This window comes from Anaerovibrio sp. JC8, assembly GCF_002100115.1.
In the GTDB taxonomy this organism is placed as follows: domain Bacteria; phylum Bacillota; class Negativicutes; order Selenomonadales; family Selenomonadaceae; genus Anaerovibrio.
On sequence record NZ_ANBM01000003.1, the window covers coordinates 1 to 57,671 of the forward strand.

Consider the following 57,671-nt stretch of genomic DNA (forward strand, 5'->3'; position numbering starts at 1 on the left):
CCCCATTAACAGTCATATTACTTTCTGCATTCATTGCCCCGATGGAACCATGGTTATAAAAGGTACCAGTGGTATCATCTGAATAGCCATCCGCCATTTTATCAGACATATCATTTACAGTAAAAGTGCCACCAAACAGAGAAGCATTCTTGGCCACCTGAACATTCACCACATTAGCTGTGCCGCCAAAATTAAGTGTGCCACTCTTGACATTCATCTTCATATTTTCCGTACCGATGATATCGCCGTTGTAATTCATATCCGAATTGAAATTCAGATTGGTGACCAGCCCCGGCACATATTTTTTATACGGAATCATTTTGCCATCATACTGAAGCATAAGTCCGCCAGTATATATTGGATATGTATAGTCTTCGGTGGTCATTTCCTCCTCAACACAGGTTTCACTGTCCGAAATGCCATCCTCCGGTGAAAAATTCTTCCACATACTTACAATATCACCATTAATTTTAGCCCCGGAATTCAGATTGATGTTATCAATGAAAGACTCTTTTCCAATATAAATTGCGGCCCGCTCCCCTGATACTGTCCCAGTTACATTTAGCGTTGCCATTGGGGCATTTGTATCTCCTTCAGCCCTGTCGGTAATGCTGAAATCGTCCGCCCGATGGGCATATTCTGTAAGCTTCAAATTATAATGCTTGGTAATCTGCCCATCTGTTATTTCCCGTTTATAGCGAAAGTATGAGCCACGATATTCAGTGGTAGCCCCCCCAAACTCACACCATATCCCGGAGCCGTTTTCACCATTGCCTGTCACTGTACCATCTATATTTATAACGTGATTTTTGCCGTAGGCCACCAAAAGGCCCGCTCCACTAGCTCCATCCCCATGGATTTCCGTACCCTTAGGAACCGTAATGGTATTATGTAACCCATCTACCCGTATACCCACTCCGGCAGCACCCTTTGTCCAAATATTGCCGGCCTGGGTAATATTATTATTGGAGCCGTATACATGGAGTCCTATACCATAAATGGCAGTATTATAGCCATTCACATAGGCCGTTCCCGCCGCATTCCGGGCCGAAAAGCCCTGATTATTGGTAAGGGTCAGCCCATCGTTATATATGGAACGGCCATAAAAATTCTTCCTGTCAATTTTATAGCCAATGTCCTGCATAACGGCCAGTTCAGCCTCAATAAAGCTATTATAGCTGCGATAGCTCTGATGGCTCATAAAACTCCTGGCCAGATCGATGTGGGAAAATTCCGGATTACCCCTCTCCCACGTATTAATAGGAATGCCTTGGATTTGATCCCCATTTACCCCGGCAAATGTTTTTCCCGCCAGTACCTCCGAAACATTTTCTCCCCGAAAACTCAGCAATACTCTTCCTTCACGGCCGGTGAATGCATTGTCCATATCCACCACAATAACATCCTCATCCCTTAATGGATTATAGTAACCCTGTGTTACCTCTTGAAAAGCAGCCCAGTCGGCGGGATTATTCCGCAACCGGTTCAAATCCGCTGAAGTCATTATTAGCTGGTAATCATTTGAAATCCGCTGACCATTCTGGTCATAAAGATGTCCTGTAAATGAGGCCGCATTGTTCGCCCCATCCCCCAAAGTTGCCACCTTTATGCCAGTATTACCAATATTCTCCGCAGAGTAGATATCTGCTAAAATTCCCAGACTATGACCAATTTCATGAAACATTACGGAAGTAACATCCAGTTCCTTCATGGCCTGGGCTATTGGGACAGGCTGCTTTAACGCCGTAAAACCATAGCCGCCATCCCCGGTGTCAACCCCCATGTTCTGCCCGATGATTATGCCCCCATAGCCTTTGACAGAATTTGCCCCTGCTTCCTTATACACATCATCTATACTGTTCAGCCACTGAACTTCCGTACCCTTTTGCAAAGCCGAATGTAAATAATTAGGATTTTCAGTAGCCTGGCCACCCTTTTGGGAATAACTCAGTGCAGCAGCATTTTGGAAGTTGCAGGTACCGACAAAATACTGTACTGGACGTTTATTCTGTAAACCCGGACCCAATATTTCCCCCCATTGCCTAAAGGCATTGTTCAGTCCCATTTTTATATTGTCAGTCAAAGTATAATTAAGGGTTTGGTGTGTATTACCTATTAGCTGATTAAAAAATTCTACTGCTGATTTATTATTGGCGTCCTCCTGGCCGTAATAATCCACTGAAAATAAAGGCTTGCCCTCATAGTCAATCTGACTACTGGTCATGGCATCCACCTGCCCGGGCCCGCTGATTATGGCAAGGTGAAGTAATATTGCTGCTGTCAGCCGCTTCTTTTTTGATTGTCCGTTCATCTTAATTGCTCCTCTGAACAGCCGAATATTTCCGTTTACCATCGTATATATCTGATATTGCGATAATTCGTGCTACTGGCTCCTATTTCCTGCCAATATCCTATTAATAATGATTAGCTTTACCATTGTATTTAATTTTGCACAACAAAAAACGGTGCTGCTACATTTTGATAACAGCCCCGTTTAATTAAGCATTATTCTTTTACCCAACTACCCAGGTTACAAAATATACCACCAGTGGAATAGTAACAAATGCAATACCAATGAAGTCGATGATTACACCAGTGCGCAGCATTTTTGTAATTGGAATGTAGCCAGTAGCATATACGATGGCATTTGGCGGAGTGGATACTGGAAGCATGAAGCCCAGTGAAGCCGCCAGGGCGATACCAACTGCCACCGGAATAGGGCTCAAGCCTGCAGATACAGCCGCCGTAATGGCCAATGGTCCAATCATATTGGTCGCTGCTGTATGGGAGGTAAGCTCCGACAACAAAAGTGCCATAACAGAGAAGATTGCCACCATAGTAATCTGGGAAATCTCGCCACCAAGGCTGTTAACAATCAAATCACCAATCCAGGAGGACAGGCCTGTTTTATACATCATGGAACCCATGGCCAAGCCACCGCCAAAGAGAATCAATGTACCCCACTCAATGCCTTCCTTGGCTTCTTCCCACTTAATGGTGAACTTTCTCTCCTTGAAATCCACCGGAACAACAAAGAGCAGCAAAGCACCTGCCATGGCTGCCACAGCCTCCGGGAACAGACGGTTATACATCGTCAGCACATCAGAGGTAGTACCCAAAGACATGCTCAAAAAGCCCGGCAATACCCACAAAACAACTGCCACCATAAAGCAGAACAGGGTATTTTTCTGTGCCCTGGTCCAGCTGCCCATCTCTTTGATGCGCTGTGCAATAAATTCCTCAGCACCTTCAATTTTATCCACATCAGCTGGGAACAGCTTCATCAACACAACATAAGCGATGGCGAAATAAACCACCATGGCAATGGCACCCCACAGCATCCACTGGAAGAAGGAAATGTGGATATTGGCCATCTGATCCAGGAAGCCCAGCATAATCAGGTTTGGCGGTGTGCCTATTGGAGTCAGTACACCACCGATGGACGCCGCATAGGCCGTCATCAGCATAAGCCCAGTAGCGTATTTATAATCGGATAAGTCAATGTCCCGGCCATTTGCCGCCATCATATCCTTTATAGCTGTCAGCAAACCCAAGCAAATAGGCAGCATCATGGCAGCTGTAGCTGTATTGCTGACCCAGCCGGAACACAGGGCGGAGGCCAAGCCTATGGCAAGAAAAATCCGTCGTGGATTTGAACCAACCCAGGACATGGACAGGAGCCAATAAGAAAATCGTTTGTCCAATCCATGCAGCATCATGGCCTTGGCCAGTATAAAGCCACCCATAAACAGGAAAATCATGGGATTGGCAAAGGCCGCAAAGGCATCTGATTCCTTGACTATGCCGGTAACTACCGCCAGCACCGGTCCAATAAGGGAAGTAACAGGAATTGGTACCGGCTCCGTAATCCACCACAGGGAAACCAGTATCATAATGGACAGAAGCTTGTGTGCTTCTACTGTCAGGCCATCAATGGGTGTCATGAATACCAAAATGGCCAATAAGGGGGCACCAAACAGGCCAACCGTTTTCCTTTTCCGGTCGAAAGCCTGCTCTGCCCTTTTTACCTCAAGGGCTTCTTGACTAAGTTTTCTCATTGCTCACACTCCTTTTATATATAAAATTTGTCATACAACCTATGTTTTAAACTTTTCGACATGAATTCTCCGATTCCTACAAGAAATAATAAAAAATTATAAAAAAAATAATATTTCTCCAATAAATGTTAATAAAAATTAAAGTGAATATCTAATATAGTTTAATCCATTTGACATTATAAAATGTATGATAGTATAAATAGTAGTATATAGATGAATATGAAATACCTTTTTGCAGGTTGGGTATAAGCCATAAATCAGGAAGGATTGATTCAATATGAAAGAATTTATCATGCAACACTTTCAGATTGACCAACGACAGACATCCATAAAAACTGAACTGTTATGTGGTTTGCTTAATTTTTTCGCTATAATGTACATCATAGTGGTTAATCCGGCTCTTTTTGAGCATGCGGGCATGAGCTTTGGCGGTGTGTTCCTGGCTACTATATGTGCCACTGCCATTGGCTGCTTTTATATGGGCATGATGGCAAACTACCCCATTGTCATTGCCCCGGGGCTTGGCATAAATGCCTATGTTGTATATACGGTTGTTGTTTCCATGGGGTACAGCTGGCAGGACGCATTGGGCTGCTGCTTCGTGGCGGCCACCATATTCCTTGTTTTGAGTCTTACCTCCTTTCGGGAGCAGCTGATTAATTCCATTCCAGAGTGTCTGAAGGTGGGCATCACCGCCGGCATCGGGCTGTTTGTTACCTTTATCGGCCTGAAAAACGGCGGACTGGTGGTGGCCGGGCCGGATACCTTTGTGACCATGGGCAATATGACTGACCCTGGCACCGCCCTTACTGCCATTGGTGTTCTCCTTTGTCTCATATTCTCAATTTTAAATGTTCCGGCAGCCATGCTGGTCAGCATGATAATCTTGACCTTTATTGCCTGGATGCTGGGAATGCTCCATTTCCCTTCAGAATTGATTTCCCTGCCGGCAGATATCGGCTCCACCGTGGGAGCCCTGGAATTCGACCAGATTCCGGAAATGATTCCCATTGTTATGGTCATTCTGCTGGTTACCATGTTTGATACCACCGGCACCATGATTGGTGTGGGCAAGCAGGCCAAAATCGTAAAGGATGGGTATTTCCCTAATTTGCGCAGTGCCCTTATGGCAGATGCCTTTGCCAGCTTTTGGGGGACATTGATGGGAACGGGCCCCTGCTCCAGCTTCGCGGAGTCATCCGCCGGTGTTATGGCGGGAGCCCGCACGGGGTTGGCCGCAGTTACCACTGGCATACTGTTTCTGTCACTGATATTTATTTTCCCTCTGGCCCAGGCCATTGCCTCTGTTCCGGCCATCACCGCTCCGGTGCTCATCATTGCCGGGATTCAAATGTTCAGTGAAATCAGCTCTCTGGACTGGGAGGATAAACGGACCCTGTATCCATCAGTGCTGGCATGTATCGTAATGCCTCTTACCTACAGCATTACCAACGGCGTGGCCTTTGGCATGATCAGCTATGTTGCCGTCACTGTGGCTGCCGGCAAATACAGGGAAATTCATCCCCTGCTCTATCTGTTCTCACTTTGGTTCCTGCTGGATTTCCTGCATATACTGTAAACAAGCTGCTTTATCAATCAAAAGCGGAGCTGCCAAATCAGCAGCTCCGCTTTTAATTTCAATTAAATTATATATTTTGCTTTTAAAATCAGCCTTATTTAGCCCAGCTTCTGTGCCAAAATCTGGTTTACAGTCTGAGGGTTGGCCTTGCCCTTGGACTGCTTCATAACCTGGCCGACCAAAGCACCGATGGCCTTCTTGTTGCCGGACTTGTAGTCCTCAACAGCCTTCTGGTTAGCTTCGATAACCTTGTCAACGATTTCCTCGATGGCCTTGGTGTCGGTAATCTGTACCAGACCCTTGTCCTTAACAATCTTTTCAGGGCTATCAGGGCACTTCCACATTTCCTCGAATACCTTCTTACCAATCTTGGAGGAAATAGTGCCTTTGCTGATGAGATTAATCATTTCACCAAGACGCTTGGCATCTACTGGAGAATCACTGATTTCCAGGCTCTCAGCATTGAGGTTCTTGGCCAAATCACCCATCATCCAGTTGGCTGCCAGCTTGGCATCTGCACCAGTCTCGATAACGGCATCAAAGTACTCAGCCATCTCACGGGAGCTGGTAATAATGCCGGCATCATAGGCAGACAGACCGAACTGCTCCTCCAGACGGGCCTTGCGGGCATCCGGAAGCTCCGGCAGGGAGTTTCTGAAGGCCTCGATTTCCTCATCAGTGGTGATGATAGGAACCAGATCAGGCTCCGGCATATAGCGGTAGTCGTGGGCATTTTCCTTGCTGCGCATGGAAAGAGTGATGCCACGGTCAGGGTCCCATGTACGGGTCTCCTGAATGATGTGGCCGCCGTCCTCAAGAACCTCCTCCTGACGCTCAATCTCATAGGTCAGGGCTTCCTCAACAGCCTTAAAGGAGTTGATGTTCTTCATCTCGGTACGGGTACCCAGAACATCACTGCCGGCCGGACGGAGAGAAACATTAAGGTCAGCACGGAGATTGCCTTCCTCCATCTTACAGTTGGAAACATCAATGTACTGAAGAATGGACTTAACCTTCTCCATGTACAGACGGGCTTCCTCAGGGGAAGACATATCTGGCTCGGATACAATCTCAATAAGAGGCACGCCGGTACGGTTATAGTCTACATTGGAGGTATCGGAGTCCTTGATGGTGTTGCCGGAATGAACCAGCTTGCCGGCATCCTCCTCCATGTGGATACGGGTGATGCGGATACGCTTGGTTTCACCGTTGCTCTTGGTAATATCTACATAACCATTCTCGCAGATTGGCAAATCATACTGGGAAGTCTGCCAGTTCTTTGGAAGGTCAGGATAATAATAGTTCTTGCGGTCGAACTTGGAGAATTTATTAATCTCGCAGTTCAGGGCCAGGCCAGCCTTAATAGCGAATTCCAGCACCCGCTTGTTAAGGGTTGGCAGAACCCCCGGAAGTCCAAGACATACAGGGCATACATGGGTGTTGTGCTCAGCACCGAAGGTAGTAGCACAGCCGCAGAAAATCTTGGTATTTGTTTTTAATTCACTATGGATCTCAAGTCCAATAACTGCCTCGTAGCTCATGCTTAGTTACCTCCCAACTGAGCTCTGTCATTGTGATATGACTGGCTCTGCTCATAAGTGTAAGCCACCCGGAGAATAGTTTCCTCATCCAGGGCCTTACCAATAATCTGTAAACCGATTGGCATGTTGGAGCTGCTGTAACCGCATGGTACGGAAATACCAGGCAGGCCAGCCAGATTAAGAGGTACAGTGCAGGCATCCTGCAGATACATTTCCAATGGGTTGGAAATCTTCTCACCAATCTTGTAGGCCGGGGTCGGTGCAGTAGGACATACGATAACATCCACCTGCTCAAAAGCCTTGTCAAAGTCTTCCTTGATAAGGCGGCGAACCTTCAGAGCCTTCAGATAATATGCATCATAGTAACCGGCGCTCAAGGCGTAGTTACCAATCATAATACGACGCTTAACCTCTTCACCAAGATACTCGGTACGGGTCTTGGTCATCATCTCCACCAGATCGGCAGCATCCTCAGCACGCTCACCATAGCTTACGCCATCATAACGGGCCAGGTTGGTAGCAGCCTCAGCCGGGGAAATAAGATAGTAAGTGGAAATAGCATAATCGGTATTTGGCAGGGAAATCTCCACGATTTCAGCACCCAAATCCTCCAGCTGCTTAATGGCAGCCCGGATGGTCTTCTCCACCTCAGGATCCATGCCCTTGACGAAGTATTCCTTTGGAATACCCACCTTCAGGCCCTTAACATCCTGAACCAGAGCCTTGGTGAAATCCGGAACCTCCTCATTAATGCTGGTGGAGTCCATTTCATCACGGCCGGAAATAATATTCAAAATATGGGCACAGTCAGTAACATCCTTGGTGATAGGGCCAATCTGGTCCAAGGAGGATGCATAGGCCACCAGACCATAACGGGATACACGGCCATAGGTAGGCTTCATGCCAACTACACCACAGAAGGATGCCGGCTGACGGATAGATCCGCCGGTATCGGAGCCAAGAGCCCAGATAGCAGTACCAGCGGCTACAGCTGCTGCACTGCCGCCGGAGGAACCGCCGGGAACGCACTCGGTATTCCAAGGGTTGCCGGTCTTCTGGAAAGCAGAGTTCTCTGTGGAACCGCCCATGGCGAATTCATCCATGTTGGTCTTGCCGACAATAACAGGATTTTCGGCATTCAGCTTGGTCATAACAGTTGCATCATAAGGTGCAACAAAGTTCTGCAAAATCTTGGATGCACAGGTAGTCTTTACACCCTTGGTGCAGATATTATCCTTAATAGCGCCTGGGATGCCCTCCAGGAAGGAAATTGCTTCACCCTTGGCAATCTTTTCATCTACGGCCTTTGCCTGGGCAATAGCCTCATCACGGGTAATGGTAAGATAAGCCTTAACGTCACCCTCCACCTCATCAATACGGGCCAAAACTGCTTCAGTAAGCTCCAGTGAGGTTATTTCTTTATTGACAAGCATGTCATGAAGGACATGTGCCGGCTGTTCAAATAATTTCACAGTGCTGCCTCCTAATTAATCTTCCAATACCTTTGGAACCTTGAAATAGCCATCTTCCTTCAATGGCGCATTGGACAGGGCCAAATACCGGTCCAGGGATTCCTTTACCACGTCCTCACGGAATACATTGCTTACTGGCAATACGTGGGCCAATGGCTTAATATCGTCGGTATTTACGGCGCTGAGATTGTCAAAATACTCCAGCACGTCATTGAGCTGCTGGGTATACTGCGCTTCCTTGTCAGCAGGAATTGCCAGACGGGACAATACTGCTACGTTTTCCATATCTTTTTTAGTAACCTTCATTTTATCACCATCCAAATCATATATTTGATATAGATTTCATATAAACACACAGAGGTAATTATATCATAACCCGGCCATAATTTAAACCGTAGAAGCAAAATAAGGACAGGTGATAGCTGGCTATCGCAAGAACACGTCACTAAAAATATTTTTTGCAGAAAATAAAATAGCGATAAAAATTATAACTCGCTCCACCATTACAACACTGGTTCCGCGTCGCTCAAACAGATAATTTTTATCGCTAATGCAGGAATGCAAAAAATATTCTCTTAACGTGACCTGTTCAACTGCGCTAGCCAACTGTCACCTGTCCATTTATCTGGCGTTCCTCAGTAAGTGCTGTCTGTACCTTCTTCAAAATATCCAGATGAACACTCATAGGCAGACGGTCAATGGTAGGCTCGTTCTTTCTGGTGCAGCCGTCCACACTGCCTGCTGCCACAATGGCCTTGATGAGCTTCTTTTCCATTTCCTTGGTGGAAATAAGATTCTGGCCATGCTTCAGGCTCAAAAGGGCGCAGATTCCCCAGCCCCACCAGTTGGAAACCCCGGATACTATTGGTATCTGGGCACACTCGGAGGCACAGATTTCCGCCCCGTGGGGCACCTGTATTTCAATGGCATCCCGCAATGAGCCCATGCCGATTTCGTTGCCGCCATCTCCTACGGATATGGTCATAACGCCCCGCTTTTGGGCTTCGTCAATAATACAGCTACAATCTGTCAGCATATCATCTATAATCTTGCCACCCATATTGTGGTAATGGCCATCACGGCCCTTCCCCGGCCGTTCCAACGTAATAAGATGAGTTGGCTTGAACTTGTCCAGCTGACGGATAATAAAGGCCTCTGTATCCTCATAAGGAATCAGTGTGGGAGCCGTTTTACAGCCAATGGTGTGCAGAGCCGCCTCAAAGGGACGGAACCCCTGGCTGTCGGTCATGGGCATAATTGTTATGCCCAGCTTCTCCAGAGCCAAAGCAATATTGGCAGTACCCAGTGGCCCATCGGTCTCCCCAATCCACTTGTTCTCCCCCAGGCGGGTTGGAAAACCAGTCAAAAGTATAACCCGTTCCATATTGTCCAGGCCCCGATCCAGGGCTGCCACCGGATTTGGCGGCATGTGGGGAATCAATCCCCTTTCCCCCGGGTCTTCCCGCATGATACTGTCCAGCTTCTCATAAAAAGTCATAACACTCACTCCTTACAACGGCCTTACGAACTTGCTATTTTATTTCGTCTTTTTGCTCTCCAAAAAATCGTTGATTTCACTGTTCAGCTTGTTGGTAATGAACATACAGCCCGGGGCATGGGTGATTACCAGCGGCAGCTTGGCGTGCTCAATCACCGCCTGAGGGGTTACCCCACAGGCCCAGAATACAGGAATTTCCCCCGGCTTAAAGGTTACAGGGTCACCATAATCAGGCTTCAATACATCCTTTATTCCCAGCTTTTCCGGATGGCCGATATTCACCGGAGCACCATGAACATTAGGGAACCGTCCGGTTATGGCATCGGCTATCATGGCATTTTGTGCCGTCATTGGCCGCATGCTTACCACCAGCTCACCCTCAAAGATTCCCGCCGGCTCACACATGGTAGTGGTCTTAAACATTGGCACATTGCAGCCCATGGAAATATGGCGGATGTCTATATGGGCCTCCATCAGTGCTTCCTCAAAGGAAAAGCTGCAGCCGATGAGGAACACCACAAAATCATCCTGCCAATATGGAGTGGCATCCGTTACTTCCTTGGTCAGCACACCATTTTCAAATATTCTGTATTTTGGAATATCCGTAAGAATATTGGCCCCTTCCCCCATGTCCTTGACAAATTTGCTGCCGTGAATTACCTCCAGCAGCGGGCATGGCTTTGGATTTTTACGGGCAAATTCCTCAAAATCCCTGGCATATTTCTCCGGCAAAATAACCAGATTTGCCTGGGCATAGCCATTGGCCATTCCCGAGGTCTGACCGGTTATCTCCCCGTTTCGTATCTTGATCCACAAATTCTCCGGCCGCATATCTGCATATTCTGACACAATGACCGCCTCCCTACTTTATTTGCTCAACGGACACCCTAAAAAGCTGCCCGTCTATCTTCAAATTATAATTTCTGACTCCCGGCCGTCTGTCCGGCCATTCCTCAGCTGCTTCCTCATCCATAAGGGCAATCTGCTCCTGCAGGGCCTTTCGAAAGCTGATGTAAATATCCTGGGCTTCCTCCACAGATATCACCTTAAAGGTGATTTTACTGCCGGGTGAGCACTGGGCCAAAAGCGGCAAATCCGCCGAAATGACCGTGGCTATCTTTGGATAACCCCCGGTGGTCTGATGGTCAGCCATCATAATTATGGGCTGGCCGTTTGGCGGCACCTGAATGGAGCCAAATACTATACCGTCAGTAATCATATCCTTCTGGGTGGCCCGATGAATAACCTCCCCCTCCAGACGATACCCCATGCGGTCTGATTCATTGGATATGGTATAAACCGCACCATCAAGGGCCTTTACCGCCTCAGGAGTGAAATAATCATCCTGGGGTCCCAGCACTATGCGTATTTCGTGGCTATCACCAGGATGATTTTCATGCCACAGGTGATGATGCTGCATAAATTCATGGTCCGTATGGCGTACATGGTATTGCCCCGAAAGAATGGACTTGGCCAATTCCGAGGGCTCCCCTGTATTCAGCACTTCCCCATTGTACAGCTTGCTGCCATCTGCGCCGCCTATTCCCAGCTTCAGATTGGTGGAATGGCTTCCCAGTACCAGCGGCACATCGATACCACCATCTATGGCTATATAGGCTCTGGTGCCCTCCTCCATGGAGGCTACCTTCAGATGCTGCCCCTTGTGAAGTATCAAGGACTCGTAGGCATGGGCTGGCTGATTGTCCACCAAAACCTTTGGTTCACCGCCGGTTACGGCCACCAGCACATCCTCACTGGCCTCCAGCTCCGGCCCCAGATAAGTACATTCCAGCAACGCGGCGTCACCATCGTTGCCCACCAGGGCATTGGCTATGCTGGCGGAATATCTGTCCATATCCCCGGACACCTGCATACCGCTGGCCTGATAGCCCATTCGTCCATTGTCCTGTATTGTGGTCATAAGGCCACTGTTAATAACCTTAATGCTCATTTTCCATCGCCCTAAATTCTTCTTGAGTAATCGGTTTAAATTTAATGTACTGCCCGGCCTTTAATAGCACCGGCTCCTGACGATTCACATCATAAAGCTTTAATGGGGTGCGGCCAATAATCTGCCAGCCCCCGGGTGATTCCACGGAGTATATGCCTGTCTGCTCCCCGGCTATGCCCACGCTGCCGGCCTCAATCTTTAGGCGGGGACTCTTTTTCCGCGGGGTGGCAATGGCCTTGTTCATGCCTCCCAGATAAGGAAAGCCCGCCACAAAGCCCAGCATATAAATGGGATATTCCGGCTCCGAATGAAGGCTGATAACCTCTTCCTCACTCATATTATGGGCGGCGGCCACCTCTCCCAGATCAGGGCCGTATTCTCCGCCATAGGCCACGGGAATTTCCACCACCTGTTTTGGCGGCATTTCCACCTTGTCCAGCTGACCCACCAGAGCATTGAGCTTGTCCTTCAGCTGCCCATAGCGAAGCTCCATGGGGTCATATTGAATCAGCAAAGAGCAGTAGGTGGGTACCATTTCCACAATCCCCGCAACCGGCTCCCGCTCCAGCACCATTTTCAGGGCCATAACCTTATGATTAATTTCCAGACTGATTTCCTGCCCGAACTCCACAGATACGGCACAATCACCTACAGTAAGAATTCTCACATCATCCATTATTTCAGGCTCCTAACCTCTATTCCTGCACCTTCCAGAGCTTTGCGAATGTTTTGTACCAGCTCAATGGCCTTTTCATTATCCCCATGAACACAGATGCTGTCTGCCTTTATGCTGATTTCTTTGCCATTTATGGAGATAACCTTGCCCTCTTTGGCCATTTTGACAGCCCGCTCCATGGCCTGCTGTGGGTCATGGATTACTGCCCCCGGCAGCTTGCGGCTCACCAAGGAACCATCATCGTTATAGGCCCTGTCTGCAAAGACCTCACTGGCTACCTTTAGCCCCGCCTTTTCGGCCTCAGTGAGCATTACTGAGCCGGCCAGACCCATGAAAATAAGCTCCTTGTCTACGGAAGCTATTGCCTCACATATACCCTTGGCCAAGGCCTCATCCTTGGCCGCCATGTTGTACAGGGCACCATGGGGCTTTACGTGCTGAAGCTCCAGCCCCTGCCCCCTGGCAAAGGCCATCAGGGCTCCCAGCTGATATTTTACATAGGCTCCCGCTTCCTCAGGAGTCACCGTCATAGGACGGCGGCCAAAGCCCATAAGGTCCGGAAAGCCGGGATGGGCCCCCACAGCAACGCCATGCTCCTTGGCCAGTCTGACGGTCTTTTCCATAATAAGCGGGTCCCCGGCATGCCAGCCACAGGCCACATTTACTGATGTCACATGGGGAATCACCGCTTCATCCATGCCCATGGTATAGGCACCGAAGCTTTCCCCTAAATCACAGTTCAAATCCACACAGCTCATATTTTCCTCCCGGCAATGAGGACTTCATATACAACAATAGGGACCCCCATCTAAAGAACAAGACGTTGGCCCCTTATGTTTTTGAGCCTCATCGCTCACGTATTCAAATTAATCATTCAAGGTGGTGCGGCCCGTATAAGCCAGATATTCCCTTACCAGCTCATCTGCCAGACGGTTTCTGGTCTCCGGGTCCTTGTTGCCTACAGGCTTACCGTCAATGGTGTCAGCATAAGTCAGCGGGTTGGAGGAAGAGGTTACCAGAACCTCATCGGCATCCATAAGCTCCTCCAGAGTGAATGGCCGCTCCATTACCGGTATACCAAGGCGGTAGCAGGCCTGAATCATGTGGGTCTTGGCAATGCCCCGCAGAATATACTGGTCATTTGGATGGGAAATGAGATAGCCATTCTTCAAGATAGACACATTGCTGTGGGCACACTCAGTAACAATACCATTGCGGTGCAGTACAGTTTCAGAAACACCCTCATCGGATGCCTGCTGGGAATATACCACCGCCGGCAGCAAATTCAGGGTCTTGATATAGCCATATTCAAAGCGCTCGTCTGCATGGGTGCGAAGCTTCAAAGGCTTGTTAGGATCACCCATCTTTGACTTGCGGATATAAACCCACAGCTTGCCCACCATATCCTTGCTATATACATGGTCCCGAGGTGCCAGACCACGGGTAACCTGCCAATAAACAAAATGCGTATTGCCTTCAACCTGCTTGGTCAAATCCTGCAGCAGCTTCTTTAATTCGTCCTTTTCCATGGGGATTTTAATGTCAAGTGCATTGGCACTGGTGTAGAACCGGTCCAGATGGTCCTCTACCAGATAAGGAACATGATTGCCGGCTGGTGTGGCCTCGTATACACCATCACCAAAAAAATGGGATCGATCGTTAAACGGAACCATTACCTCTTCAGGCGAACCAATTTTTCCGTCATAATAAGCTAATTCTTTAAACATATTATCACCCCAAATAATTAAAAAATAAAGAAACAACACTTTATGGCTGTATTGTATCACTTAATATTTTTTATTGCCAGACTTTTGCGAAGTATAAAGTATACAAAAATGGACAGGTCCTCCAAAGACGAACCTGTCCAAATATTCAATTACATTATTCCGCCAAACGCTGAATTGTTTCGGCTATAAGTTTAACCTGTGGCACAATGGAGGCCAGCTCCAGCCGCTCCTGGGGACTATGAATGTCCATGGTGGTAACGCCAATGGACACCACATCCAAATCCGGCTTCTTCATCAGATGGTAGCCACACTCGAGACCGGCATGGATGGTTTCCACTTTCATGGAGAAACCATTCTGCTGCTTAAAGACCTCCTGCATGACCTTGGCCAGCCTGCTGTTGGCATTTTCCTTCCAGCCCGGGGACTGGTTGCCGATAACTGCCGTAAAGCCGGCCATCTGCCCCATTATATCCGCCTGCAAAACGAACTCGCTGAGCTTGGCGTCAATGGAAGAACGTGGGAAATAGGCAATACTGATTACCTCTCCCTTATCATCCATCCTTACCATGCCCACATTGGCGGAGGTTTCCACCAGCCCCGGCACCACCTGGGACATGGCATATACACCGCTGTGAAGGGACACAAGGAGACGGATAATGCTGTCACGGTCCTCATCAGTCATCACCTGCTGCGGCAGCTCTGCCTCAGTAAGCTCAAGCTCAATATTTCCATCAATGTCACCAAACTTGGCAATGAAGCTGTCCCGCTCTGCCTCCAGAACCTCCTGAACGACCTCAGCCTCCGCCATGGTGGAGATAAGCACCTCCGCCTCGGCGGGAATGGAGTTGCGGGCCTTGCCACCGGTAAAGCTGGCCAGCTCGTAGGCGATGCCGGCCTCATCCAAGGCATTGAGCACCATGGCCATAGTACGGATGGCATTGCCCCGTCCTTTGTCGATTTCCATGCCGGAATGGCCGCCCAGCAAGCCCTTTAAATGAATCCTGTAGGCCTTGTCCCCCTGAGGGGCAGAAAAGGTCAGCTGACGGTTAAAATCAATATTGACACTGCCGGCGGCTCCCACCGTCAGCTCGTCATAATTTTCCGAATCGCAGTTTATGAGATACTGGGCATCCATAAGATATTCAGGGTCAAGATGAATGGCCCCGGTCATGCCCTGCTCCTCATCCACGGTAATGATAGCCCGCAGGGGACCATGTTCATCGAGGTGCTTCATTAAATAAAGGATTTCAGCTATGCCGATGCCATCATCAGCCCCCAGGCTGGTGCCATCCGCAGACAGGAATTTTTCATCCCGTACCAGCTTAACAGGGTCCTTCAGAGGATCATAGGCCACACCGGGCGCTGCCACACAAACCATATCCATGTGGGCCTGCAATATGATAACCGGTGCCTTCTCCTTCCCCGCCGTAGCCGGCAAATCGGCCACAACATTATTTACCTCATCCTGATGAACCCTGCAGCCAATATCAGTAAAGGCCTTTACCAGATAATCGCTGACCGCCTTTTCGTGGCCGGATTTACGGGGAATAGCTGCCAAATGGGCAAACTCCGCCAATACGCCATCAATTATTTCTGTGTCACTATAATTTATCATCATTTCTAACGTCCTAACATTTTAATCAATATTTGTGGTAATATCTCCATTCTTTATTTCAAACCTTACCATTTGGGAGAATGCACTTTCGCCGGTAGGAGTGACAAATTCAAAGAAATATCCATAGTTTCCGTCCCCGACTACCTCATCCTCCATCCTTGGATTGTCCCCTACGGTGAAGGTATCTACCTCTACTTCTGTAGTATCAGTATCATCCCCGGACAGTGACATGCAGTAATGAAGGGTGGTTATCCGGTCACCCCGTTTCAGCTGAACCAGATTACGGCTACCCATGCCCTTACTGTCTATCCCCTTGCGGGCACCAAGAATATGGTATTTATCATCGTTGTAGTTATAGGCAACCTCCAAATTGCATTTCTCGCCATTTAACTTTATTGGCACTGCATAAAGGTTATAATCATCCTCCTCGGCCGTGATTTCCACATAAACAGGATATCCGTTCAGCATAGGCCACTTACCAAAGAAGTTATCCTTGAATACACCAGTGTCCCAGTCAGCCACAATATTACTGTCGCTGCCCAAAACCAGAAGGACATCATCCTCTATTCCAAGATATACAAGCTGACAATGAACGCTGGACAACAGATCCATCTCATCCTCTGTCAAGGTAACAAAGGAATTTCCCTCAGAGTCAACATCTACAGACAGGTCCTCCAGCTGGCTCACCTGGAAAATCTTCTGCTGTTGAACAGCATGCACATCCGGAACAGTGGCTATACCCTGAGATACGCCTTTAGCCAGCAGCTCCTCGGCCTCCTGCGGGAACACACCGAAAACCAGATAATAATACAGGCATTTTTGCGGCAATGGCACAGACTGCTGCGCTATATATCTTTCCAATACCTCCTGGTCGCCATCATAGGAATAAAAACCGGAAATACCTTTGCCCTGGCGGCGATATCTGCCATTCACCTTATATACTACTGCATTATCTACGGCATTGATAAGTGCCGGAGAGGTCTGTGGCAGTATTCCAATAGTTCTGCGGGCCAGATCCCCTAAATCAACCATGTCGGAATAGCCCTGCTCCCGGTTATTGCCGCCATAATTTTCCGCCTGCTGGGCTCTGCGGCCAAACTCCGAGAAAAAGCCTCTGGTATCATTGGATGCCAGCTTTAAGGCTTCAATGCCATAGGCTTCATACGCCTTTCCCAAAGCAGGAATCATACCGATGTCAACTACTGACAGGGTGGCCGACTCATCTGTTTCATACTCCCGGCAGCCCGCCATATAGCTGTCGCAGATGATCTTTCCCAAGGTAGCAGTATCCATGGACGGATTATTGCCCAGGGCACCGACCCATCTGGTATAATCCCAGCCATTACTTGGTTCTACTTCCTCGGAGGCCGTCATATAGCGGGATATTCCTTTCAAGGCATTTGCTGTATCGTAGGTGGCCATCATACAGGCATCAAAGCCAACCATTTCAAATGGAGGATTGGACTCAGATGTGCCATATACATTGGCAAAGGAGTTGGTAATGTCATTAAGGCTAAGGGCATTGCCAGTACGCTCATCATAGCAAACACCACCGGCACTGCCACCGCCATGGTTCCAAAATACGAAGGCCCGACGCAGATCTTCCCCTTCAAAGGCCTCCTTGCCTACCTGTAAAAAGTACTCCAAGGTCTGGGGGGACCCCATATCCGCATCCTCATAGCGGCCCACTTCCTGGATTCCATTATTGTCATATAGGTATAATCCAAGCTCCTCCGGCCGCATCATGTCATTCTGCCAATTATTGGCTCCACCAGTAATCAGCAGCACCTTGACATTTGGCGGAAGCTGTACATTTGTAAGCTCGATTATATCATCAGTGGCCGACCCGTAGTCCGTTTCCAAATCCGAGCCACAAATATACCAATAAACCAGCCAGTTATCCCCTGTCTGACCAGCTGCCTCAGTCCGGGCAAAATAATCCACCTTGCCCCAGCATAGCGAAACACATAATACAACGGCAAGCATTATTGCCCTCAGGCAGCATCTGCCCATATTTTTTCTTATTCCCTCGTACATTTTTAACTCCTTAACTCTCATAAACAAGCTCAATTGTTAAGACACTCCCCTATTTTATCCCAATCCAGTTTTGCTGCAGCCTTCTTTACTGCCTGCAACAATTCAGCATCCTTGGCCGGCAGCTCATAACCGGAAAGCTCATCCAAAATATACTTGAGGCTGTCATCATCAAAGGACTGCACCACTTCCCTAAGTGAGGACCAGGCTTCTGCCAGCTCCTCAGGTGATATCGGTGCCTTCTCTTCATCATCAGCCCCGGCCTTTTCAAGCAGTGGCGCCAACAATGCGGCACATTCCCGACACAGCTTCAACAAAACAGGCGTGTCTGTGAGAATTTCATTTATATAGCCGCTGTTTCCCGCATCCTCCAGCCGTCTGGCCCGATCGGACAGTTCTCCAAAGCCGGCCACCCGGGCCGTACTCTTCAGTGCGTGCACCTTAGTGGTGTAATTGTTGCAATCCTGGGCCTCGAAATACCCTTGAATTTCATCCGCAGTGGCTGGAAGTGACTCGGCAAATACTGTCAGTGCAGTCAAATAACCCTCCACACTGCCGCAGTGCTCTATGCCGGCCGAAACATCAATTCCCGGCACATTTTTAAGCCATTCCGGTATCATTGCTCCAGCAGCTTCAGTTACATCACCTGCTGCCTCACTCTTAAGGCTGACCTTATCCTCCGGCAAAAATCTCAGCAGACACTTCTCCAGCTTTTGAGTGGCTATAGGCTTGGTAAGATAATCATCAAAGCCAGCCTTCCTGTACACCTCGTTGGCTCCCGCCACCGCATTGGCCGTAAGGGCCACCACCGGAGTTTTGGCATTTGGACTGTCCGTCATTTTCTTTAATTCAGCCAGCGTTTCCAGGCCATCCATTCCCGGCATCCGATGGTCCATAAAGATAATGTCGTAGGCCGTATCCTTGACCATTTTCAGACACTCATATCCGCTGGCCGCAGTATCCACTTGGATTTGGGTACGCTTCAGCAGGCCCTTTACCACCGTCAAATTCATGACGGTATCATCCACCACCAGCACTCTGGCCTCAGGGGCGGAAAAGCATTCACAATCATTGGTCTGCTGTTGAATGCGACGATAGGCCTCCTCATAGTTGCCCATCTTATCCCAGTTCAGGACCTTTTGCCGTATCTTAAAGGAAAATGTGGAGCCCTGCCCATAAACGCTTTCCACTTCCAGCTTGCTGTCCATAAGGCCAAGCAGCTTCTGGGTAATATTCATTCCAAGGCCGGTGCCCTCAATAGTACGATTCCGTTTCTCCTCGATGCGTTCAAAGACCTCAAAGAGCTTGGCTATATCCTCATCCTTTATTCCGATTCCCGTGTCTGTTACGGAAACCTTCAAGATTATTTCCTGCCCGCTGTATCTTTCCCAATCCAGAGCCAATGTTACACTGCCTTGCTCTGTATATTTTACAGCATTAGTCAAAATATTGGTAATAACCTGTCGTAACCGCAGTTCATCCCCATATAAGGTGCTTGGCAAATCCTCCGGGGCCTTTACCCGAAGCTCCAGCTTCTTTTGTTCAGCTCTGGTGGCTATCATGTTAACCAGGTCATTCAGGAGAGAGCTGGTGGCATATTCTATCGGGATTAATTCCAGCTTGCCCGCCTCAATTTTTGAGAAATCCAAAATATCATTAATCAATCCCAAAAGGTTATTGCCGGCCGTCTTTATATTTTCAGCGTATTCACGAATCACCGGTTCCCTGCACTCACGCAGAATCATTTCGTCCATTCCCAGCACTGCATTTATAGGAGTACGTATTTCATGGCTCATGTTGGACAGGAAATCACTTTTGGCTTTATTGGCCGTCTCTGCTGCCTTGGCCATTTTTTTAAGCTCTTCATTGGACTCAGCCAATTCCTGGGTCACTGCATCCAAAAATGAGGCCATACGTGTTGCCAACGGAATAATAAAATGCGGCTCCTCCTCCATAAGGTGTTTATTGCAGCTGCTCATCTCACGATAAGGACCTTCCCGAAAAGCCACGGCTATCAATGCACTATTCAAAACTCCCCCCTGTCCCTTATAGGAATATATTTCCGATGTCCCATAATTTACGATCAATTCAGGGGCAAAACGTCGATAATATTCCACCTCTTTCTCAGCAGCTCCCCGCAAAAACAATGTGCGGTTGCCGCATACAGACATAAACGCCCCCTCTGGACCAAAGCCGCACAATTTTTTGCTGGCTTCATCGGTTTCCTTCAGCAATTCTGAATGTACAGCGTATGTAAGGCGGGCTTTCTCCCCCCTATAAATGTCTCCGTTGAAATAGATACGGCCTTCATTATCATGCACCGGTGGTACTCTGGCAATAAGACAACCATTTCTTTCAATAACCAACGGGAACTCAGATATGTTGTAAACAAAATTTTCATCGGGAATAACATTCAAATAATGACGATAAACCTCAGTAGCAGGCATATCATTCAACCGTGCCACACAGTTTACACTGACAGTTTCAGTGACAGTCAATTCCTTTCCTATAGGCTTCCAGCCAAGGATGTAATCTCCATGTACACAAAGCTCTTTTCCTGAAAAAACAGCTATAACAAGTCCGTGTTTGTACACACGATCACCGATAATAAATTGTTGTTCCTGAATATTATTCATATCTAGCAAAAAAAGATTTTGCTCTGTCTCCGGCATTTCTGCACTGCTTTCAAATACTCCCGCTGAGGCACCAAAAAAAACTACCTCCCTATTTTTCTCCGTCATTTTATTTAAAAGCAATGAAAAATCTGTATGCAAACAGCTGCAATATACGGCAGCCGCCTTCACATCAGCCATGCCGGCTATTTGTTCCCCAAGCTGTTGACCAAGCTTTATATAATCCTCGAGCATATCATCTAAGGAAAACAGCTTAATATCCGCATTGAAGAAAATATTGGCATTAATCAGCAAATAGCGATTTTCCTTTTTTTGTGTAAATATAGTTTCCACCATGCCGGTAACCACAGCCTGAGGCAGAAGCTGGCCTATGGCATTGCGGATTTTTTGGGCAATAATGATAGGTATACCATGAAAAAGCAAATGCAAATACAGTGATCTACCCTTTGCTTTTTTAAATTGACTCTGTATCTCGTGAAGAATTTGCAGAAGCTCCTCCCATTTTTCTTCCGGTGCGCTGACATCCTTAAAAATTGTATATTTCTTTTGCAGCATGGATTTTCTCCCTTCTTTAGAAAAACGGGAATGCGAAATTAATAATCTTCACATCCCCGTTTACCTCATTCGCCTCGCACAGTTTGGCCCCTTCTCCAAAGGGAGAAGGCTCACAGCACTTTATCATCATGGAGCTTTTTAAATTTTTGCTTTTCAAAGAAATCATCCACCGCCGCAATGAGCTTTGCCCGGTCCTGACTCTTTAACAGATACCCATCAGGCTTCATGGCCAGTACCTTTTTAACACTCTCAGGGTCGCCCTTTCCCGTCAGGAAAATCACAGGAATTGAATCCACCTTGGTTTCGCTACGAATCATTTCCAGCAGCTGCGGACCGGAGGTAACGGGCATTTCATAATCCAAAAGAATTAAATCCGGACGGTTCTCGGCAATATACATAAGAGCCTGTGCCCCTGAGGTCACTATAGTGACCCTATACTTGGACGACAGCCAGTCCTTAACCATTTTCAAAAAGGTTCCGTCATCATCCACCAGCAAAATACTCTTCCGCTTTGCCAGATCGTCATTGGCCTCCAACAGCCAATCCGCCTGTGCCACCAGCTTTTTCATATCAAATGGGCGCTCAAAGGTGGCGGATATCAAGGCCGCCGGAATACTCCTGTTGGCCACCTCCAGCTCAGTTGCTGTGCCAATAACAATAAGCAGCTTGTCCTCCTCGGTACAAATATCCTTTATATACACCAGCGTGCTGGCAACATCATCCACGTATTCACCCAGATACAGTATAAATAAATCCGTTTCGCCCTTATGGGCACCAATATCCTCCACCGTAGGTTCCGCATCTATCACAACGTAACCGCCATCAGCCAGATTCTTGGCAATAGTGCCCAGCATGAAGGATTTTCCTTTATGTATCAATACAACTTTTTTTTGCATGGCTACCGTCCTTCCCGTATCATAAGACTTACTTCGTATTTCGACATAAAGGAAAATAATCCTGCCAATAGGTTATTTCTTATTTTTCCACACCAACACTTTTGTTATAACGCCATTGTTCAAATTTTTCTTCTTTAGAAGAAAAATCTTCCATGTACCTGTTTTATGGAGTGATAGGCAGAATTGGCCTTGGTGTAGGCTATATCACACCAGTTTCTACACTGGTTAAATATTTTCCAAATCATCGAGACTTTGCCACTGGGCTGGCCATTATGGGCTTTGGCTTTGCCGCCCTTATTGCTGGTCCTGTTATGCAAAGTCTGACTGCTACATATGGCCTTATAAACAACTTCATAATTATGGGTGTTATCTATATGCTGGTAATGGGAGCTTCAGCCCTTTATTTGAAGCCTCCTGCTGCCAGCAATGAATCAGCTGCAAAGGCTATCTACCATGGCTTTACTGCCGGTGAGGCCATTAAAACATGGCAATTTGGTGCATTGTGGTGGATATTCTTTGTCAATATCACTTGTGGTATTGGCCTGTTGGCAGTAGCATCTCCTATGGCTCAGCAGATTGTGGGGATGGATGCCTGCCTATCTGTCCGATATCTTTGGTACCCGGGAACTAAGTGCCATTCATGGTCGAATTTTAACAGCCTGGGGGCTAGCCGGTGTAGTAGGCCCTACCATCGTTTCCTTCTTTTGGGAACAAACCCACAGCTATACCTACACCATGTTCTTTTTCGCCGGCTGCTTTGTGCTAAATTTTATTATTGTAACTATTTTAAAGCAATATGGCATGAAAAGCCTTGCAGTTGCTATGGAAGGAAAATAATTTTGACAAAAGACTGATTTTAGGATACAGTCTAAACGTTGCATAGGGGAGTAGTTCGCGTGATATCGTTATGATTAATCATGTGATTTGTCAACAATCGCGGCTGTCTGTATTATATGCAGGACAGTCTGGCAGATCTTAAAGAATGAGACTTATGCGCATGCTTATATTGCGTGCGCATAAGTCTTTTTTATATCTGAAAAAACCTATTATGCGAGGAGAAATCAAAATGGAAATCTTAGAAGCAGTTTTATTACTTTTAGTGGGCTTTATACTTCTGATAAAAGGCGCGGACTTTTTTGTTGACGGAGCTTCAGCTGTCGCCAAAAAGCTACGGGTCCCTTCTCTTATCATCGGCTTGACCATCGTAGCTATGGGCACCTCCCTGCCGGAGCTTTCAGTAAGCGTAACAGCTTCCTTAAACGACAACAACGCCCTTGCTATAAGCAACGTCATCGGCTCAAATATTTTCAACCTTATGGTGGTCTTAGGCGCATCGGCGGCTATTACCCCCCTTTTGGTAAGCAAGTCTGTTATGAAAAAGGATTATCCATTTGCCTTAGGCTGTGCCGTGCTCCTTTTAATATTCGGATACAACGGCATGGAGCTTGGACATATAGATGGTATAATACTGCTGGTTATTTTTACCGGCTTCATTATCAATCAGATATTATCCGTAAAAAAAGCCAGAAAAGAGCGCCTGGAGCAAGAGGCAAGCTCCGATGATGAAAATGAAGATACAAGTGATATTTCCCTTTTTCTTTCCATCGTATACATCATTGGAGGTGCCGCTGCCGTAAAATTTGGCGGTGACTGGGTTGTAAATGCTGCCATTACTATAGCAAGTGCCTTTGGATTATCCGAGAATCTGATTGGACTTACCATTGTAGCCTGTGGAACCTCTCTTCCTGAGCTTGTCACCTCCATTGCAGCTGCAAGAAAGGACGAGCTTGATATGGCTATCGGAAATGTTGTGGGTTCAAATATATTTAACATCCTTATGATTCTCGGTGTCGCTGCCACTATCAGCCCGATGGCCTTCATCATGGAAAATGTCATTGATATCGGCGTCCTGTTTGGCTTCTCGGTTCTGACATGTTTTTTTTGCTATACAAAGGGGAAGCTTGAACGCCATGAAGGAATCATCATGCTAATCTGTTATGCAGTATATCTGGTATACATCTGCAATCGTTAAAAGGGAAAAGTAGCTGATATATATGGACAAAATCAAGGTTGCGGCAGTACAAATGCCCACGGTAGCTGACAAAATGGAAAACGTACGGGCAGTAAAGGACTACCTTGATAAGCTAAAGGATTACAAACCGGATTTTGTTGTTTTGCCGGAAATGTTCTGCTGCCCTTACCAGACAAGCAATTTCCCCGTATATGCTGAGAAGGATGGCGGACCAGTATGGACACAGCTTTCGGAATATGCCCGTCAATATGGTATTTACCTTATAGGTGGCTCTGTACCGGAAAAGGATGACCAAGGCAGCGTGTACAATACCTCATATATTTTCGACCGCCAAGGAAAGCAGACTGGCAAGCACCGAAAGGTTCATTTATTTGATATAGATATTATAGGTGGCCAGAACTTTTAGGAATCCGATACTCTCACTGCTGGAAACAGCCATACCGTATTTGATACAGAATTTGGCAAAATGGGAGTGATTATCTGCTTTGATATTCGCTTCCCGGAATTTACCCGTCTCACAGTCGATGATGGAGCAAAGTTAATTTTTGTTCCGGCAGTCTTTAATATGACCACTGGCCCAGACCACTGGGAGCTTTCCTTCCGGGCCAGAGCCCTTGATAACCAGATTTACATGGTAGGCTGCGCGTCTATGCGTGACTCTTCCTCCGGCTATATCTCCTGGGGACATTCTATTATCACCAATCCTTGGGGAGACGTTGTAGGCGTGCTGGATGAAAAGGAGGGCATACTTACAGCCGAGCTGGACCTTGATTATATTGGAAAAATAAGAGAAGAACTGCCATTATTAAAAAATCGGCGCAAGGATATGTATAAAATTATTTGTTCACCTTAAATCCTTGCAAGCCAGCCAGCACGAATTTTTTAAAATTCTTCGGCACTTGGCTATTTTCATAATCTATGGGAACAATTTCCCTTAATTCCTGCAGTTCACTGCGTTCCACCAATAAAAACCATACAAAGGGTGCTAATACGGAAATCAAACAGCTGGACAATAAAGGAGACTCACGGGATAAACCGGTATAGTTCCCAAGTATTGACAGCATCAACTTCAATTTAGGCACAGCCTTTTCACTGACAATTTTTTTGGTCAATCCGGACGGAGCGGTAATTTCCCTTATCCAGACCCGGATTGGCCAATTATCTTTTTGCATAACCATATTGGTTAATATATCCAAAAAAATACTTATTTCTTCCTCGGTGGATGACTTTGACTCTTCCAGAGCCTCTAGCTCCCTTACATTTAACAGATATTCATGAACCCGTTCCAGCACTGCAATATATAGCTTATCCCTACCGCCAAAATGATAATTAATGGCAGCCACATTTACCTTGGCAACCCCGCAAATTTCCTTGCTGGTGGTTTTTTCATATCCCTTTTGGGCAATAAGCTTTCCAGCAGTTTCTATCAGCAGAGCTTTGGTTTCGTTACCATCCCCTCTGGCTTCATGACATATCTTTTCGGAGTTTATTTCTCCCATGACTACACGACCTTTCATTGAAGATTGTTTCTAAACAACCAGCCGGCTAAAGGCATGGTTATACATGCCACCACCAGCATTGGAATATAGTCTGGCCATACATCAAGAAATCCGGCCCCTTCAAGATAAATTCGCCTTACGGCATCCAGGGCAAACCTCATCGGGTCGGCATAAGTCACCAGCTGTAAAAGCTCTGGCATATTATTAACCGGGGTGGCCAAACCAGACAGCAGTACCATTGGCATTAATAGCACAAAGCAATACACCATTACCTGTTGCATGGACTTGGAAATTGCCGATATAGACAGACCGATTCCCGTACAGCTTATTATAAATATACCAATGGTGAGATACATGGGAAATAAATCTCCCGCCATAGGTATTTCAAACCAATATATACAAATCAGCAGCACTATACTTGATTGTATAAGACCAATTAACATGGGTGCAACTGCCTTGCCTATTAAGATTTGTACCGGAGACAAGGGGGTAACCAAAAGCTGGTCAAAGGTCCCCTGCTCCCGTTCTCTGGCCACAGACAAGCCGCCCAGCATTAGGACCTGCACCAAGCTAAGCATTATTACCAGTGCCGGCAAAAAATTCCATCTAGTTATGAAATTTGGATTATACCAGGAAACTGTTTCCAGCTGTATCACATTAAGCCCATTATTGCGGCTGGCATTATAGCTCCCCACAATACTGCCAATGTAATTTTGCGCCAAAGAAGCAGTCATGGTATTTCTCCCATCGGTTATAACCTGTATTGTACTGATATATCCTCTGGAAAGGTTTTGGGAAAAATCACTGGGTATTGTAAGCACCAGCATAGCTTCTCCTGAATCAATACAATCAGCAATTTCATGGGAATTGCCCAATGTTCTTACTCGCTGGAAAGCTGCGCTTCCGTCTAATTTTGCAATTAACTGGGTTGATTCCTGACTATGACTTAAATCCAACAAGGCATAGGGAACATGATCCAAATCATAGGTGGCCACATAGCCGAAAATCAGACTTTGCACAAAAACTGGCACTACCAATATTGCTCTGGTCTTAGGATCTTTTAGGGTTGAAAGCAGCTCCTTCCTTATCATCCACTTCAGTTGTTGGATAAAATATTTCCAGCCGTTCATCATTCCACCCTCTTTTTAGTTATATGCATGGCTATCCCTAAAAATAGCAGTCCATAAAAGAATAAAACTGTACAATTTTTGATTATCATTTCCCATTCGTTGCCCGCCAAAAACAAGGTCTTTAACAGCTCCAAATAATAGGTAGCCGGCAATAAATGTCCAATGGCACTGACCCAAGATGGGACGCTATGCAAATCAAACAAGAAGCCTGACAGCATTAGAGATGGCAAAAAGCCCACCATAAAAGCAATTTGACATGATAAAAACTGACTTTTTGTCACAGATGAAATCATAAGACCAATCCCTAATGCAACAGACAGATATAATATTGTGGCAAGGAGTAAAATCACAAAGGACCCATGCAATGGAATACCATATAAAAATTTTGACGCTATAATGCAAAGAAAAAATCCCACCATAGCAACGCCAAAATAGGGCACCATTTTTGAAAGAAGCAGCTCCATAACCGACACGGGCGTAACAAATATGGCCTCCAGAGTTCCCCTTTCCCATTCCCGGGCCATGACCAAGGCTGTCAAAAATACGCCTACCAAGGTCATTATCAACATTATCAGACCTGGTACAAAATACCAGGTACTGGAATTAGCATCGTTAAACCAAATCCTATTTTCTACAGTCACCAGGCCTTTGGCCATATATCCCTTGTAAAAATTTGAATTATAGCTTTGAACTCCAGCCTCCACATAGCCTTTAACCGAATTGGCAGTGGTGGTATTAACCCCATATATAATCAACTGAAGATTCCCTTTTCTTTTCTGCAGCTTTTCCGAAAAATCAGGAGGAACAGTCAAAATAGCATCCACCTGCCGCTGCCCCATTAATTTTTCAGCCTCTTTAAAGGAAGTAACAAAATGCGGTGAAAAATACTCTGACCCACTAAGAAAGCTCACTGCATGCCTTGCGGTAGGTGATGTATCCTCCAATACAACTGCTATGGGAATATTTTTTACGTCCAGAGATATTCCATAACCCATAATCAGAATAAGAATAATAGGAAGCACTGATCCAATGAGAATACTGCTTTTATCCCGCCTTAGCTGCAAATATTCCTTGTAAATAAGGGCCAGCAGCCGATGAAAAAAACCTCTATTAATGCTCTTCACCGTGCTCCCCCTTTCTGGAAGACTCCACAATGCTGATAAATACCTCATTCATGGACATATCCTGTCCGCCCTGCTGTGCCCGTATCTTTTCTGGCGAACCGATGGCCAGCAGCTTTCCCTTGTCCTGTATCATAATCCGGTCACAATATTCGGCTTCCTCCATAAAATGAGTCGTAATGATAATAGTAGTTCCTCTAAGTGATAAATCCGTTATCTGGCGCCAAAAATCCCGTCTGGTCAAGGGATCAATTCCGCTGGTGGGTTCATCCAGAAAAAGTATTTTAGGCTCATGCAAAAGGGCGGTGGCCATAGACAGTCGCTGCTTATAGCCTCCCGGCAAATCCCCTGCCGGCACATTTTCCTTTCCAGTTAAATGAAATTCCTGCAACACTGTCTGTATACGCTCTGTCAATTTCTTTTTTGACAAGCCATAAACTCCCCCAAAGAAGGAAAGGTTTTCCAGCACTGTCAAGTCACTGTACAGAGAGAATTTTTGAGCCACATAGCCGATATTTCTCCGGGCCTCGGTCTGGGCATGTCGGAGATTTACGCCGGCAACGCTTAAAAATCCCCCGGACATAGGCAAAAGGCCGCACAGCATCCGAAAGGTGGTGGTTTTCCCCGCTCCATTGGGGCCCAGCAGTCCAAATACCTCACCCTTATGTACCTGAAAGGAGGTTTTATCCACAGCGATAAAATCCCCAAATTTTCTGAGTAAATCCTTTACCTCAATATCAATTTCATCCGATAGGGAAAAATTTCCGTTCAAGGATAAGGGTGCCACATTTACTGAAGTATTGCTGTTGGCATTGGCCTGAGCACTATCACCATGAAGCAAAATCATAAAGGCATCCTCCAGCCGTTCAGATACTGGAATAAAGCCATAAGGATAGTTTTCCACAAAATATTTTTCATCCGCTCCCTTTTGGCGGATAAACCGCACCCGGCCCATTTCCGGCACTGCATCCACCACGTGTTCTTTATCATCCAACAGCAATCCTTGCAAAACTCTGGTGGGAACACCATCCTCTGGTGTCATACGATAACACCGACCAGCCGCCAGCTGCTTAATTGCGTTAGGCGACGCTCCAGCTAATATCTTCCCTTCATTCAGCACATAGACCATCTGGCAGCGCTCAGCCTCGTCCATATAGGCAGTATTAACCAACACACTTAGCTCTTCTTCTTTTACCAGCTGGCCTAATATTTCCCATAACTCCCGTCTGGACAGCGGGTCCACCCCCACCGTAGGTTCATCCAATAAAAGTAAGTCAGGAGAACGTACCAAGGTACAGGCCAATCCGAGTTTTTGCTTCATACCACCAGATAAATTTCCCGCCAGTCGTTTAGTAAAAGAAGAAAGCCCTGTCATATTTAAAAGCTGGGCAAAACGGTCCCCTTCCTTATCTGGCGAAATACCATGCAGTCTGGCATATAAGCTCATATTTTCTTCAACGGATAAATCCTCATACAAACCAAATTTTTGCGGCATATAGCTGATTTGCTCCTGAACCCTCTGTTCATTTCCCGCTATATTCATTTCCAATACTTCCAGACTGCCGGAGGTAGGTGTAATTAATCCAGCAATCATGCGCATAAAAGTGGTTTTTCCCGCTCCATCCGGTCCCACGATGGCAGTTAAGGTCCCCTTCTTCAAGGTAAAATTAATTGACTTTAGGGCAGTAGCCAGAACATTACCCTTTTTATCAGTAAAAACCTTAGATAAATTATCTGCTCGAACAATCAATTCCATATTGTTCACCCCATAATAGCCGCTGTCTACATATTCAACTGGACTGTAGCTGGCATACCCATTCTAAGCACATTTTCCACATCGTCAACATAAACACGTACTTCATATAACAGATTTGTTCTTAGATCATCCGTCTGAACAGTCTTCGGAGTAAATTCTGCTGTCGAGGAGATAAATCCTACCTGCCCACTTATTCCTTTATCTGGCAGGCTGTCAATATAGATGGTTGCCCCTTGTCCTTCATATACACGAGCCAAATCCGTTTCCTTTACATAGACCCTGATCCACTTTTTATCGTGAAGAGAAATTTTAAACACCGGCAGAGATGGTGAAGCCATATCCCCCGCCTCCAACAGACGGGAACGTATTACACCATCTACTGGAGAAATCAGCTCCATCTGGGAAAGCAGATATTCCTGACGTGCCAGCTCCTGTTCTAATGATTCCAGCTTTGCTTCAGCCTGCCGAATTTCCTCTGGCCTTGGACCGGACAAGGCTTCTTGATAAGACTCATTAGCTGCGACTTTTTCTGCCTCAGCGGCCTGTGCATTATATATGGCACTATCTAATTCCTGCCGACTTATGGCTTCAGAATAATATAGCTGCTGACGGCGTTTCATCACAAGCTGGGCATCGTCAGAATTTGCCTGGGCGGCAATAAGTCTTGCCTTAGCCTGATTAATGACCTCACTTCTGGTACCATTATGTAGCAAATTTACCGCGCTTTCCTGTGCTAATATTTCTGCTTTTAATTTTCCTATGCTCATCTCGGTTTCCCGTGTATCCAAGCGGGCCAAGACCTGCCCCATTTTCACCTCGTCCCCTTCCTCAGCCAGCAGCTCCTTCAGTCGATCACTTCCTCTAAAGGCCAGCGATACTTCTCTCACATCCACATTTCCAGACAAAACCAATTCATGTTCATTTTTATTCCCGCCAAACCAGCCATTATTCATCCCAAAGGCAACCGTTACAATCATTACAATTGATATTAGTAGAATAACAATTATCTTTTTCTTTCGCTGCATATAGTTACTTCCCCCCTTCAGCTTTTCTTTTTTGTATTTTATCAAATTTAAATTTGAATTTCAATTATTTCCAAAACCAAATACAAAACTCCCGGCTCTGACACCTAAGCCAAAGCCGGGAGTAATATGGACCGATTTTTTTTGATTTTTTATTGATTATTTACCCTTTGCGTTTAAATCATAGTCTACATAGCAAATATGAGTCTCAAGGAATTCATCCAAACCATGTTCACCATCATCGCCACCGAGACCGGACTGACGAACGCCCTGATGGAAGCCCTGGAATGCTTCAAAATGCTCGCGGTTTACATAGGTTTCACCAAACTTGATTTCATTCATGGCTCTCATAACCACATCAAAGTCCTGAGTGTATATGGATGAGGTCAATCCATAAATACAGTCATTGGCTTTTTCAATGGCTTCGTCCAAGGTCTTAAAGGTGGAAATCGGCAATACTGGTCCGAAGATCTCATCCCGCATAATAGCCATATCATGAGTACAATCTGTAACAACAGTTGGCTCATAATAGTAGCCCTTGCCATCAACAGTAGCCTTTTTGCCGCCACAGCGAACCTTGGCGCCTTCCTTTATGGCACTCTGAACCAGACTGTCCACATGCTCCTGCTGAGCCTTGTTGACCATTGGGCCAAGATCAAAGGTACCACCTAAGCCTGGACCATAGGTTGCCTTCTGGAAGCGGGCAATAATTTTTTCGATAAATTTATCTGCAATACCCTCTTGTACATATACTCTTTCTGCAGCATTGCAAACCTGACCGGAATTGATAATACGGGAATTATAAACGTGTTCCACGGTTTCGTCCAGCTTACAGTCATCCATAACTATAACCGGAGCCTTGCCACCCAATTCCAGGGAAACCTTGGTAACGTTGTCAGCAGCCTTCTTCATAATCTTCTTGCCAGCACCGGTGCTGCCAGTCATTGAAACAAGTGCTACCTTTGGATTGCCGGACAGTGCATCACCCACCACACTGCCTGAGCCAGTAACAACATTGATTACGCCCTTTGGCAAAGAGCTTTTAGCTACTATTTTTGCAAACTCATAGCAGCCATTTGGAGAGTCGCTGGAAGGCTTTAACACCACAGTATCACCTGCTATTAATGCAGGTGCAACCTTACGGCCAATGAGGAACAGCGGGAAGTTCCATGGCATGATACCAGCTACAACGCCAATTGGCATTTTATAAAGGAAAATATTCTCATTAGGTCTGTCAGATGGAATAATCTCACCCTTTATATGGCGGGCCATGGCAGCAAAATACTGAATATAGTCACCAAGCCAGCCTGCTTCATCCATGGACTGTGCCAACGGCTTGCCCATTTCCTCCGTATTGGTACGGGCAAACAGCTCCTGATTTTCTCTTACCAGCCCAGCCAATTCCATCAAATAATTGGCACGCTGAATTGCCGGAAGCTTGCCCCAGGACTTCTGAGCTTCAGCTGCCGCGTCGACAGCTGCCTCAACATCAGCTTCTGTAGCCTTAGGCACTTGAGAGATGACCTCTTCCGTTGCTGGATTTATAACATCCAGCATTTCCCGGTCACCATTTGGAACAAATTCTCCATTGATGAAAAGCTCATACTGTTTCATTTAACAACCATCCTTTCAATAAAAAATAAAATCAACGACGAAATTATGTTCTTTATTCTACATTTACGTCAGTAATTCCTGCATTTATTATGTACATATCCAAAAAATTATAGGATAGTTAATTAATTCTTCCAAATAAAAACAGCTACAGATTGCTCCATAGCTGTTAAAAGGTTTATTTTCACTTAATTATGCCGCCACTCGTTTTTTCTCCGGTGCCAATATACGGGCACTATTTAATACCACAGCCAAATCAGTCTGACGGCCCCCCAGGGTAACACCTACATGAGCAAAGGCAAGGGCTGGAGCGTCATTTATCATTATTTTGTTACTTTAATGAAGTTTAACGTGGATAGTTGCTGTTTTGATACACACCATTTCCCGGATGTGCAAGCTTTGACCAGTTTATATTGGGCAAAATAATCCCGGACAAAATGAGTACAGCTCCCACAATACCGATACTTCCCAAGCTATCCCCCATAAACAGCCAACCAAGAACAGCAGTGGTCAGGGGATTTATAGCAATAATAATACCAGTAGTCTCTGATGATAACGGCTTTTGGGCTATTGGCTGCATAGTGAAACCAAAGCCTGTGCATACAACAGCCAAGATTAATAGCATTATCCACTGTGTACTGTCATCTGGCAAATGAGGTGCTTCAAACATGAAGGATGTGATTAATCCCATTACTCCCATTACTCCTACATATAAAATACCCAAAGTCATTGGGTCATATTTTTTTGATATTCTATCAGTGATAATTATTGCCGCCGCATAGCTAAAAGCAGCTATCATGCATAGTATTTCACCTATTCCAAAACCGCTGAATAATCTGATATTTCCGATACCATTACTGGCCGACCCGCTGCCAAGGACAATAAGACCTATCCCAATAAAGGTAATTATTGTGCTAACAGCAATAACCCGTGGAGGAAATCGCCGCAATAATATGGCTTCTATGACCGGTACTATTACGATAGCACTATTTTCCAGAAAAGAACATATAGAGGCCGTAGTGTACTGTAGTCCAACCAGCTCTGCTGTCATGCATAAATAATAAACGCCTCCCAGCAAAAAAGAAGCACTGACAATATGAGGATTTTCCTTGATGTCCTCTACAATTTTTCCAGAAAAAAATATAAACAGTATAAGAAATGCCAACAGAAAACGTATTCCCAATAAATTTAACGGCTCAATGCTTCCCAAAAGCTGTTTGGAGAACAAAAAGGCTGACCCTCGAACGATGCTCATGGCTACTATAATCAGGCAGCCAGTTTTAAAGCTTATTTCTATATTATTCAATCCCGAGATGCCATGCATTTTCTACACCTCCACCACATTTTCTCTTATCTTGACATTATTGTAATGTAGTTTTAGTATTGAGTAAAATGAAAGTTTATCAATATATCATTGATTTTTTATCAAAGAAAATAAGGAGCAAAAATATGGATACAGAACGCATTCGCACACTGCTTTGTGCTGTCGATGAAGGAAGTCTGACCGCAGTATCAGAGAAAATGGGATATACGGCATCCGGGATTAGCCGAATGATGGCAACTCTTGAGGCTGAAGCTGGTTTTCCACTTCTTGTACGGAGCCGCAGCGGAGTCGTGCCCACCGAAGAATGTCGCCAGCTTTTACCCTTGATGAAGGAAATACTGGCTTTGGCCGACCGCTTTCATCAGGCGTCTGGTGAGCTTGCTGGATTGGCCCGTGGAACCATAAGAATCGGAACGTCTTATTACGCCTACTATAGCTGGTTTGCCAAGCTGATTGCCGATTTTCAGCAGACATATCCCGGAATTGACGCACAAATAATTGAAGGAACCAGTACTGAGCTGATAAGCGCCATGGATGAGCATCAGGCCGACCTGTGTATTATCAGCCGCAGAAAGGGCAATTACGATTGGATTCCATTAAAAAAAGACCAGCTTCTGGCCTGTCTGCCAGCAGATCACCCAAAAGCCGGTCACAAAACCTTTCCTGTGCAGGATTTTGCCACTGAGGATTTTATCGAACTCTATCCGGGCAAGGAAACAGATAACTCCCAAATGCTGAAAAGGAACGGTATTACTCCACATATCAAATATTCAACATCAGATAATTATGCCGCCTATGCCATGGTCGCCGCTGGTCTGGGTATAGCGTGCACCAATGCGATTATTGGAAAATCTTTTATGGATGGTGTCTGTTATTTGCCCCTATCACCCAAACAAACGGTAGAAATCGGCATTGCCATGCCAAAAAAGGATAAAATGTCCCCAGCGGCAAAACGTTTTGCGGAATTCGCCCGTCAACGATTCGACGAGAATTGATAAAATGATGTAAAATACTTAGATTGAATATAAAAATATGCTTAAATTGTATACTTTTCAAAATAAGCGTATGGTAATACGGACAGATATTCTCATAATGCCCGTCCTTCATTTTAAAGCCACCTGGAATGGTCCCAAGCTGGACGAACCCCAAACGCTCATACAGATGCCTTGCATGAATATTGACTTCACCGTATAAAGTGGGTAGGCTGCCATTCCTCTTTCTCCGGCAGGCCGTATTTTTCCTTGCCCAGGGCGATACTGCGCATTAGGAATATCATATTTTTTGCTAGGGTCCGCATGGTTTGGAGACCTTCGGCGTCCTCCTTTGCCTGTCCCTGCTCCCGACCATGGACACTGTTCCAATACTGGCTGGAGGCAATCGGCATACCGCTGATACCAAAATATTTATTCAGCTCGTCATAGGTAGCTGAACAGCCGCCCCTCCGGGCCACCGCAATGCCAGCCCCTACCTTCATGGTCTTGTCAAAATTGGTGCTGAAAAACAGCCGGTCAAGGCAGGAAATCAAGGTGCCGTTGGCCGAAGCATAATAAACCGGTGAAGCTACCACCAGACCATCTGCCGCTTCAAATTTCGGTGCCAGCTCATTTACCACATCATCAAAGACACACTTGCCCTTTTGCATGCAGGAGCCACAGGCAATACAGCCCCGAATAGCCTTATTGCCTATCTGTACCACCTCGGTTTCCACGCCTTCGGCATCAAATGTCTTTACCAGCTCATTCACCGCTACAGCAGTGTTACCCCCCACCCGGGGACTGCCATTGATAATTAATACCTTCATATTGCTTCCTCCTAAAAATACACATTTCACACTTTATACTGACTATACCATTTAGAGCCTACTTCAAGTCAAGCAGTTTTCAAGAAAAACAGCTATCGATTTCTTTGTAGCTGTTGGCTTTTCCTGTTAATTATTGGGCACTCAGTTCAAAATGCTTGCGATTAGTCTTTAATATGCCTTCCTTCTGCAGCTTGGATATCTCTACTGTCATGGCAGCTCTCTCCACACAGAGATAGTCCGCCAATTCCTGTCGGTTAAAGGGTATATCAAAGCTCAGACTGCCCTGACGCTGGGATTCATTGGAAAGAAAGGACAGCAGCTTCTCCCTTGTGGAACGCTTGCTTATATGGGTAATTTTCTCATTAAAGGCCATGACCTTGTTGGCAAGAACTCCTACCAGATTACGGATAAGCCTTTGATGATGGTCGCAGGCCGAAGAGCAGCTGGACATCAGTCTTTTCACATCCATCATAAGAACAGTGGTATCAGCTTCTGCAATTACACTGATATTAAGTACGGAACCGGGAGACGCTGCATAGATTTCTCCAAAAAAATCTCCAGGATGGCATTTTGCCATAATATTTCTATGTCCCCACACATCCTCCTGAATAATAAACACCCCGCCGGACAACACCATGCCCATTACATCCGTGCTGTCCCCGGCCCGAAAGATGTATTTTCCTTTTTCAGCTTTTATGATATAGGCCCCGATACAGCCCAATACAGCCTGAATTTCTCCACTTTCCATACCGCCAAAGAAGGAACAGTTGCTAAGAATAGGCATATACTTATCCATTTCTTTCCTGTTGACCATAATATTTCTCCCATTTTAAAAAAATCATTTTTGTTGTAATTACAACATACTAGTTTGTTTTATTCTAGTATACTCATTTTATAAAAGCAATGAAAAATAATTACTTTAGTGTGTATTAGTAAGGAGAGCTACGCCATGATCAGACAGATTATTAATATTGACGAAGAAAAATGCAATGGCTGTGGGGCCTGTGCTGCCGCCTGCCATGAAGGTGCCATCGGTATGGTAGATGGAAAGGCAAAGCTGTTACGGGATGATTATTGTGACGGTCTGGGAGACTGTCTGCCTCAGTGTCCTACCGGTGCCATCACCTTTGTTCAAAGGGAAGCACTGGCCTATGATGAGGAAGCAGTAAAAGAGCATCAGCGTTTAAAAGCCATGGTACAGAACCAGCCACCAGCCGGCGGCTGTCCAGGAACCAGAATGAGAGCCCTTAATCCTGATGATACTGCTGATGAAGCTGTTACAACAAAAAATATTCCTTCCCGCCTTCGAAACTGGCCTGTGCAGATCAAGCTGGCACCAATCACTGCACCATATTTTTCCGGAGCCAGGCTCCTTATTGCAGCTGATTGTACTGCTTATTCCTACGCCAATTTCCACGAGGAATTTATCAGGGGCAAGGTGACACTCATTGGCTGTCCAAAGCTGGACAGCATTGATTACAGTGAAAAGCTCACCCAGATTATTGCCCAAAACGATATTGAAAGCGTTACTATCGTCCGCATGGAGGTGCCTTGCTGTGGTGGTCTGGAAATGGCAGTCAAGAAGGCGTTGCAGGACAGCGGCAAATTCATTCCATGGCAGGTTATTACCCTGTCCATTGACGGAAAAATCCTTGAATAAAAAATCCCCCTGCCTTTATACGGCAGGGGGATTTTATGTTACTTTACAGTTATCTGTACTCCACGAATGGCAGACGGCAGCAGGGAAGCCGCCTGTTTATCAAGAATAATAGCCACATCACGGTGCAGCTGCAGAATGGACGCCGGTGCTTCCGGGGTAACATCACCGCACACTGCCTTGTATACTGCCTCGGCCTTATTGCGGCCATTGGCCAGCAGGATTACATGCTCTGCCATCATAATGGTCTTGATTCCCATGCTGATTGCATAGCGGGGCACATCGCTGACGCTGTTGAAAAAACGGGAATTGGCCTGGATGGTTTCTTCATCCAGCTCCACCTTATGGGTAGTAGCGGCAAATTTCACATCCGGCTCATTAAAGCCGATATGGGCATTTTGCCCGATTCCCAGCACCTGCAGGTCAATTCCTCCCCTGGAGGCAATGAGCTTTTCATAGCGTTCCCCCTCCGCCACCATATCATCAGCCATACCGTCCGGCAGAAACACATTCTCCGGACGGATGTTTATATGCCGAAAAAAATTCTCCTGCATAAAATAATGATAGCTCTGGGGATTATCCGGACTCATGCCAATGTATTCATCCAGATTGAAGGTGGTAACCTGCGAAAAGTCCAGACCCACACTTTTATGCACCGCTGCCAACCGCTGATACATGGAAACCGGAGTGCTGCCAGTGGCCAACCCCAGAACGCTGTCCGGCTTCAGATAAATCTGGCCGGCAACAATATTGGCCGCTTCCACGCCCATCTGTTCATAGGATTCGGTAATAATTATCCGCATAGTTGGTATCCTCCGTAGCAGCAACAGCTTGTCACATACTTCTCAGATTGGAAATTTCCTTGGCATAACCAGCATTGTCATTAGGTGTTTCCAATATAAATGGCAAACCCTTTAAATATGGGTGATTTACTATCCGGCCAAAGGCTTCGTTGCCGATACTGCCCTCACCGATTTTCGCATGGCGGTCCTTATTGGACCCAAATGGTGTAAGGCTGTCATTTATATGAAGGGCCCGTAATTTATCAATGCCGATTACACTGTCAAATTCCTGCAGGACCCCCTCCAGATCATTGACGATATCATACCCGGCACTGTACACATGGCACGTATCCAGACAAACACCCAGATGGTCCTTCAGCTCGGTTCGTTTAATAATTTCCGCCAGCTCCTGAAAGCTTCTACCTACCTCTGTCCCCTTGCCGGACATGGTTTCAAGCAGCACCATTGTGCTCTGCTCCTTCCTTATTATCTCATTTAGCTGGCTGCTTATAAGCTCAATGGCCGTATCCACCCCCTGCCCCACATGACTTCCGGGATGGAAATTATAGTAATTTCCCGGTGTATATTCCATCCGCACCAGATCATCTGCCATAACATTGTGGGCAAATTCCCTCAATTCCGGCTTTGCTGCACAAGGATTAAGGGTATATGGGGCATGGGCCACCAGAAAGCCAATCTTTTGCTCCTTCTTACATTGAAGAAAGGCCGCCACATCAGCCTCATCTATATCCTTGGCCTTGCCCCCTCTGGGATTTCTGGTAAAAAAGGCAAATACGTTGCCTCCCATGCTGACAATATCCTTTCCCATAGCCAGATACCCCTTGGCTGAAGATACATGACATCCTATGTTTAGCATTGCAGTATTGCCTCCTACCTTTGAACTGCCACTTTTTAAGTACATTCCCTTTAGTATTTCTAAAATAATTTTACAAAAAAAAGGTGCCAATATCAAAATATCGGCACCTTATTTTAGTTGAAAGTATTACATCAACCTAAAATCTTCAAGAACTCCTTGCAGATAGCTGTATTGCCAGGCCATGCAGGAGAAGTTACCAGGTTGCCATCCACGACAGCCTTGTCAACATCCACATTCTGGAAATTACCACCAGCCACAGTAACATCAGGACCAACAGCCGGATAAGCAGTCAATGTACGTCCCTTAACCACATCGGCAGCGGTCAGCACCTGTATACCATGGCAAATAGCCGCTACTGGCTTATTGTTGTTCATAAAATACTTGGTAATGCTGATAACCTTTGGATCAAGGCGAATGTACTCCGGAGCACGGCCGCCGGTAAGATACAAACCATCATAATCCTCTGCGGATACATCATCAAAGGTAGCATTCAGAATAAACAGGTGACCCGGCTTTTCTGAATAGGTCTGATCCCCTTCAAAGTCATGAATGGCGGTCTTGATAGCCTCGCCGCTCTTTTTGCCCGGGCAAACTACATCCACCTGTACCCCGGCAACCCCTAAAGCCTGAAACGGAACCATTACCTCATAATCCTCAGCAAAATCCCCTGCCAGCATAAGAACCTTTTTCATACCTGGAAAACCTCTCTTTCTTTACAAAATAAACCACTCTCTACATGAAGGCCGACTATTCTTCACCAGCCCTAAGAATCATTATTCTATATTGGGTTTTCCATTTCCTGCCACATTAAATATTATTTTTGTGTAAATAATTTTTAAATCCGCTTGGCTATAATATTCCAGGCCTCAGTTGTGAAAAAGCTCTTGTCGGCGGCAGCTTCCATTTCTAAAAACCGCTCGTAGGATACGCTAAAGGACAGCAAATTCTTATCGATGCACTTACGGGCGGACGGGTCAGTAAGACCAACGTAGCAATGCTCCCGATCCACCATTGGATAAAGAATTGCCTGGGCACAGCCGGCACCGAATAACAGCTTGGTGGCATCCAATGGAGAATGGTCAAAGTTGGCCAGGGTAACAAGCCCGGATAGCTGGTCCGCATTTACCATAAAGGCCACACATTCCGGCTTCCCCTGCTGCTCCGTCACCTGCTCCAAGGGCTGAAACAACAGATATTTCTTCCGGGGTGGCAGCTTCTCTATCATGGAATTGGGCCCATTGGTGATAAACTCTCTGGCCAGCTCCGGAGATTTCTTATAAAGCTCAAAACGGTCCACCTTTTCACTGCCTGTAGACAGGAAATATTCTATCCATCCAAAAGGATACTTCTCAAAGCCAAGACCGGCCTTGCCGCCGACACACATGGTGGTCTCCGCCGACAGGGCCGCAGTACGTCCCTTGGATGCCGTATTCAGCATAGCCACAACGCAGCCCCATCTGCCTTCCTTGAACTGGGTAGCCCCCTCCGGACAGGTATCGGACTGGATAATGGCCACCGGATGATTTTGCAGCTTGATATACTCCTTGATTTTGCTTTCCATAGTAAAACTCCCCTCTATAAAAACAAAACACACCTCTTAACTGAACTATACCATTTTGAGCCCACCTGCCGTCAAGTAATTTCAAAAGAAAAACAGCTACAGAATAATCCGTAGCTGTCATACAAATTCTTTATTTCATTTTTTCCTTGAGCATATCCGCAGCCGCCAGCAATGCCATTATCATGGCAGATGGTCTAGGAGGACAGCCGGGAACATACAGATCCACCGGCACCACCTTGTCAGCAGCTCCCACTACAGCGTAGGTATCACCGTAGGTTTCACCGCCGGCAGCACAGGCACCACAGGCCATTACCAGCTTTGGCTCAGGCAATGCTTCATAGGACATCTTCAGGGCCTGCTCCAGATTGCGGGTAACGACTCCCGTCACCATAAGCATATCGGCATGACGTGGTGAAGCCACAAAGTGTACACCATAACGGTGCAGATCATATATAGGATTGCTCATGGCACCCATTTCAAAATCACAGGCATTGCAGGAGCCCGCATCAAGATGACGGACGTGCAGGGAACGGCCCAGCTTAACCTTAAGGACCTCCTGCAGAACCTCCTGCCCGGCTTCAACCAGCACCGGCAATGCGTCCTCATGCTTATGCTTCAAACCGGCCTCAGCGGCTTCATCAACAGCTGCCTTGGCACAGGCCTCCACACAGCGGCCGCAGAATAGGCATTTTTTATAATCAACCCTGTACTCCTCACCCTGTACAGAAAAAGCCTGAACAGGACAAGCAGCAGCGCAGGCCTTCAGCACCTCACCGCTGGCACTGCCCTCAACAGGGCCACGAAATCTGTCACTGCCTGCCAGAGAGATCTGCTCAGTTGCCAGCTTGTCCTTAAAAATACGTTCTAAAACCTTAAACATCGCTTTTACTCATCTCCCTTATCTATCAATGCAGGCATAACAAAGCTCAAAGCTCTTGTTAATCAATGGAAAGTCCGGAATAATGTCACCCTGCACCGCAATAGGAAGGGCTGGCCAGTTAGCATAGGAAGCACTGCGGACGAAAAGTCTGTCAATGCGGCCCTCACTGTCAAGGGCAACATACTGGAAGTTACTGCCCCGGGCAGACTCGCTGATACCCCAGGATGCACCCTCGGCATAAGCAACAGGCACGAACAGCTCCTGGCTGTCACAGTTATTCAGAAGCTCAATAAGCTTATCCACCATCTCAAAGGAAGCAGACAGCTCACCAATGCGAACCAGCAGACGGGCCGCCACATCACCCATGGTCTTGGTATATGGCTTGAAATCCAGCTCATCATAAACACCATAGGAGAAATCACTGCGGCTGTCGTGCTCATAGCCGCTGGCACGGGCACCAACACCCACCAGGGCCAGATCTACGGCAGTCTGGTTGCGGACAATACCCGTGGTCTGTACGCGGTTCTGGAAATTTTCCTGCTCCCGGAACATGGTAGCCATGTCCTCAACACCGTCAGCCACCTCATCCATAACATTATGGATACGCTCCCGCAGCTCCTGGGTAATATCCATGGAGACACCGCCCGTAATAATCATTCCCCTGAGGAAACGATTTCCCGCCACGGCCTCACTGAGTCGCATGAGCTTTTCCTTCAAACGGCCCCCAAGGCTGATAGCCGGATTAAAGCCCACACCGGCAGGAATATTGCCAATATCACCGGTATGGTTGGCAATACGCTCCAGCTCCATCAGCAGGGTACGGATGATTTCAGCCCGGCGGGGCACCTTGATATTCAAAGCCTTTTCCACTGCCTGACAGAAGCTCCAGGTGTTGGCAATGCTGCAGGCACCACAAATGCGCTCCACAATTGGCAATGCCTCATAAGGAGTTTTGCCCTCCACTGCCTTTTCAATACCCCGATGGGTAAAGAACAGCTTGGCATCCAGCTGGAGCATGGCCTCACCGGCCTGGCTGAAACGGAAATGCCCCGGCTCAATAATGCCGGCATGAATCGGGCCCACCGGCACCTCAAAGAGGCCCTCGCCCTTGGCCGTACGAACCTTAAACTGACGCTCCCCTCGAACCTTGGCATTAACCTTCACGTCCTTACGGAGAGGATAAAAGCCCTCCGGAAAGCTCTCATGAAGCACCAAAGGCCGCAAATCAGGATGTCCCTTTGGCACCAGACCAAACATATCCTTGATTTCCCGCTCATACCAGGCTGCAGCCGGCACAATATGGGTAATGCTGTCATATTCCAGTGAACCGTTTGGATTAAAGACAACCTTGAAGCCGTCCATGGTCTTGTCCTCTGGAATCTCAAAATAGCAATATATTACATAACCAACACCGGAGGCGGTTTCATCCCGGCCAAACATGGCGGTAAGAGGATGCTTTCCCCCGGCGGAATATTTCTCCGCTGCCATCAGGATAGCTTCCGGCATAATTGTAGTCATCATTATGCAACACCTCCCAGCACAATCTTAGTGGCATTGGTCAATAAATGATTAAGCATGGTAATTTCCCCAAGCCCTGCACTGACAATAAAGCCAAAAACCAGCAGGCCAGCAATAACCACAGAATCCAATACGCCAAAGAACTCACCGGCTACCCTGCGCTTTGGCTTGCCCCCCAGCATACGCATTACGTGGTACAAAATACCGATAAGCATGCCGGCAAGAAGTATCATGGTCACTACACCCAGCCAAGGATGGTCAGAGCTAAAGAAGCCGTAGAGCATGAAGAACTTACTGAAGAATATGCCAAACGGCGGCATCCCCAACAGGGCCACAATTCCCAGCAGCAGGAAGGTAGCTGTCCGTGGAACCTGCACCATCATACCGTGAATACGCATCATATTCTTGGTGCCATATTCACCGATGACTGTACCAGCCATATAGAACAAGGAAAACTTCACCAGGGCATGGTTAAAGAGGTTCAGCAGCATTGCCTGGGCTGCCACTGGCACAAAGAGTCCAAAGGCCGCCATCATAAGGCCGAAATTCTCCATGGAGGAATAAGCCAGCATACGCTTAATATCCCGCTGCACCACCACAAATGGCACTGCCACCAAAATGGTAAACAGACCGAAGAACAGGCACAGGCCGCTGATAAAATCAATGCCAATGGATGGCATAAGAATAATTATATTTCTAATCAGAACATAAACAGCACAGCTGCACAAAGAGCCGGACAACAGACCGCTGGTCAGGGCCGGAGCCTCGGAGTAGGCATCAGGCAGCCAGGCATGCATCGGTGCCAGACCAATCTTGGTACCATAGCCTACAAACAGGAAGCACAGTGCAAACTTGGCCATGGCAGGATCCAAGGCCTTGCTGTGCTCAGCCAGATACAGCCAGTTAAGGGCATTTTCACTGCCAAAGGTGTACAGCTGCATATAATAAACAATAATAGTACCCAAAAGAGCCAAACAGATACCCACGGTACAAACCATAACGTACTTCCAGGTGGCTTCCAGAGAGGTACGGGTGAACTTGAAGGCCACCAGCAGGGCTGATACCAGGGTAGTTGCTTCAATGGTAACCCACATAAGGCCCAGATTATTTACCAGCACCACCAGCAGCATAATCCAGACAAAGATATGGGACAAGGCATAAAAACGTCCCTCAAGATAGCCGAAGCGTCTGAGATAACCATAACGCTTGTTGGTATCACGGTCCAGATAGGCCTTGCTGGTCCATGCAAAGGCAAAATAAAGGGAGCCGATTATAATAAGCATCCACATGCTGAGAGCATCCAAATAAATATACTGTCCCGCAAAAGGAATATCGGAGTCAAAGGTCATAAGGAGCATGACAATCGCTGCCCCAACTCCCGTGGCCACCAGACGGTTCAGCCAGTGGAGTACATTCCTGCCCAGAAAATTAACTGCAGCAACAGCGCTGAAAATCAATGGCAGGGCAAGTATTATATATATCAATTCTCTTATATCAAAATTCATAAATTACCCCTTCAATTTTTTCATAACGCTGGTGTCTGTAGTCATAAAGGACAGACGCATTCTGGAGGTGAGAATAACCAATACCACCACAGCAATTAAAACATCAAGGAAAACGCCCAGCTCCACTACCAGTGGCAGTCCCTCGGTCATGAGAAGGCCCAGGAGATAGATGCCATTTTCCAAGGTAATAAGACCGCAAATCTGAATTATGGCACGCTTACGCAGAACCATCAGTGAAAGACCGGTCATAATCATCAAAATAGATGAGGCCACAATATCACGGCCGACAGCCCCGGGCATGAGACGCTCCACTAGGGCATAGCCCATTACCAAAAACAGGGCCGCCGCCATGGTGGAATAGTTTACATTACTTGCAGACACAATCTCCCGCTCGTTTTTCAGCTTCTTTACCAGACGATAGATTGCCCCCGGAATAAAGATAACCTTTACTATAAGGGTCAGCACCCCCGGCATAACCGCGTGAATATCATTGCCATGGGAAAAGCCCAGCACAAAGCAGGCAATGGCAATGATTACTGACTGGCTGGCCAGACAGATAACGGCCCGTTTCAAATCCGTAACCCTTGTCTGCAGGAAAACCACAAGAACTAAGAATACAACCAAATAATCCATATTTCTGTGACCTCCCTACTCTGCAATAATAGCCAGCAACAGCAGAACTATTGCGGCGCCAAGATATACACGAACCTTAAAGAGGCGCATCTTGTTATTGAGGGTTTCCACAATACCTATAAGAATGGCACCCAAAAGAACCTTCAGGGCCAGAGGGATTTCCACCGGCACATAAAGAGCCCCAAATAAAGTCAAAAACACTACGATTTTAAGATAGCTGCCCAAATGAATCAGTGACAGCAGCTTGCCGGAATACTCCAGAGTCATGCACTCATGGATCATGGTGAGCTCCAAATGGGTATCCGGGTTGTCCACCGGCAGACGGCTGTTTTCCGCCAGCATGGTCAAAAAGAAGGCCACACATGCCAATACAGTGGACACAGTAAAGAAAGCCTCGTTATAATCAATAACCATGGCTGACAAGGTGGTGGAATGGTAACGGATGGAGTTAATGAGAATAGCCAGCATTACCGCAGGCTCCACCAAAACGGAAATATAGATTTCGCGGGAACCACCCATGCCACCAAAGGAAGTGGCTGCATCCATGGAGGACAGGGTCATAAAGAAGCGGCCCAAGGCCAGAATATACACGAAAATAAAGGCATCACCCATGCTGAACTGGCCCTGCAAAAAGCCCGGCACCATGGTAGCTGCCATAAAGCTGGTCATGAAATACACCACCGGGGCCACCACGAAGATTATTCCCGTATATGGTGTCAGAATAGTGGCCTTTTTCCACCACTTGGCAATATCAAAATACTCCTGAAAAATGCTGGCACCCTGACGCTTCTGCAGGCGGGCCTTAACCTTGTTGATAATACCGGCCACCAAAGGAGCAATCAACAGCAGCACAAATCCCTGTACCAAGCTGAGGCCGATACTTGTCATCATATATTCCATTACAACAGTACCCCCCAAATCAATACAACAATCATGGCCACCATGGTGTAGCCGATATAAATGCTTACACTGCCCTCCTGAATCTTGTGGAAGGAGGAGGAAGAATTAATCATCATCTGCTGGATTGGCTTGTACAGCTTATCATTGAACAGATCCGGAATGGACAGCTCATAATGGAGCTTACGGCCAAAATAAGCATGCTCCTTCCGCAGATAGGTTGTGCGGCGCTTCGGATTTAAGATACCATCAAAGGCACGGCGCAACGGCTTGCTGAAGCCGGTGGCAGAATACTGCTGACGGCTGGTAGGCACTGTACCGCAGTTCCAGGTTACATCCTTGGTCACAAAGGTACTGGACCGATAAAGGGCCGCCACCATAAATACGCCGATGAGTACGAACACAATAAAGATAAGGGCTGGACTATAAAGGGCATAATGACCACTGCCACCCCAAATAATACCGATAGGATTTCCCATAGGGGCAATTCCCGTACCGGATACCACCCGCTGCATGAGATTTACCAGATAATCCGGCATGAGGCCCACAAATACTATCAAAAAGGCCTCCATTCCCAAGCCAAGCAGCATGAAAAACGGCATTTCGTGGGCCTTCTCCACAATATGGGTACGGGCCCGGCCCAAAAAGGCAATACCATACATACGAACAAAACAGCCCAAGGCTGTAGCACCAGTAAGACCCAGCAAAATAAAGGCGAATACCACCAACAGACGCATTTCCGGAGAACCGGCCTGCTGGGCCAGGGTTATATAGCTCTGCAAAGTGAGCCACTCCCCTACCAGACCGCTGGTAAAAGGCATAGATGCCAAGGCCATGGAGCCAATCAGGGTAAAGAGGGCTGTATAAGGCATTTTTCTGGCCAAACCGCCCATGTGCTCAATATTCTTGCTGCCGGTGGCGTGCATCACACAGCCGGCACTCATAAAGAGCAGGCCCTTCATAAAGCTATGGCTCACGGCATGAACCAGCACCGCCGTAAAGGCCACAACAGACAGCATCGGCATTCCCATGGAATAAAGCACCATGCCGCAGCCGAAGGCAGCAAAAATAATGCCCATATTCTCCACGGAGGAATAGGCCAAAATACGCTTCATATCCACTTCCATCACGGCATAGAGCACCCCGAGGAACGCAGAAATCAAGCCCAAAAGCATCACCAAAAGGCCATACCAGAACACATCCATACCGATGAACTGGAAGGCAAAGCGGCCAAAGCCGTACACTGCCACCTTCAGCATAACACCACTCATCAAGGCAGACACATGGCTTGGAGCTGCCGGATGGGCATTTGGAAGCCAAATATGCAGCGGCATAAGGCCGGACTTCAAGGCAAAGCCCGCAAAGGCAAAGAGGAAGGCCGCATCCTTCATATAGCCTGTCAGATTATTTCTGGCCATATCCACAAAGGAGAAGCTCTCCGCTGTGCTGGCCACCAGATAAAAGGCCACCATAATTGCCGCCGTACCGATATGGGTCATAACCATATACTGATAGGCCGCGCTGACAGTCTTTTTCTTCTCCGACTCATGGTATACCAGCATAAAGGACACCAGAGCCATAACCTCCCAGGAAATAATGAAGGTAAAGGCATCCCCGGAAATAAGCACCAAAACAATTGACAGCAGGAACAAATTCCAAAGACCGCTCAGGGCCCGAATCCTGCTGCCAATATATCCCTTACCATAATCAATGGCATACAGGCTGATAATCACTCCAGCCACGCCAGTCAACAAAAGAAAAGCTCCGCTCCAGCCATCGGCCTGGAGGGTATAGCTACCCCATGCCAGGTCGATCAGCCAATTGTTGTCAGTGGTCAAAAGGTATCTCAGGGTAGAGAATACCACCAGACCACTGGCAACAACAGAGCAAAGCATACCAAAATAATGTGCCCCCAGCTCAGCCTTTTTCGGCCAAATCAGAGTCACGGTTCCCAACAGATACACCAGAAGGGAAATTATCATAAAATCCATTTTTTCAGCTCCAAATCAAACTTTTTTCGTCAAAAGTTCCTGACGGACATTTTCCGGCACCAGACCACCGCCTGTTGCCCAAATTATATGGGTTGCATTTTCCATGTAACGGTTCATATTATTATCCTCCAAATAATCAGCCATTTCCTTGGAATGGCCCCAGCATACAGGACCATGAATGGCCGCACATGAGCTTGGCTCAATGAAGGTTTTCTCCGACTCCCACAGAATACGCAAATAATCAAACAACCTCTTATCCTTGACAGTAAGGATTCCGGAAAGGAATGGCTTTATAAAATCCCCGATAATGGCGGAAGGTCTGCCCACTGCCAGACCATCAGCATGGGTTTTTCCGGAAAGGCCCACATCCTGCACAGTAATATTATTGTACAGTCCTGTTACCATGCCCAAAAGCATGCAAGGTGCCTGGGTTGGCTCCACAAAGAAGCAGTGTACATGGTCTCCCAAGAATTGACGGAGGCCAAAGGTAATACCGCCTGGGGTACTGCCCACACCACATGGAATATATACAAATAAAGGATGTTCTTTGTCGACTACAATCCCCTGCTGTCTCAGCTGCTTCTTCAATCTCTTGCCTGCGACAGCGTAGCCCAAAAACATTTCTTTAGAATCTTCATCATCAACAAAATGGCTGTTGGCATCCACCACTGATTCTGCCTTTGCCTTGGCAACTACCTCGCTGTAGTCACCGTCATATACCTTGACAATGACGCCTCTGTCCCGAAGCAACTCCTTTTTCCACTCAGCAGCTTCAGAAGTCATGTGAACGATGGTTTCATAGCCCAGGGCTTGTCCCATAAGGCCCACGCTAAGTCCAAGGTTGCCGGTGGAGCCTATATGCAGCTTTTTGGTACCAAAAAAGGCCTTGGCTGCCGGGCTGGCCAGCTTGCAATAGTCATCCTCAAAGCTGTCCAGTACACCATTCTCCACTGCAAGAGTTTCAGTATACTTCAATACCTCATATATACCGCCCCGGGACTTTACAGAGCCACCAATAGGAAGCTCACTGTCCATTTTCATATAGAGCTTTCCTGCCAGATTGGCACCTATTTTCTCCCTGTTCAGAGCCTTCCTCAGCTCCGGCACCTCAATAAGTGGAGATTCAATCATTCCCTTGGCCTCAACAGTCTCAGGGAAGGCCATTTTAATAAATGGCGCAAAGCGTCTCAATCTTGCCTCTGCGGAATCAATATCCGACAGGGTAAGCATTGAACGTATAATTGCATCATTGTTAGGCAGCTTGGAGTGATTTATCCAATTTACCTCAATGGCATTTTTTATATCTGTAAACAAAATCTCACGTTTTTCCAGTGAGGAAAGGCTATCCAGTTCCATGTTTTACAACATCCTCTCCATAGAATTACAGCCCTTGTACATTCTTTTTTGCATGACAAAAAAACGCGGTACAAAAACCACATTAGTATTATACTCATTTAGCTATCCCAGTTCAACAATTAAAGCGACAAATAAAAAATAAAAGGCTGCCTGCCTGATGAATAAATCATCCGGCAGACAGCCCTATGTGTTTTAATGATGGGTTCTTCTTTTTATCAGAAGATTATTTGGTGAAACCCTTATCAGTGAAGAAGCTCTGGGAACCCTTCTTCTCTACATTGTAACCATAGATGGTCTTCCAATCCTTAGCCATGGAGATTGGAGTGATACCATACTTCTCGCAGAATGCCTTGAACTTGTCGCCCTTAGCCTGAGTACCCCAGTCACGAGTGCTATCATCGCAGCATACGCCCATAGCGAAGCTCTTATACTTAGGGTTAGCAAGTGCATAGTTCAGCATGGAACCATCGGAAGTGGAGTTGCCAAGTGCGATAACTGGATGGATACCGATTTCCTTAGCGATGTTCTGAACCTTACCAGCCTTGTTATCAGTGAACTGGAATGGACCACGCATTACCTTGTCCTTAGCGCCATCCTCGTTGAAGAGGAAGTACTGGGAACCAGCCCATCCCTGGCGCTCGATTACTGGCAAGCTGTCAGTACCGATTACATGGTCAGGAAGAATGGAAGGAATTGGAGCCTTCAGAGCCTGACGAACCAGCTGACGGTCAGTACCGGTTACAACATAGAAGTTGAAGCCGTTGTTCTGGAGATAAGTAATAACCTCTACCATTGGCAGATAATAAGCCTCTGCGAAGGTGCAGTTGGTAAGGCCCTCAAGTGGAGCATTGGAGAAGAAGTTATCAACATACTTGTTGAACTCATCAATGCTCATGCCCTCGAAAGCATAAGACTGAGCGCGGTCTTCGCCTTCATCCTGGTCGGCGGAGATCTTCTGAGCCTTAGCAGCCTTCAGCAGCTCCTGAGCGTAAGCCTTCTCAGTGTCGGTTGGCTGATAAGTAGGATCATTGAAGATACGATGGAAATACAGATACCACTCGGAATAAGTAGGTGCCAGCTCGCCGTAGAAAGTACCATCCATATCAGATACGCATACACGGTCTTTTACAGGAATAAAGTTAGGGCTGTTAGGATTGGTTACATCCTCAACATAAGCCTTCAAAGCCTTGAAGGATGCAGAATCCTGATTCCAATACTGGAAGTTGGAGCCGGACTTGTTAACATTAATCTGAGCGATTTCCTGTACGGAAGCTGCCTCAGTAGTAGCCATGTCTGCCCCTACAGCACCAAAAGCCAGACCCAGAGCGATTAATGCGGATGCCATTTTCTTACTTGTTTTCATAAATAAATTTACCCCTTTCGTTTCACATGCGCACCCCTCGATGCACAATATTAAACATTAAGTGTTGTCCAGTTCATCCTGAACACGACTATATATTTCTCCATTTCAGTACAAATTCCTGCTAAAAATTAGAAAAAAATTAGAAAAATGTAAAAGAGGGGCTATTTACCTATAAGCATAAGAAAACAACCGGTACTAAAAATAAATGAACCCATCTCATTTACAGGAGATGGGTTCACTATTTTTATATGGTATAACAGCTACCAGATATTAGTTTAATTTTTCAGAGGTCTCTTCAGAACTGACATCACAATGCAGCCTACAATTGAGCCAATGATGATAGCAGCAATGTACATGCCGGCATTGCCGATGGTAGGTATTACGAAGACACCGCCATGAGGTGCCTGGAGAGTGCAGCTGAAGGCCATGGACAGTGCACCGGCAGTAGCCGCACCGATAAATACTGAAGGAATTACCCGCAGTGGATCACTGGCAGCAAAAGGAATGGCACCTTCAGTAATGAAGGACATACCCATAATGTAGTTGGTGATACCTGCTTTCCGTTCGCTTTCAGTAAAACGATTGGAGAAAATGGTAGTACACAGGGCAATGGCAAGAGGCGGTACCATACCACCGGCCATAACGGCAGCCATAACATGATATTCACCGGAGGCCAACAGCCCTGTTCCGGTAACATAGGCAGCCTTGTTGATTGGACCACCCATATCGATAGCCATCATGCCACCCATAACAACACCCAAGAGGATACGGGCATTTGGATCCATGTTTTTCAGGGCATCCACCATCCAGGTGTTAATGGCACTAACCGGCGGAGCAATGATAAACATGCTGATTACGCCGATAATGAGAATACCAAATAAAGGATACAGAAGAACAGGCTTGATACCCTCCAGAGATTCCGGCAAAGCGGCGAATACCTTCTTCAGGAAGTTTACACTGTAGCCTGCCACAAAGCCTGCCAACAATGCACCCAGAAAACCGGAGCCGGTAGTGCCGGCCAGGGCACCGCCCACAAAGCCTACGGCCAAGCCTGGACGGTCTGCAATGGACATGGCAATAAATCCGGAAAGAATAGGCAGCATAAAGCCGAAGGAAGCACCGCCGATATCCTTAAGGAATTTCGCCAACGGCGTATTGGAACCGAAGTTGCCTGGATCTATGGAATAATCATCAAAGAGGAAGGCCAGGGCAATAAGAATACCACCGCCAACAACGAACGGGAGCATATGGCTTACGCCGTTCATCAGATGCTTGTAAATCTGACGGCCAATGCTTTCGCCCTGTACATCAGCGGCACCCTCTGTTCCTTCGGCACCACTGGCATGATAAATCGGGGTCTTGCCGGACAAAGCACGGTCAAGGAGCTCATCAGCCTTGTTGATACCATCGGAAACCTTGGCAATAATCACAGGCTTTCCATCAAAACGTGACATGGCCACATTCTTGTCGGCAGCCACGATGATGGCATCAGCCTTTCTGATTTCCTTTGCCGTCAGCACATTCTTGGCACCGCTGGAGCCGTTGGTCTCAACCTTAATGGAAATGCCACGCTTTTTGGCATGCTGTTCCAGGCTTTCTGCCGCCATAAAGGTATGGGCAATACCCGTAGGACACGCGGTAACCGCCAAAATCTGAATGTAATCGGAAGTAGGAGCCGTTACCCCATCTGAAGAAACGACACACTTGTTATCTTCCTTTTCATCTATGATGCGTATAAAATCTTCTTTGGTTTTGGCAGCCAGCAGGGCATCCTTGAAATCGGAATCCATAAGCATGGCAGCCAGCTTGGATAAAATTTCCAGGTGTGCATCGTAGGCCGCTTCCGGTGCAGCAATCATGAAGAACAGACGGCTTGGTTCTCCATCCTCAGAGTCAAAATCCACCCCGTCTGGCACTGTCATGGCAGCCAGGCCGGCTGTCTTTACTCCGGTGCTCTTGGCATGTGGTGTTGCTATGCCCTCTCCCAAACCAGTGGAGCTGGAGGCTTCACGGGCAAGCACGTCCTTCACATACTGAGCCTTGTCGGACAGGTTGCCACCGGCCTCCATAAGGTCGGCCAGCTGATTGATGGCGGCATTTTTATCCGCCGGCTGTGCTCCCAATACTATGCTCTCGTTCTTGAGCATTTCGGTAATACGCATAATTTTCTCTCCCCTTACAAAAATTATATAAATGAATGTTATATAGATATTGCCTACTGGCGATTACGCAATACTTTTTAAAAGCTCCTCTACTTCCGGCCGCGTAGCCAGATTTTCGCTGAAGGCCGAAGCCGACCCGGTGGCCACTCCCATGCGGAAAGCCCGTTCAAAGTCGCCGCCTGATTCCATGAAGCCTGTGATAAACCCGGCCACCATGGAGTCCCCTGCCCCCACGGAGTTCACCAGGGTCCCCTTTGGAGCCGGACACCTATAGGCTTCTCCCGCCGCTGTCAGGAGAATGGCTCCATCCCCAGCCATGGATACCAGAACATTTTGTGCTCCCTTTTCCTGCAGCTTTCTGGCGTAGGTAATTATTTCTTCATGGCTGGTAAGCTTCACACCGAACATATCCCCCAGTTCGTGATTGTTGGGCTTAATCAGGAAAGGACCATATTGCAGAACATTCAGAAGAAGCTTCTTTTCCGCATCAACAACTATGCGGATGTCCTTGTCCTCCAGCCGTGCCATGATACGCTGATAAATGTCATCCGGCAGGGTTTTGGGAATGGAGCCGGCCAGTACCAGGGTATCTCCTGCCACCAGCTTATCCAGCTTTGAAAAAAGCTCCCCCTGCTTTTTTTCGCTGATGTCCGGTCCCTGCCCGTTTATCTCTGTTTCCTTGTCGGCCTTAACCTTCACATTTATGCGGCTGAAGCCCTGCTCCAGCTGTACAAAATCGTTTTTGACCCCAAACTCCTGCAGCTGCCTCTTGATTTCCTCACCTGTAAAGCCAGCCACAAACCCCAGGGCAGTGCTGTCATGGCCAAGATTTTTCAGCACAATGGACACATTTATTCCCTTGCCGCCGCCTAAAACCTGCTCATAATTCACCCGGTTGATTTCCCCGGCGGTAAAATGATCCAGACGCACATTATAATCCAGTGACGGATTAAAGGTTACGGTGTAAATCATTCCCTCACTCTCCTTCCAGGACGGTGGTATAATCGAGATATTTCTTATCCTCCAACCGTCCGGTTATGATAGTAGCGCTGGAAATATCCGCAAAGGTAATTGGGGAAATCTTGTTGAACTTTGAACGGTCAGCCAGCACATAGGCACTCTTGCATCGTGCCAGGGCCTCGCTTTTAACGGCCCCCTCATCGGCATCCGGCGTGGAAAAACCGGATTTTGGGCTTATTCCGTTTGTTCCGAAAAACCCCTTGGTAAAATTGTAGCCCTCAAGACTTTTCACGGCCTCTGCCCCCACCACGGCTTCAGTGACGGCCTTTACTGCTCCGCCGATGATGAACACCTTGAAGCCCTTGGCCAGCAGGCGCACTGCGTGCTGCATACCGTTAGTCACAAAGGTCGTATTCTTCTCCGTCAGAAAATCAATGAGATGCAATGTGGTGGAACCGGCATCTATGTAAACAAAATCCTCACCATTTATGAGCTCTGCGGCTTTGCGGCCGATAGCAACCTTTTCCTCCGGATACAAATCCTGCTTGGTCTGCATATCCTCCTCAGCCTTTGAGTAATTGTTATCGATGGTTGTGGCACCGCCGTAGACCTTGTACAGCCGTCCGCTGCGGTGCAGGGCACTTAAATCCCGGCGCACCGTGGACTCCGAAATCTGCAATGCCTTGGTCAGCTCAAGAACCGTGACCGCCTTTTTTTCCCCTAAAATCTTTAATATGGCAGCATACCTCTCCTCGGTAAGCACGGCTTTCACCCTCCTAAAATTTGATTTCTGCATTTATAATACTGTCAGACTCCGTCAAAGTCAAGCATAATCCGTCAGAATTAATCAAAATTAATCAAAAATAAGAATGAGCAATTAAAAAAGCAGAGGCTATGTCTGTATCGTCGCTACAAACATAGCCCCTGCTTTTATATATAGTTTCCAGAAGCTAACGCCTCTCCATCAGGCTTCAATATTATCTTTGTTGTAAAGCTTGGTCTCCTCCTCATCATCCTCACGGCCCGGAGTCTTGAAATCAAACCTCTTGATAAGGAAATAGAAGGAAAAGTAATACAGGAAAAAGTAAATAATACCAACCGGGATAATCAGCATCCAGCTTGTCTTGTCATTACCCTGCATAATACCGAAGATTAACAGCTCAAGGAAGCCTCCGGAGAAGGTAAGACCCACTGCGATATTCAGCATATGGGCAATCATGTAGGCTGCACCGGCCAGAATAACCTGCACACCGAAGAGCAACGGAGCTGCAAAGAGGAAGGAGAACTCAATTGGTTCTGTGATACCGGTCAGCATGGAAGTCAGGGCTGCCGAAAGCATTAAACCGCCCACAATCTTCTTCTTTTCAGGACGGGCGCAACGATACATGGCCAAAGCGGCACCCGGAAGGCCGAAAATCATAAAAATAAACTCACCAGAAAAATAACGGGTCGCATCAGAGCTGAAGTGTTCCACATTAGGTGAGGCCACCTGGGCGAAGAAGATATTCTGGCCACCCTGGATAAGCTGACCATCCACCATCATGGTACCTCCCACGCCGGTCTGCCAGAAGGGCAAATAAAACACGTGATGCAGGCCAAAGGGAATCAATGCACGCTTTACGACACCGAAAATCAAGGTACCGATATAGCCTGTTCCCGTAACCACATTGCCAAGGCCAAAAATAATGTCCTGAGCAAAGGGCCAGATAAAGGTCATTATAATACCTACAAACAAAAATACTATCGTGGATATAATCGGAATAAATCTGGAGCCTCCGAAGAAGGACAAGGTAGAAGGCAAAACAATCTTATAATAACGGTTGTGCAGTATGGAAACTCCAATACCCACAATGATACCACCAAATACCCCCATCTGCAGAGACATAATGCCACAGCTTGGGGCAATGGTTCCCTCCAGTACCCCAGGGGCAATGGATCCGTCAGCCAGAATCCTGCCCGTAATTTGCAGCATTGCGTTACATGAAACATGCATAACGAAAAAGGAAATCATGGCAGACAGGGCCGCAACCTCCTTCTCTGCCTTTGCCATGCCAATGGCCACGCCTACGGCAAAAATAATAGGCAGGTTACTAAAAATAGCTCCGCCTGTAGAATGCATAACCACCAACAGTGAATGCAGCACCGTGCCATCGCCAAGTATGGATTCAAGTCCATAGCTGCTGATGGTAGTCGGATTTGTAAAGGAAGCACCAATGCCCAACAAAATACCCGCAATTGGCATAACTGCAACGGGCAGCATAAAGCTTTGACCAATCCGTTGCAACATACTAAGGATTTTATTTTTCATTTAAAACACGCTCTCACATAAAAGAATAATTAACTTGTTCCCCATTGTATCATAGCTTCAGCATATATAACAGATATAAAAACAGCAGCTTCCCTCCGTGATATTTTCCAAATAACATAAAAAAGGAGCTGTATCACGGGAAACAGCTCCGAAAAAACAAATTGTACCGAATAGTATCAGATTATTCAGCCAGTGGCTTCATGGTCGGGAACAGCAGAACATCACGGATGGATGCGCTGTCAGTGAGGAACATAACCAGACGGTCCACACCGATACCCAGGCCGCCTGTTGGTGGCAGACCATATTCCAGGGCAGTGATGAAGTCGCGGTCCATCATATGGGCCTCATCGTCACCATCCTCACGGGCCTTAAGCTGATCGAGGAAACGACCCTCCTGGTCAATTGGGTCATTAAGCTCGGTAAAGCCATTGGCCAGCTCACGGCCGTATACGAAGCACTCGAAACGGTCAGTAATGCGAGGGTCCTCAGGATTGCGCTTAGCCAACGGAGAAATCTCAGTTGGATGGCCGGTAATGAAGGTTGGCTGAATCAGGGTCTCCTCCACCTTCTCCTCGAAGGCTGCATTGAGGATACCGCCAATACCAAAGCGCTTCTCGTAAGGAACGCCGATTTCATCAGCCATTGCACGGGCTTCCTCTACAGTCTCACAGCTGAGGAAATCCTTGCCGGTGGCTTCCTTGACTGCATCGTTCATGCTGATGCGCTTGAAGCTGGAATAATCAATGGTAGTGCCCTGATAATCCACCTGGAGGCTGCCGCAGACTGCCATGGCAGCATCACGGACAATACCCTCTGTAACGTCCATCAGGTCATTGTAATCAGCATAAGCCTGATAAATCTCAATGGAGGTAAACTCCGGATTATGACGAACATCCATACCCTCGTTGCGGAATACACGACCGATTTCATATACACGCTCCATGCCGCCTACAACCAGACGCTTCAAATTCAGCTCAGTTGCAATGCGAAGGTACATATCCAAATCCAGGGTGTTGTGATGGGTAATGAACGGACGGGCAGCTGCACCGCCGGCAATAGTACCCAATACTGGAGTCTCAACCTCCAGGAAGTCACGGGAATCCAAATAATTACGGATGGACTTAATAATATTGGTACGGGCCACAAAGGTATTCATAACCTCAGGGTTCATGATGAGATCCACATAACGCTGACGATAGCGGATTTCGGTATCAGTGAGGCCATGGAACTTCTCAGGCAATGGACGCAGGGACTTGGACAGCAAATCAAAGTCATCTACACGAACAGTGAGCTCACCACGGCGGGTACGGAATACATGACCCTTTACACCGATAATATCACCAATATCCAGCAGCTTAAACTGCTTGTACTTCTCCTCACCCAGTACATCCAGCTTGAAATAAATCTGGATACGGCTGGTACGGTCCATAATAACGGAGAAGCTGGCCTTGCCATGACCACGGATAGCCATGAGACGGCCGGCAATAGCAACTTCATCCTCGCTCTCGTCCTCACCCTCAAGATGAGCATACTGCTCAAGAATAGCAGCATTGTGGTGGGAAACCTCAAAACGATGGCCAAAAGGAGCTACACCCATTTCTCTGAAGGCAGCCAGCTTGTCCCGGCGAACCTTCAACAATTCATTCATATCCTGCTGAACAGGAGCATTTTCCTTATTTTCTGCCACTTT

45 protein-coding genes and 3 pseudogenes are annotated in these 57,671 nt (G+C 46.9%); 6 read left to right on the plus strand and 42 right to left on the minus strand.

Annotated elements, in window-relative coordinates:
- Both D081_RS03045 and D081_RS03050 read right to left on the minus strand, forming a co-directional pair.
- Positions 1-2,311 (minus strand): annotated as a pseudogene (locus tag D081_RS03045) (hypothetical protein); the annotation flags it as partial.
- A 202-nt stretch (positions 2,312-2,513) separates the two neighbouring features.
- A complete protein-coding gene (locus tag D081_RS03050; protein ID WP_085022668.1) occupies positions 2,514-4,058 on the minus strand; it encodes a DASS family sodium-coupled anion symporter in 1,545 nt (514 codons plus the stop codon).
- A 277-nt stretch (positions 4,059-4,335) separates the two neighbouring features.
- On the opposite strand from D081_RS03050, the gene D081_RS03055 reads away from it, so the two are divergent.
- A complete protein-coding gene (locus D081_RS03055) occupies positions 4,336-5,637 on the plus strand; it encodes an NCS2 family permease (RefSeq protein ID WP_085022669.1) in 1,302 nt (433 codons plus the stop codon).
- 98 nt (positions 5,638-5,735) lie between these two features.
- Here D081_RS03055 and gatB read toward each other — a convergent pair whose 3' ends face one another.
- From gatB to D081_RS03120, 13 genes are all read right to left on the minus strand, one after another.
- Positions 5,736-7,178: an Asp-tRNA(Asn)/Glu-tRNA(Gln) amidotransferase subunit GatB gene (gene gatB, locus D081_RS03060; protein ID WP_085022670.1), complete on the minus strand. Its 1,443-nt coding sequence runs from the start codon at positions 7,176-7,178 to the stop codon at positions 5,736-5,738.
- A gap of 2 nt (positions 7,179-7,180) precedes the next feature.
- Positions 7,181-8,650 (minus strand): Asp-tRNA(Asn)/Glu-tRNA(Gln) amidotransferase subunit GatA, encoded by a 1,470-nt coding sequence (gene gatA, locus D081_RS03065; RefSeq protein ID WP_085022671.1) that lies wholly within the window; start codon positions 8,648-8,650, stop codon positions 7,181-7,183.
- Positions 8,651-8,665: 15 nt separating this feature from the next.
- Positions 8,666-8,956: an Asp-tRNA(Asn)/Glu-tRNA(Gln) amidotransferase subunit GatC gene (gatC, locus tag D081_RS03070; protein WP_085022672.1), complete on the minus strand. Its 291-nt coding sequence runs from the start codon at positions 8,954-8,956 to the stop codon at positions 8,666-8,668.
- A 292-nt stretch (positions 8,957-9,248) separates the two neighbouring features.
- Positions 9,249-10,148 carry a DUF4392 domain-containing protein gene (locus D081_RS03075; RefSeq protein WP_085022673.1) on the minus strand — a complete coding sequence of 300 codons (900 nt, stop codon included), beginning with the start codon at positions 10,146-10,148 and terminating at the stop codon, positions 9,249-9,251.
- A gap of 39 nt (positions 10,149-10,187) precedes the next feature.
- The gene (locus D081_RS03080; protein ID WP_085022674.1) at positions 10,188-10,997 is read right to left on the minus strand and encodes a putative hydro-lyase; all 810 of its coding nucleotides are present in this window, start codon (positions 10,995-10,997) and stop codon (positions 10,188-10,190) included.
- 13 nt (positions 10,998-11,010) lie between these two features.
- Positions 11,011-12,099, minus strand: coding sequence for a biotin-dependent carboxyltransferase family protein (locus D081_RS03085; RefSeq protein ID WP_085022675.1), 1,089 nt, complete (start codon positions 12,097-12,099; stop codon positions 11,011-11,013).
- Entirely contained in the window at positions 12,089-12,775 is a 687-nt protein-coding gene (pxpB, locus tag D081_RS03090) for a 5-oxoprolinase subunit PxpB (RefSeq protein ID WP_085022676.1), read from the minus strand. Before pxpB ends, D081_RS03085 begins: the two co-directional genes overlap by 11 nt.
- Positions 12,775-13,533, minus strand: coding sequence for a LamB/YcsF family protein (locus D081_RS03095; protein ID WP_085022677.1), 759 nt, complete (start codon positions 13,531-13,533; stop codon positions 12,775-12,777). Before D081_RS03095 ends, pxpB begins: the two co-directional genes overlap by 1 nt.
- A gap of 108 nt (positions 13,534-13,641) precedes the next feature.
- Positions 13,642-14,502, minus strand: coding sequence for an aminotransferase class IV (locus D081_RS03100; protein ID WP_085022678.1), 861 nt, complete (start codon positions 14,500-14,502; stop codon positions 13,642-13,644).
- Between the two features lie 154 nt (positions 14,503-14,656).
- Positions 14,657-16,120: a beta-Ala-His dipeptidase gene (gene pepD, locus D081_RS03105; RefSeq protein ID WP_369823988.1), complete on the minus strand. Its 1,464-nt coding sequence runs from the start codon at positions 16,118-16,120 to the stop codon at positions 14,657-14,659.
- An 18-nt stretch (positions 16,121-16,138) separates the two neighbouring features.
- A complete protein-coding gene (locus D081_RS03110) occupies positions 16,139-18,154 on the minus strand; it encodes a clostripain-related cysteine peptidase (RefSeq protein ID WP_085022680.1) in 2,016 nt (671 codons plus the stop codon).
- 29 nt (positions 18,155-18,183) lie between these two features.
- Positions 18,184-21,339, minus strand: a complete 3,156-nt coding sequence (locus D081_RS03115) for a response regulator (protein ID WP_085022681.1) — start codon at positions 21,337-21,339, stop codon at positions 18,184-18,186.
- Positions 21,340-21,449: 110 nt separating this feature from the next.
- Positions 21,450-22,235 (minus strand): PleD family two-component system response regulator, encoded by a 786-nt coding sequence (locus D081_RS03120; protein WP_085022682.1) that lies wholly within the window; start codon positions 22,233-22,235, stop codon positions 21,450-21,452.
- Positions 22,236-22,387: 152 nt separating this feature from the next.
- Between D081_RS03120 and D081_RS03125 the strand changes: the two genes are divergently transcribed.
- The 3 genes and pseudogenes from D081_RS03125 (at position 22,388) to D081_RS12895 (ending at position 25,120) form a co-directional block, all read left to right on the plus strand.
- Complete coding sequence (locus D081_RS03125; RefSeq protein WP_233127408.1) at positions 22,388-23,089, plus strand: MFS transporter; 702 nt, start codon at positions 22,388-22,390, stop codon at positions 23,087-23,089.
- A 212-nt stretch (positions 23,090-23,301) separates the two neighbouring features.
- Positions 23,302-24,267 (plus strand): calcium/sodium antiporter, encoded by a 966-nt coding sequence (locus D081_RS03130; RefSeq protein WP_085022683.1) that lies wholly within the window; start codon positions 23,302-23,304, stop codon positions 24,265-24,267.
- A gap of 22 nt (positions 24,268-24,289) precedes the next feature.
- Positions 24,290-25,120, plus strand: a pseudogene (locus D081_RS12895) (carbon-nitrogen hydrolase family protein).
- Here D081_RS12895 and D081_RS03140 read toward each other — a convergent pair.
- The 8 genes from D081_RS03140 to D081_RS03170 all read right to left on the minus strand — a co-directional run bounded on the left by D081_RS03140 (position 25,104) and on the right by D081_RS03170 (position 33,712).
- Positions 25,104-25,766, minus strand: a complete 663-nt coding sequence (locus D081_RS03140) for a TetR/AcrR family transcriptional regulator (protein WP_085022684.1) — start codon at positions 25,764-25,766, stop codon at positions 25,104-25,106. The pseudogene D081_RS12895 and the gene D081_RS03140 overlap by 17 nt on opposite strands.
- A 14-nt stretch (positions 25,767-25,780) precedes the next feature.
- Complete coding sequence (locus D081_RS03145) at positions 25,781-26,899, minus strand: ABC transporter permease (RefSeq protein ID WP_233127409.1); 1,119 nt, start codon at positions 26,897-26,899, stop codon at positions 25,781-25,783.
- On the minus strand, positions 26,896-28,020 hold the full coding sequence (locus tag D081_RS03150; protein WP_233127410.1) for an ABC transporter permease: 1,125 nt from the start codon (positions 28,018-28,020) through the stop codon (positions 26,896-26,898). The genes D081_RS03145 and D081_RS03150 overlap by 4 nt, the downstream gene beginning before the upstream one ends.
- A complete protein-coding gene (locus D081_RS03155) occupies positions 28,007-29,773 on the minus strand; it encodes an ATP-binding cassette domain-containing protein (RefSeq protein WP_085022687.1) in 1,767 nt (588 codons plus the stop codon). The genes D081_RS03150 and D081_RS03155 overlap by 14 nt, the downstream gene beginning before the upstream one ends.
- 26 nt (positions 29,774-29,799) lie before the next feature.
- The gene (locus D081_RS03160) at positions 29,800-30,798 is read right to left on the minus strand and encodes an efflux RND transporter periplasmic adaptor subunit (RefSeq protein ID WP_085022688.1); all 999 of its coding nucleotides are present in this window, start codon (positions 30,796-30,798) and stop codon (positions 29,800-29,802) included.
- A 156-nt stretch (positions 30,799-30,954) separates the two neighbouring features.
- Positions 30,955-32,409: an aldehyde dehydrogenase gene (aldA, locus tag D081_RS03165; RefSeq protein WP_085022689.1), complete on the minus strand. Its 1,455-nt coding sequence runs from the start codon at positions 32,407-32,409 to the stop codon at positions 30,955-30,957.
- Positions 32,410-32,598: 189 nt separating this feature from the next.
- A complete protein-coding gene (locus tag D081_RS13000; protein WP_255375006.1) occupies positions 32,599-32,730 on the minus strand; it encodes a hypothetical protein in 132 nt (43 codons plus the stop codon).
- A 22-nt stretch (positions 32,731-32,752) separates the two neighbouring features.
- Positions 32,753-33,712, minus strand: a complete 960-nt coding sequence (locus D081_RS03170; RefSeq protein ID WP_158087537.1) for a DMT family transporter — start codon at positions 33,710-33,712, stop codon at positions 32,753-32,755.
- Between the two features lie 143 nt (positions 33,713-33,855).
- Between D081_RS03170 and D081_RS03175 the strand changes: the two genes are divergently transcribed.
- Complete coding sequence (locus D081_RS03175) at positions 33,856-34,725, plus strand: LysR family transcriptional regulator (protein ID WP_158087538.1); 870 nt, start codon at positions 33,856-33,858, stop codon at positions 34,723-34,725.
- A 188-nt stretch (positions 34,726-34,913) separates the two neighbouring features.
- On the opposite strand, the gene D081_RS03185 is transcribed toward D081_RS03175, so the two are convergent.
- Both D081_RS03185 and D081_RS03190 read right to left on the minus strand, forming a co-directional pair.
- Entirely contained in the window at positions 34,914-35,531 is a 618-nt protein-coding gene (locus D081_RS03185) for a flavodoxin family protein (protein WP_085022692.1), read from the minus strand.
- A gap of 130 nt (positions 35,532-35,661) precedes the next feature.
- A complete protein-coding gene (locus D081_RS03190; RefSeq protein WP_198941943.1) occupies positions 35,662-36,345 on the minus strand; it encodes a Crp/Fnr family transcriptional regulator in 684 nt (227 codons plus the stop codon).
- 135 nt (positions 36,346-36,480) lie between these two features.
- On the opposite strand from D081_RS03190, the gene D081_RS03195 reads away from it, so the two are divergent.
- Positions 36,481-37,191 (plus strand): 4Fe-4S binding protein, encoded by a 711-nt coding sequence (locus D081_RS03195; RefSeq protein WP_085022693.1) that lies wholly within the window; start codon positions 36,481-36,483, stop codon positions 37,189-37,191.
- A 38-nt stretch (positions 37,192-37,229) separates the two neighbouring features.
- On the opposite strand, the gene nagB is transcribed toward D081_RS03195, so the two are convergent.
- The 17 genes and pseudogenes from nagB to lysS form a co-directional block, all read right to left on the minus strand.
- Complete coding sequence (gene nagB, locus D081_RS03200; RefSeq protein WP_085022694.1) at positions 37,230-37,991, minus strand: glucosamine-6-phosphate deaminase; 762 nt, start codon at positions 37,989-37,991, stop codon at positions 37,230-37,232.
- Positions 37,992-38,022: 31 nt separating this feature from the next.
- The gene (locus D081_RS03205; RefSeq protein WP_085022695.1) at positions 38,023-38,847 is read right to left on the minus strand and encodes a deoxyribonuclease IV; all 825 of its coding nucleotides are present in this window, start codon (positions 38,845-38,847) and stop codon (positions 38,023-38,025) included.
- Between the two features lie 131 nt (positions 38,848-38,978).
- Positions 38,979-39,539: a DJ-1/PfpI family protein gene (locus tag D081_RS03210; RefSeq protein WP_085022696.1), complete on the minus strand. Its 561-nt coding sequence runs from the start codon at positions 39,537-39,539 to the stop codon at positions 38,979-38,981.
- A 143-nt stretch (positions 39,540-39,682) separates the two neighbouring features.
- Positions 39,683-40,408 carry a DUF169 domain-containing protein gene (locus tag D081_RS03215; protein ID WP_085022697.1) on the minus strand — a complete coding sequence of 242 codons (726 nt, stop codon included), beginning with the start codon at positions 40,406-40,408 and terminating at the stop codon, positions 39,683-39,685.
- Positions 40,409-40,538: 130 nt separating this feature from the next.
- The gene (gene nuoB, locus D081_RS03220) at positions 40,539-41,288 is read right to left on the minus strand and encodes an NADH-quinone oxidoreductase subunit NuoB (RefSeq protein WP_085022698.1); all 750 of its coding nucleotides are present in this window, start codon (positions 41,286-41,288) and stop codon (positions 40,539-40,541) included.
- 18 nt (positions 41,289-41,306) lie between these two features.
- On the minus strand, positions 41,307-42,809 hold the full coding sequence (locus D081_RS03225) for an NADH-quinone oxidoreductase subunit C (RefSeq protein ID WP_085022699.1): 1,503 nt from the start codon (positions 42,807-42,809) through the stop codon (positions 41,307-41,309).
- Positions 42,809-44,311, minus strand: a complete 1,503-nt coding sequence (locus D081_RS03230; RefSeq protein ID WP_085022700.1) for a proton-conducting transporter membrane subunit — start codon at positions 44,309-44,311, stop codon at positions 42,809-42,811. The genes D081_RS03225 and D081_RS03230 overlap by 1 nt, the downstream gene beginning before the upstream one ends.
- A gap of 3 nt (positions 44,312-44,314) precedes the next feature.
- The gene (locus D081_RS03235) at positions 44,315-44,944 is read right to left on the minus strand and encodes a hydrogenase (protein WP_085022701.1); all 630 of its coding nucleotides are present in this window, start codon (positions 44,942-44,944) and stop codon (positions 44,315-44,317) included.
- Between the two features lie 15 nt (positions 44,945-44,959).
- The gene (locus D081_RS03240; RefSeq protein ID WP_233127411.1) at positions 44,960-45,844 is read right to left on the minus strand and encodes a respiratory chain complex I subunit 1 family protein; all 885 of its coding nucleotides are present in this window, start codon (positions 45,842-45,844) and stop codon (positions 44,960-44,962) included.
- The gene (locus D081_RS03245) at positions 45,844-47,832 is read right to left on the minus strand and encodes a proton-conducting transporter membrane subunit (protein ID WP_085022702.1); all 1,989 of its coding nucleotides are present in this window, start codon (positions 47,830-47,832) and stop codon (positions 45,844-45,846) included. The genes D081_RS03240 and D081_RS03245 overlap by 1 nt, the downstream gene beginning before the upstream one ends.
- A 15-nt stretch (positions 47,833-47,847) precedes the next feature.
- Positions 47,848-49,188 carry a D-serine ammonia-lyase gene (locus tag D081_RS03250; RefSeq protein ID WP_085022703.1) on the minus strand — a complete coding sequence of 447 codons (1,341 nt, stop codon included), beginning with the start codon at positions 49,186-49,188 and terminating at the stop codon, positions 47,848-47,850.
- A 223-nt stretch (positions 49,189-49,411) separates the two neighbouring features.
- A complete protein-coding gene (locus D081_RS03255) occupies positions 49,412-50,551 on the minus strand; it encodes an HAD family hydrolase (protein WP_085022704.1) in 1,140 nt (379 codons plus the stop codon).
- 275 nt (positions 50,552-50,826) lie between these two features.
- Positions 50,827-52,713: a fructose-specific PTS transporter subunit EIIC gene (locus tag D081_RS03260; RefSeq protein WP_085022705.1), complete on the minus strand. Its 1,887-nt coding sequence runs from the start codon at positions 52,711-52,713 to the stop codon at positions 50,827-50,829.
- A 63-nt stretch (positions 52,714-52,776) separates the two neighbouring features.
- Positions 52,777-53,685: a 1-phosphofructokinase gene (gene pfkB / locus D081_RS03265; protein WP_085022706.1), complete on the minus strand. Its 909-nt coding sequence runs from the start codon at positions 53,683-53,685 to the stop codon at positions 52,777-52,779.
- Between the two features lie 4 nt (positions 53,686-53,689).
- Complete coding sequence (locus D081_RS03270) at positions 53,690-54,436, minus strand: DeoR/GlpR family DNA-binding transcription regulator (protein ID WP_085022707.1); 747 nt, start codon at positions 54,434-54,436, stop codon at positions 53,690-53,692.
- Between the two features lie 204 nt (positions 54,437-54,640).
- A pseudogene (locus D081_RS03275) lies at positions 54,641-55,981 on the minus strand (PTS transporter subunit EIIC); the annotation flags it as partial.
- A gap of 181 nt (positions 55,982-56,162) precedes the next feature.
- Positions 56,163-57,629: a lysine--tRNA ligase gene (gene lysS, locus D081_RS03280; RefSeq protein ID WP_143272119.1), complete on the minus strand. Its 1,467-nt coding sequence runs from the start codon at positions 57,627-57,629 to the stop codon at positions 56,163-56,165.
- Positions 57,630-57,671 lie beyond the last annotated feature (42 nt).

Bases quoted from the DNA above. Each gene is read 5' to 3' on its own strand.
- D081_RS03050 (WP_085022668.1), bottom strand. From the start codon at position 4,058: ATGAGAAAACTTAGTCAAGAAGCCCTTGAGGTAAAAAGGGCAGAGCAG.
- D081_RS03055 (WP_085022669.1), top strand. From the start codon at position 4,336: ATGAAAGAATTTATCATGCAACACTTTCAGATTGACCAACGACAGACA.
- gatB (WP_085022670.1), bottom strand. From the start codon at position 7,178: ATGAGCTACGAGGCAGTTATTGGACTTGAGATCCATAGTGAATTAAAA.
- gatC (WP_085022672.1), bottom strand. From the start codon at position 8,956: ATGAAGGTTACTAAAAAAGATATGGAAAACGTAGCAGTATTGTCCCGT.
- D081_RS03075 (WP_085022673.1), bottom strand. From the start codon at position 10,148: ATGACTTTTTATGAGAAGCTGGACAGTATCATGCGGGAAGACCCGGGG.
- D081_RS03085 (WP_085022675.1), bottom strand. From the start codon at position 12,099: ATGAGCATTAAGGTTATTAACAGTGGCCTTATGACCACAATACAGGAC.
- pxpB (WP_085022676.1), bottom strand. From the start codon at position 12,775: ATGGATGATGTGAGAATTCTTACTGTAGGTGATTGTGCCGTATCTGTG.
- D081_RS03095 (WP_085022677.1), bottom strand. From the start codon at position 13,533: ATGAGCTGTGTGGATTTGAACTGTGATTTAGGGGAAAGCTTCGGTGCC.
- D081_RS03100 (WP_085022678.1), bottom strand. From the start codon at position 14,502: ATGTTTAAAGAATTAGCTTATTATGACGGAAAAATTGGTTCGCCTGAA.
- pepD (WP_369823988.1), bottom strand. From the start codon at position 16,120: ATGATGATAAATTATAGTGACACAGAAATAATTGATGGCGTATTGGCG.
- D081_RS03110 (WP_085022680.1), bottom strand. From the start codon at position 18,154: ATGTACGAGGGAATAAGAAAAAATATGGGCAGATGCTGCCTGAGGGCA.
- D081_RS03115 (WP_085022681.1), bottom strand. From the start codon at position 21,339: ATGCTGCAAAAGAAATATACAATTTTTAAGGATGTCAGCGCACCGGAA.
- D081_RS03120 (WP_085022682.1), bottom strand. From the start codon at position 22,235: ATGCAAAAAAAAGTTGTATTGATACATAAAGGAAAATCCTTCATGCTG.
- D081_RS03125 (WP_233127408.1), top strand. From the start codon at position 22,388: ATGTACCTGTTTTATGGAGTGATAGGCAGAATTGGCCTTGGTGTAGGC.
- D081_RS03130 (WP_085022683.1), top strand. From the start codon at position 23,302: ATGGAAATCTTAGAAGCAGTTTTATTACTTTTAGTGGGCTTTATACTT.
- D081_RS03140 (WP_085022684.1), bottom strand. From the start codon at position 25,766: ATGGGAGAAATAAACTCCGAAAAGATATGTCATGAAGCCAGAGGGGAT.
- D081_RS03145 (WP_233127409.1), bottom strand. From the start codon at position 26,899: ATGATGAACGGCTGGAAATATTTTATCCAACAACTGAAGTGGATGATA.
- D081_RS03155 (WP_085022687.1), bottom strand. From the start codon at position 29,773: ATGGAATTGATTGTTCGAGCAGATAATTTATCTAAGGTTTTTACTGAT.
- D081_RS03160 (WP_085022688.1), bottom strand. From the start codon at position 30,798: ATGCAGCGAAAGAAAAAGATAATTGTTATTCTACTAATATCAATTGTA.
- aldA (WP_085022689.1), bottom strand. From the start codon at position 32,409: ATGAAACAGTATGAGCTTTTCATCAATGGAGAATTTGTTCCAAATGGT.
- D081_RS13000 (WP_255375006.1), bottom strand. From the start codon at position 32,730: ATGATAAATGACGCTCCAGCCCTTGCCTTTGCTCATGTAGGTGTTACC.
- D081_RS03175 (WP_158087538.1), top strand. From the start codon at position 33,856: ATGGATACAGAACGCATTCGCACACTGCTTTGTGCTGTCGATGAAGGA.
- D081_RS03185 (WP_085022692.1), bottom strand. From the start codon at position 35,531: ATGAAGGTATTAATTATCAATGGCAGTCCCCGGGTGGGGGGTAACACT.
- D081_RS03190 (WP_198941943.1), bottom strand. From the start codon at position 36,345: ATGGTCAACAGGAAAGAAATGGATAAGTATATGCCTATTCTTAGCAAC.
- D081_RS03195 (WP_085022693.1), top strand. From the start codon at position 36,481: ATGATCAGACAGATTATTAATATTGACGAAGAAAAATGCAATGGCTGT.
- nagB (WP_085022694.1), bottom strand. From the start codon at position 37,991: ATGCGGATAATTATTACCGAATCCTATGAACAGATGGGCGTGGAAGCG.
- D081_RS03205 (WP_085022695.1), bottom strand. From the start codon at position 38,847: ATGCTAAACATAGGATGTCATGTATCTTCAGCCAAGGGGTATCTGGCT.
- D081_RS03210 (WP_085022696.1), bottom strand. From the start codon at position 39,539: ATGAAAAAGGTTCTTATGCTGGCAGGGGATTTTGCTGAGGATTATGAG.
- D081_RS03215 (WP_085022697.1), bottom strand. From the start codon at position 40,408: ATGGAAAGCAAAATCAAGGAGTATATCAAGCTGCAAAATCATCCGGTG.
- nuoB (WP_085022698.1), bottom strand. From the start codon at position 41,288: ATGTTTAAGGTTTTAGAACGTATTTTTAAGGACAAGCTGGCAACTGAG.
- D081_RS03225 (WP_085022699.1), bottom strand. From the start codon at position 42,809: ATGATGACTACAATTATGCCGGAAGCTATCCTGATGGCAGCGGAGAAA.
- D081_RS03230 (WP_085022700.1), bottom strand. From the start codon at position 44,311: ATGAATTTTGATATAAGAGAATTGATATATATAATACTTGCCCTGCCA.
- D081_RS03235 (WP_085022701.1), bottom strand. From the start codon at position 44,944: ATGGATTATTTGGTTGTATTCTTAGTTCTTGTGGTTTTCCTGCAGACA.
- D081_RS03240 (WP_233127411.1), bottom strand. From the start codon at position 45,844: ATGGAATATATGATGACAAGTATCGGCCTCAGCTTGGTACAGGGATTT.
- D081_RS03245 (WP_085022702.1), bottom strand. From the start codon at position 47,832: ATGGATTTTATGATAATTTCCCTTCTGGTGTATCTGTTGGGAACCGTG.
- D081_RS03250 (WP_085022703.1), bottom strand. From the start codon at position 49,188: ATGGAACTGGATAGCCTTTCCTCACTGGAAAAACGTGAGATTTTGTTT.
- D081_RS03255 (WP_085022704.1), bottom strand. From the start codon at position 50,551: ATGAAAACAAGTAAGAAAATGGCATCCGCATTAATCGCTCTGGGTCTG.
- D081_RS03260 (WP_085022705.1), bottom strand. From the start codon at position 52,713: ATGCGTATTACCGAAATGCTCAAGAACGAGAGCATAGTATTGGGAGCA.
- pfkB (WP_085022706.1), bottom strand. From the start codon at position 53,685: ATGATTTACACCGTAACCTTTAATCCGTCACTGGATTATAATGTGCGT.
- lysS (WP_143272119.1), bottom strand. From the start codon at position 57,629: ATGAATGAATTGTTGAAGGTTCGCCGGGACAAGCTGGCTGCCTTCAGA.